Source organism: Kutzneria sp. 744 (assembly GCF_000568255.1).
Taxonomy (GTDB): Bacteria; Actinomycetota; Actinomycetes; order Mycobacteriales; family Pseudonocardiaceae; genus Kutzneria.
In genome coordinates this window covers 1,328,921-1,384,601 of the sequence record NZ_KK037166.1, presented here as the reverse complement: position 1 = coordinate 1,384,601, position 55,681 = coordinate 1,328,921, and the positions used below count along the sequence as shown (strand labels likewise).

52 protein-coding genes and 5 pseudogenes (1 of these 57 only partly in view) are annotated in these 55,681 nt (G+C 70.0%); 34 read left to right on the top strand and 23 right to left on the bottom strand.

Annotated features, from left to right (window positions below; translation table 11 throughout):
- The 3 genes in view from KUTG_RS60815 to KUTG_RS06010 are tightly spaced (at most 54 nt apart) and all read left to right on the top strand, a layout consistent with a single transcriptional unit that may run on beyond the window.
- Window positions 1-230, top strand: the 3' portion of a protein-coding gene (locus KUTG_RS60815; protein WP_063753687.1) for a PaaI family thioesterase. It extends 181 nt beyond the left edge of the window; the window shows 230 of its 411 coding nt (coding positions 182-411); the start codon falls outside the window, past its left edge; it ends in the stop codon at window positions 228-230.
- A complete protein-coding gene (locus tag KUTG_RS06015; protein WP_043715516.1) occupies window positions 227-1,312 on the top strand; it encodes a cytochrome P450 in 1,086 nt (361 codons plus the stop codon). The genes KUTG_RS60815 and KUTG_RS06015 overlap by 4 nt, the downstream gene beginning before the upstream one ends.
- A 54-nt stretch (window positions 1,313-1,366) precedes the next feature.
- Window positions 1,367-3,691 carry an AfsR/SARP family transcriptional regulator gene (locus KUTG_RS06010; protein WP_052394082.1) on the top strand — a complete coding sequence of 775 codons (2,325 nt, stop codon included), beginning with the start codon at window positions 1,367-1,369 and terminating at the stop codon, window positions 3,689-3,691.
- A 13-nt stretch (window positions 3,692-3,704) separates the two neighbouring features.
- Here the strand turns inward: KUTG_RS06010 and KUTG_RS06005 are convergent, their stop codons facing one another.
- Window positions 3,705-4,358 carry a response regulator transcription factor gene (locus tag KUTG_RS06005; protein ID WP_052394081.1) on the bottom strand — a complete coding sequence of 218 codons (654 nt, stop codon included), beginning with the start codon at window positions 4,356-4,358 and terminating at the stop codon, window positions 3,705-3,707.
- A gap of 135 nt (window positions 4,359-4,493) precedes the next feature.
- On the opposite strand from KUTG_RS06005, the gene KUTG_RS06000 reads away from it, so the two are divergent.
- Window positions 4,494-5,012 (top strand): M15 family metallopeptidase, encoded by a 519-nt coding sequence (locus KUTG_RS06000; protein WP_043715514.1) that lies wholly within the window; start codon window positions 4,494-4,496, stop codon window positions 5,010-5,012.
- Window positions 5,013-5,038: 26 nt separating this feature from the next.
- Here KUTG_RS06000 and KUTG_RS05995 read toward each other — a convergent pair whose 3' ends face one another.
- The gene (locus KUTG_RS05995; RefSeq protein ID WP_043715512.1) at window positions 5,039-5,320 is read right to left on the bottom strand and encodes a DUF3040 domain-containing protein; all 282 of its coding nucleotides are present in this window, start codon (window positions 5,318-5,320) and stop codon (window positions 5,039-5,041) included.
- Window positions 5,321-5,548: 228 nt separating this feature from the next.
- Here KUTG_RS05995 and KUTG_RS05990 point away from each other — a divergent pair, with 228 nt between their 5' ends.
- A complete protein-coding gene (locus KUTG_RS05990; protein ID WP_043715511.1) occupies window positions 5,549-6,067 on the top strand; it encodes a lytic polysaccharide monooxygenase auxiliary activity family 9 protein in 519 nt (172 codons plus the stop codon).
- Window positions 6,068-6,128: 61 nt separating this feature from the next.
- On the opposite strand, the gene KUTG_RS05985 is transcribed toward KUTG_RS05990, so the two are convergent.
- Complete coding sequence (locus KUTG_RS05985; protein WP_043728424.1) at window positions 6,129-6,809, bottom strand: TetR/AcrR family transcriptional regulator; 681 nt, start codon at window positions 6,807-6,809, stop codon at window positions 6,129-6,131.
- Window positions 6,810-6,948: 139 nt separating this feature from the next.
- On the opposite strand from KUTG_RS05985, the gene KUTG_RS05980 reads away from it, so the two are divergent.
- Window positions 6,949-8,115 (top strand): FAD-dependent monooxygenase, encoded by a 1,167-nt coding sequence (locus KUTG_RS05980; protein WP_043715509.1) that lies wholly within the window; start codon window positions 6,949-6,951, stop codon window positions 8,113-8,115.
- 460 nt (window positions 8,116-8,575) lie between these two features.
- Window positions 8,576-9,280 (top strand): glycoside hydrolase family 75 protein, encoded by a 705-nt coding sequence (locus tag KUTG_RS05975; protein ID WP_043715507.1) that lies wholly within the window; start codon window positions 8,576-8,578, stop codon window positions 9,278-9,280.
- 74 nt (window positions 9,281-9,354) lie between these two features.
- Here the strand turns inward: KUTG_RS05975 and KUTG_RS05970 are convergent, their stop codons facing one another.
- The gene (locus KUTG_RS05970; protein WP_043715505.1) at window positions 9,355-9,942 is read right to left on the bottom strand and encodes a TetR/AcrR family transcriptional regulator; all 588 of its coding nucleotides are present in this window, start codon (window positions 9,940-9,942) and stop codon (window positions 9,355-9,357) included.
- A 57-nt stretch (window positions 9,943-9,999) separates the two neighbouring features.
- Here KUTG_RS05970 and KUTG_RS05965 point away from each other — a divergent pair, with 57 nt between their 5' ends.
- The 3 genes from KUTG_RS05965 (at window position 10,000) to ppdK (ending at window position 14,801) form a co-directional block, all read left to right on the top strand.
- A complete protein-coding gene (locus KUTG_RS05965) occupies window positions 10,000-10,632 on the top strand; it encodes an O-methyltransferase (protein ID WP_043728423.1) in 633 nt (210 codons plus the stop codon).
- 27 nt (window positions 10,633-10,659) lie between these two features.
- The gene (locus KUTG_RS05960) at window positions 10,660-11,913 is read left to right on the top strand and encodes an MFS transporter (RefSeq protein ID WP_043715502.1); all 1,254 of its coding nucleotides are present in this window, start codon (window positions 10,660-10,662) and stop codon (window positions 11,911-11,913) included.
- Window positions 11,914-12,119: 206 nt separating this feature from the next.
- Window positions 12,120-14,801: a pyruvate, phosphate dikinase gene (gene ppdK / locus KUTG_RS05955; RefSeq protein ID WP_043715500.1), complete on the top strand. Its 2,682-nt coding sequence runs from the start codon at window positions 12,120-12,122 to the stop codon at window positions 14,799-14,801.
- Window positions 14,802-15,280: 479 nt separating this feature from the next.
- On the opposite strand, the gene KUTG_RS05950 is transcribed toward ppdK, so the two are convergent.
- Both KUTG_RS05950 and KUTG_RS05945 read right to left on the bottom strand, forming a co-directional pair.
- On the bottom strand, window positions 15,281-16,267 hold the full coding sequence (locus tag KUTG_RS05950; RefSeq protein WP_232240683.1) for a YbfB/YjiJ family MFS transporter: 987 nt from the start codon (window positions 16,265-16,267) through the stop codon (window positions 15,281-15,283).
- The gene (locus tag KUTG_RS05945) at window positions 16,264-16,560 is read right to left on the bottom strand and encodes a muconolactone Delta-isomerase family protein (protein ID WP_043715498.1); all 297 of its coding nucleotides are present in this window, start codon (window positions 16,558-16,560) and stop codon (window positions 16,264-16,266) included. The genes KUTG_RS05950 and KUTG_RS05945 overlap by 4 nt, the downstream gene beginning before the upstream one ends.
- A gap of 84 nt (window positions 16,561-16,644) precedes the next feature.
- On the opposite strand from KUTG_RS05945, the gene KUTG_RS05940 reads away from it, so the two are divergent.
- Entirely contained in the window at window positions 16,645-17,559 is a 915-nt protein-coding gene (locus tag KUTG_RS05940) for a LysR family transcriptional regulator (protein WP_043715496.1), read from the top strand.
- Between the two features lie 71 nt (window positions 17,560-17,630).
- Here KUTG_RS05940 and KUTG_RS05935 read toward each other — a convergent pair whose 3' ends face one another.
- Window positions 17,631-18,299 carry a GntR family transcriptional regulator gene (locus KUTG_RS05935; protein WP_043715494.1) on the bottom strand — a complete coding sequence of 223 codons (669 nt, stop codon included), beginning with the start codon at window positions 18,297-18,299 and terminating at the stop codon, window positions 17,631-17,633.
- A gap of 44 nt (window positions 18,300-18,343) precedes the next feature.
- On the opposite strand from KUTG_RS05935, the gene KUTG_RS05930 reads away from it, so the two are divergent.
- Complete coding sequence (locus KUTG_RS05930; protein ID WP_043715492.1) at window positions 18,344-18,766, top strand: VOC family protein; 423 nt, start codon at window positions 18,344-18,346, stop codon at window positions 18,764-18,766.
- Between the two features lie 26 nt (window positions 18,767-18,792).
- On the opposite strand, the gene KUTG_RS05925 is transcribed toward KUTG_RS05930, so the two are convergent.
- Window positions 18,793-19,341, bottom strand: coding sequence for an Lrp/AsnC family transcriptional regulator (locus tag KUTG_RS05925; RefSeq protein ID WP_052394076.1), 549 nt, complete (start codon window positions 19,339-19,341; stop codon window positions 18,793-18,795).
- A 111-nt stretch (window positions 19,342-19,452) separates the two neighbouring features.
- Between KUTG_RS05925 and KUTG_RS05920 the strand changes: the two genes are divergently transcribed.
- The 6 genes from KUTG_RS05920 (at window position 19,453) to KUTG_RS05895 (ending at window position 23,446) form a co-directional block, all read left to right on the top strand.
- Window positions 19,453-20,649, top strand: a complete 1,197-nt coding sequence (locus tag KUTG_RS05920; RefSeq protein WP_052394074.1) for an aminotransferase-like domain-containing protein — start codon at window positions 19,453-19,455, stop codon at window positions 20,647-20,649.
- Window positions 20,646-21,068 carry a cupin domain-containing protein gene (locus KUTG_RS05915; RefSeq protein WP_052394072.1) on the top strand — a complete coding sequence of 141 codons (423 nt, stop codon included), beginning with the start codon at window positions 20,646-20,648 and terminating at the stop codon, window positions 21,066-21,068. The genes KUTG_RS05920 and KUTG_RS05915 overlap by 4 nt, the downstream gene beginning before the upstream one ends.
- Window positions 21,069-21,070: 2 nt before the next feature.
- On the top strand, window positions 21,071-21,844 hold the full coding sequence (locus KUTG_RS05910; protein WP_043715488.1) for an SDR family oxidoreductase: 774 nt from the start codon (window positions 21,071-21,073) through the stop codon (window positions 21,842-21,844).
- Window positions 21,845-22,321, top strand: a complete 477-nt coding sequence (locus tag KUTG_RS05905; RefSeq protein WP_043715486.1) for an HAD domain-containing protein — start codon at window positions 21,845-21,847, stop codon at window positions 22,319-22,321.
- 82 nt (window positions 22,322-22,403) lie between these two features.
- Window positions 22,404-22,589, top strand: coding sequence for a hypothetical protein (locus tag KUTG_RS05900; protein ID WP_043715484.1), 186 nt, complete (start codon window positions 22,404-22,406; stop codon window positions 22,587-22,589).
- A gap of 56 nt (window positions 22,590-22,645) precedes the next feature.
- Window positions 22,646-23,446, top strand: coding sequence for an SAM-dependent methyltransferase (locus KUTG_RS05895; protein WP_043728419.1), 801 nt, complete (start codon window positions 22,646-22,648; stop codon window positions 23,444-23,446).
- 7 nt (window positions 23,447-23,453) lie between these two features.
- Here the strand turns inward: KUTG_RS05895 and KUTG_RS05890 are convergent, their stop codons facing one another.
- Window positions 23,454-24,344, bottom strand: coding sequence for an alpha/beta fold hydrolase (locus KUTG_RS05890; protein ID WP_043715482.1), 891 nt, complete (start codon window positions 24,342-24,344; stop codon window positions 23,454-23,456).
- Between the two features lie 137 nt (window positions 24,345-24,481).
- Here KUTG_RS05890 and KUTG_RS05885 point away from each other — a divergent pair, with 137 nt between their 5' ends.
- Window positions 24,482-26,044 carry a beta-N-acetylhexosaminidase gene (locus KUTG_RS05885; RefSeq protein WP_043715480.1) on the top strand — a complete coding sequence of 521 codons (1,563 nt, stop codon included), beginning with the start codon at window positions 24,482-24,484 and terminating at the stop codon, window positions 26,042-26,044.
- A 111-nt stretch (window positions 26,045-26,155) separates the two neighbouring features.
- On the opposite strand, the gene KUTG_RS05880 is transcribed toward KUTG_RS05885, so the two are convergent.
- Window positions 26,156-26,698, bottom strand: a complete 543-nt coding sequence (locus tag KUTG_RS05880; RefSeq protein WP_369794618.1) for an IS630 family transposase — start codon at window positions 26,696-26,698, stop codon at window positions 26,156-26,158.
- Window positions 26,699-27,613: 915 nt separating this feature from the next.
- Between KUTG_RS05880 and KUTG_RS65995 the strand changes: the two are divergent.
- Window positions 27,614-27,910, top strand: a pseudogene (locus tag KUTG_RS65995) (reverse transcriptase domain-containing protein); the annotation flags it as partial.
- A gap of 128 nt (window positions 27,911-28,038) precedes the next feature.
- Window positions 28,039-28,761 (top strand): group II intron maturase-specific domain-containing protein, encoded by a 723-nt coding sequence (locus KUTG_RS65120; protein ID WP_198047033.1) that lies wholly within the window; start codon window positions 28,039-28,041, stop codon window positions 28,759-28,761.
- Between the two features lie 118 nt (window positions 28,762-28,879).
- On the opposite strand, the pseudogene KUTG_RS05865 reads toward KUTG_RS65120, so the two are convergent.
- The 3 genes and pseudogenes from KUTG_RS05865 to KUTG_RS65990 form a co-directional block, all read right to left on the bottom strand.
- A pseudogene (locus KUTG_RS05865) lies at window positions 28,880-29,419 on the bottom strand (IS630 family transposase); the annotation flags it as partial.
- Window positions 29,420-29,448: 29 nt separating this feature from the next.
- Window positions 29,449-30,000, bottom strand: coding sequence for an AfsR/SARP family transcriptional regulator (locus KUTG_RS05860; protein WP_043715477.1), 552 nt, complete (start codon window positions 29,998-30,000; stop codon window positions 29,449-29,451).
- Between the two features lie 34 nt (window positions 30,001-30,034).
- Window positions 30,035-30,169 (bottom strand): annotated as a pseudogene (locus tag KUTG_RS65990) (helix-turn-helix domain-containing protein); the annotation flags it as partial.
- Window positions 30,170-30,332: 163 nt separating this feature from the next.
- Between KUTG_RS65990 and KUTG_RS05855 the strand changes: the two are divergent.
- The 5 genes from KUTG_RS05855 to KUTG_RS05835 are packed head-to-tail and all read left to right on the top strand — an operon-like array spanning window position 30,333 to window position 34,914.
- Window positions 30,333-31,247 carry an NADP-dependent oxidoreductase gene (locus KUTG_RS05855; protein ID WP_043715474.1) on the top strand — a complete coding sequence of 305 codons (915 nt, stop codon included), beginning with the start codon at window positions 30,333-30,335 and terminating at the stop codon, window positions 31,245-31,247.
- 37 nt (window positions 31,248-31,284) lie between these two features.
- Window positions 31,285-32,196 (top strand): LysR family transcriptional regulator, encoded by a 912-nt coding sequence (locus KUTG_RS52985; protein WP_052394069.1) that lies wholly within the window; start codon window positions 31,285-31,287, stop codon window positions 32,194-32,196.
- Window positions 32,197-32,252: 56 nt separating this feature from the next.
- Complete coding sequence (locus tag KUTG_RS05845) at window positions 32,253-33,146, top strand: alpha/beta fold hydrolase (protein ID WP_052394066.1); 894 nt, start codon at window positions 32,253-32,255, stop codon at window positions 33,144-33,146.
- On the top strand, window positions 33,143-34,126 hold the full coding sequence (locus KUTG_RS05840; RefSeq protein WP_043715472.1) for an NADPH:quinone reductase: 984 nt from the start codon (window positions 33,143-33,145) through the stop codon (window positions 34,124-34,126). Before KUTG_RS05845 ends, KUTG_RS05840 begins: the two co-directional genes overlap by 4 nt.
- Before the next feature lie 47 nt (window positions 34,127-34,173).
- A complete protein-coding gene (locus tag KUTG_RS05835; RefSeq protein WP_043715470.1) occupies window positions 34,174-34,914 on the top strand; it encodes a dienelactone hydrolase family protein in 741 nt (246 codons plus the stop codon).
- 5 nt (window positions 34,915-34,919) lie between these two features.
- Here the strand turns inward: KUTG_RS05835 and KUTG_RS05830 are convergent, their stop codons facing one another.
- Window positions 34,920-41,096, bottom strand: coding sequence for a type I polyketide synthase (locus KUTG_RS05830; protein WP_043715468.1), 6,177 nt, complete (start codon window positions 41,094-41,096; stop codon window positions 34,920-34,922).
- A gap of 248 nt (window positions 41,097-41,344) precedes the next feature.
- Between KUTG_RS05830 and KUTG_RS05825 the strand changes: the two genes are divergently transcribed.
- Window positions 41,345-41,749, top strand: a complete 405-nt coding sequence (locus KUTG_RS05825; RefSeq protein WP_052394065.1) for a hypothetical protein — start codon at window positions 41,345-41,347, stop codon at window positions 41,747-41,749.
- Here KUTG_RS05825 and KUTG_RS05820 read toward each other — a convergent pair.
- Window positions 41,729-42,592: a LysR family transcriptional regulator gene (locus KUTG_RS05820; RefSeq protein ID WP_043715465.1), complete on the bottom strand. Its 864-nt coding sequence runs from the start codon at window positions 42,590-42,592 to the stop codon at window positions 41,729-41,731. The two genes, KUTG_RS05825 and KUTG_RS05820, sit on opposite strands and share 21 nt — an antisense overlap.
- A 68-nt stretch (window positions 42,593-42,660) precedes the next feature.
- On the opposite strand from KUTG_RS05820, the gene KUTG_RS05815 reads away from it, so the two are divergent.
- The gene (locus KUTG_RS05815; RefSeq protein ID WP_052394062.1) at window positions 42,661-43,533 is read left to right on the top strand and encodes an EamA family transporter; all 873 of its coding nucleotides are present in this window, start codon (window positions 42,661-42,663) and stop codon (window positions 43,531-43,533) included.
- Window positions 43,488-43,985 carry a methylated-DNA--[protein]-cysteine S-methyltransferase gene (locus KUTG_RS05810; protein WP_043715463.1) on the top strand — a complete coding sequence of 166 codons (498 nt, stop codon included), beginning with the start codon at window positions 43,488-43,490 and terminating at the stop codon, window positions 43,983-43,985. The genes KUTG_RS05815 and KUTG_RS05810 overlap by 46 nt, the downstream gene beginning before the upstream one ends.
- Here KUTG_RS05810 and KUTG_RS05805 read toward each other — a convergent pair.
- Together KUTG_RS05805 and def are read right to left on the bottom strand one after the other, a co-directional pair.
- Window positions 43,982-45,997, bottom strand: a complete 2,016-nt coding sequence (locus KUTG_RS05805) for an ATP-binding protein (RefSeq protein ID WP_232240682.1) — start codon at window positions 45,995-45,997, stop codon at window positions 43,982-43,984. The two genes, KUTG_RS05810 and KUTG_RS05805, sit on opposite strands and share 4 nt — an antisense overlap.
- A gap of 107 nt (window positions 45,998-46,104) precedes the next feature.
- A complete protein-coding gene (gene def / locus KUTG_RS05800; RefSeq protein WP_043715461.1) occupies window positions 46,105-46,647 on the bottom strand; it encodes a peptide deformylase in 543 nt (180 codons plus the stop codon).
- 56 nt (window positions 46,648-46,703) lie between these two features.
- On the opposite strand from def, the gene KUTG_RS05795 reads away from it, so the two are divergent.
- The gene (locus tag KUTG_RS05795; RefSeq protein WP_084578939.1) at window positions 46,704-47,189 is read left to right on the top strand and encodes a helix-turn-helix domain-containing protein; all 486 of its coding nucleotides are present in this window, start codon (window positions 46,704-46,706) and stop codon (window positions 47,187-47,189) included.
- A gap of 7 nt (window positions 47,190-47,196) precedes the next feature.
- Here KUTG_RS05795 and KUTG_RS65115 read toward each other — a convergent pair whose 3' ends face one another.
- Window positions 47,197-47,328 (bottom strand): hypothetical protein, encoded by a 132-nt coding sequence (locus tag KUTG_RS65115; RefSeq protein ID WP_255360850.1) that lies wholly within the window; start codon window positions 47,326-47,328, stop codon window positions 47,197-47,199.
- Between the two features lie 91 nt (window positions 47,329-47,419).
- Between KUTG_RS65115 and KUTG_RS05790 the strand changes: the two genes are divergently transcribed.
- Complete coding sequence (locus KUTG_RS05790) at window positions 47,420-48,991, top strand: chloride channel protein (protein ID WP_232240681.1); 1,572 nt, start codon at window positions 47,420-47,422, stop codon at window positions 48,989-48,991.
- Here KUTG_RS05790 and KUTG_RS05785 read toward each other — a convergent pair.
- Window positions 48,988-49,602: a DUF4142 domain-containing protein gene (locus KUTG_RS05785; RefSeq protein ID WP_043715455.1), complete on the bottom strand. Its 615-nt coding sequence runs from the start codon at window positions 49,600-49,602 to the stop codon at window positions 48,988-48,990. The two genes, KUTG_RS05790 and KUTG_RS05785, sit on opposite strands and share 4 nt — an antisense overlap.
- A gap of 83 nt (window positions 49,603-49,685) precedes the next feature.
- Window positions 49,686-50,798, bottom strand: coding sequence for a chromate transporter (locus KUTG_RS05780; protein ID WP_043715453.1), 1,113 nt, complete (start codon window positions 50,796-50,798; stop codon window positions 49,686-49,688).
- Between the two features lie 163 nt (window positions 50,799-50,961).
- On the opposite strand from KUTG_RS05780, the gene KUTG_RS05775 reads away from it, so the two are divergent.
- From KUTG_RS05775 to KUTG_RS05765, 3 genes are all read left to right on the top strand, one after another.
- Window positions 50,962-51,177, top strand: a complete 216-nt coding sequence (locus KUTG_RS05775; protein ID WP_043715451.1) for a hypothetical protein — start codon at window positions 50,962-50,964, stop codon at window positions 51,175-51,177.
- A gap of 660 nt (window positions 51,178-51,837) precedes the next feature.
- Entirely contained in the window at window positions 51,838-52,179 is a 342-nt protein-coding gene (locus KUTG_RS05770; RefSeq protein WP_052394059.1) for a DUF3048 C-terminal domain-containing protein, read from the top strand.
- A 2-nt stretch (window positions 52,180-52,181) separates the two neighbouring features.
- Complete coding sequence (locus KUTG_RS05765) at window positions 52,182-54,110, top strand: HEAT repeat domain-containing protein (protein ID WP_043715449.1); 1,929 nt, start codon at window positions 52,182-52,184, stop codon at window positions 54,108-54,110.
- A gap of 36 nt (window positions 54,111-54,146) precedes the next feature.
- Here the strand turns inward: KUTG_RS05765 and KUTG_RS05760 are convergent, their stop codons facing one another.
- From KUTG_RS05760 to KUTG_RS05755, 3 genes and pseudogenes are all read right to left on the bottom strand, one after another.
- Complete coding sequence (locus KUTG_RS05760) at window positions 54,147-55,163, bottom strand: glycosyltransferase (RefSeq protein WP_232240680.1); 1,017 nt, start codon at window positions 55,161-55,163, stop codon at window positions 54,147-54,149.
- A 103-nt stretch (window positions 55,164-55,266) separates the two neighbouring features.
- A pseudogene (locus KUTG_RS65985) lies at window positions 55,267-55,422 on the bottom strand (glycosyltransferase); the annotation flags it as partial.
- A gap of 3 nt (window positions 55,423-55,425) precedes the next feature.
- Window positions 55,426-55,681, bottom strand: a pseudogene (locus KUTG_RS05755) (TetR/AcrR family transcriptional regulator); the annotation flags it as partial.

Here is a 55,681-nt window from a genome sequence, read left to right as displayed (position 1 = left end):
TCCGCAGCACGCTCCGTCCCGGCGGCGACTACGTGATGCTCGACCTCCGGGTCAGCTACGTGCGCCCGGTCGACCGGGCCGTCGGCGAGGTCTATGCCCGCGGCTGGGTCCGGGAGTCCCGTCGCCAGGTCCAGTTCGCCGAGGCCGACGTCTGCGACGCGGCCGGCGACGTGCTGGCCACCGCGTCCACCACCTGCCTCGTGGTGTCCCCTGAGGAGAGGACCCGATGAACACAATGCCGTTGCGCCGGCCCGCGCACTGCCCGTTCGACCCACCGACCGAGTTCGCCCGGCTGCGCCGGGACGAGCCCGTCTCGCTGGTGGTGACGCCGGCCGGCGCGCCGGCCTGGCTGGTCACCCGGCACGAGGACGCCCGCCTTGTGCTCTCCGACAAGCGGTTCACCGCGCGGGGCCCGGTCGAGTCACGCGGCGTGATCGACATCGACGGCCCCGAGCACAAGCGGTTGCGCCAGCTGCTGATCCCGGAACTGACCATCCGCCGCGCCGAGGGCTGGCGGCTGCGCGTCCGCAAGGCCGCCGAGGAACGCGTGGCGATCCTGGAGTCGCCGGCCGACCTCGTCACCGACTTCGCCCGGCCGGTGACCGGCCGCGTGCTCGGCGAGCTGGTCGGTCTGCCGGAGGGCTTCCCGGTCGGGCTGGAGGCCGCGCTGCTGCGGCCGATGCTCACCGACGTCGTCGACCAGCGCCGCCGCGAGCCCACCACCGACCTGATCTCGGGTCTGCTGCGGCAGGCGGCCGTGATGGCCGAGCCGCCGTCGACCGCGGAGATGGTCGGCCTCGCGATGACCGTGCTGCACGCCGGCTACGAGACCTCGATCGGCATGCTCACGCTGAGCGCGCTGGTGCTGATGGAGGACCCGCGCCGGGTGGAGTCGCTGACCGAGGGCGAGGTCGCCGTGTCGGTGGCCGTCGAGGAGCTGCTGCGCTACCTGACGGTGGTCCAGCAGGGCCTGCCCCGGTACGCCACCGAGGACGTGCGGATCGGCGAGCGGGTGGTGCGCAAGGGCGAGTGCGTGGTCGTGTCGATCAGCTCGGCCAACCGCGACCCGGCCGTCTTCCACCATCCGGACGAGTTGCGCCTGGTGCGGCCGACTTCGCGAGCACACCTCGCGTTCGGCTACGGGGCGCACCAGTGCCTCGGCAGCCAGCTGGCCCGCGTGCTGGTGCAGGAGGGCCTGACCGCCCTGTTCAGCCTGCATCCGCAGCTGCGGCTGGCCAAGCCGCGCACCGAGCTGGTGTTCACGGACCGGTCGCCGGTGCACGGCCTGCGGTCGCTGCCGGTGATGTGGTGAGGACCGTCAGCGCGGCTGATGGTTCGTTCGACTGACTGCCGTAGAATCCCGGAGGTGTTGACGTTCACGGTGCTCGGCCCGGTGACGGCCGCCCGGGACGGCCACGCGGTCGAGCTGGGCCCGCCACAGCAGCGCGCGGTGCTGGCGCTGCTGCTGGCCAAGGCGGGCAAGCCGGCCGGCCAGTCCGAGCTGATCGACCTGGTGTGGGGGGAGCGCGCCCCGACCAGCGCGGCCAACCTCGTGCACCGGTACGTCGGCGCGCTGCGGCGGGCGCTCGAACCCGGGCTGACGGCACGCAGTCAGGGTGAGCTGCTGACCCGGCAGGCCGGCGGCTACGAGCTGCACATCGAACCAGAGGCGTGCGACCTGTCCCGGTTCCGCGCACTCGTCGCGCGTGCCCACATGTCCTGCGGGCTGGGGGAGTACGTCGAGGCGCTGGGTCTGGTCCAGGGCCGTTGCGCCGCCGAGGTCAACCGGTCGCACCCGGTGTTCGCGGAGATCGACCACGAGGTCGCCGACGCCGCGCGGGCCGCCGCCGACCGCGCGCTCGCCCTGGGCACCCCCGATGCCGTGCACGACGTCGTGCGGCGGATCGCGCGCTGGCTGCCGCTGGACGAAGCGCTGCACGTGCGGCTGATGAAGCTGCTGGTGGCGATGGGGCGCCCGAGCGTGGCCGAGGACGTCTACCGGGACATCACACTGCGCCTGGTCGAGCAGCTCGGCATCGATCCCGGCAAGGAGCTGCGGGCCGCGCTGCGGATGGCCGACGTGCGCGCCGCCGTCCTGCGGCCCGCGCAGCTGCCGGCCGACGTGCGGTCCTTCGCCGGCCGCGACCGTGAGCTGGCCGAACTCGACCGGCTGGCCGCGGAGCCGGTGCAGATCCTGTCGCTGGACGGAATGCCCGGCGCCGGCAAGTCCACACTGGCCGTGCACTGGGCCCATCGGCGCAAGCTCCGGTTCCGCGACGGGCAGCTGTACGTGAACCTGCACCACGCGGGGCACGACACCGGCGTGCCGATGCTGCGGTCGTTCCTGCGCGCCCTCGGCCTGCCGGCGGAGGAGGTGCCGGAGACCCTCGACGAACTGGCCGCGGAGTACGGTCGGATGACCGCCGGCAAGGAGTTGCTGGTGGTCGTCGACGGGGCCTGCACCGTCGAGCAGGTCCGTGGACTCGTGCCCGCGCAGGCGGGTTCGCTGCTGTTGTTGACACTCAAGCGCCGGCTGCCCCAGCTGTCCGACGTCGGCAAAGTAGGGGTGGTATCCGTCGGAATGCTGGACCCCGGCCAATCCCGGGACCTGCTCGTGCACCGCCTCGGCGCGGACCGGGTCGACGCGGAACCCGCCGCCGCCGATCGGATCGTGCAGGCCTGCGGCGGTCTGCCGCTGGCGCTGTCGCTGGTCGCCGCGCGGCTGCTGATGAATCCCGGCTTCACCCTGGCCGCGGTGGTCGACGACCTGACCAGCGTGCTCGGCGCCGGCCCCGGCCTGAGCACGGTGTTCTCGTGGTCCTACGACCGGCTCGGGCCCACGGCGGCCCGGCTCTTCCGGCTGCTCAGCCTGCATCCCGTGGACGGCTTCTCCGCGCCCGTCACCGCTCGGCTGCTCGACGTCGACGCGCCGACGGCCGAGGCCGCACTGGCCGAACTCCTCGACTCGTGGCTGGTCGACCAGCCACGGCCGGGCCGGTACCAGGCGCATGAGCTCGTGATGGCCTATGCCCACGACCTCAGCCAGGAGATCGACTCCGACGCGGATCGAGCCGGCGCGCGGGCCCGGATGGTCGAGCACTACGTGCAAGGCGCGCAGTGGGCGCACGACAGCCTGGCCGCGGAACGGAACGAGCGCGAGGCCATCGGCTGGTACACCCGCGAGTACGAGGTCGTCGAGACGCTCATCCGGCAGATCGACGAGCCGTGGCGGCTCACCATTCCCATGCAGCGCTTCTACCTGCGCCGGGGGCTGTTGCAGGACTGGGAGGACAGCGTCCGCTACAGCCTGGCCAAGGCCGTCGAGCCGGCGCCGCGGGCGCGACTGCTGATGGGGCTGGCCGGCGTCGCCCAGTGCACGGGCCGGTTCGACGAAGCCGTGACGCTGTACCGGGAATCGCTGATCGTCGGCAAGGAGGTCGACGACCCGCGGCGGGTGGTGATCACCCTGATCGGGCTGGCCGGCGTCGAGGAGACGCGCGGCGACCGCAAGACCGCCGGCATCGTCATCGCGGAAGCGTTGCAGGTCATGGACACCCGGCTCGGCGTCGGCGGTGGGCCGGTGTCCGACGACACCAAGACGCTGCTGCGCCACCTGCTCAACGCCGGCGCGGAGCTCGGCCTGTTCGAGAACGAGGTCGTCCGCGCGCGGCTGGCCGCCGTTCTCGACTAGATCCCGGGCTTGGTCAGATCGCGCCGATCCGCAGCGCATAAGCGACGGCATGCGCGCGGTTCTGCAGATTGTGGCGGCTCAGCAGATCCTTCAGGATCCGCTTGATCGTGTGCTCGGAATACTTGAGCTCACGGGCGATATCCGCGTTTTCGGCGCCCTGCGCCACCAGTCTGAGCACTTCCACCTCGCGCGCGTCCAGGCCCGCGACGCCGTAACCGGTCGTCGTGATCAGCACGTGATCGATGCGCCGCAAGTGATCCACCAGCAGCCGGGCCACCGACGGCGGCAGCACCGACCGGCCCTCCGCCGTCGTCACCAGCGCCTTGGTGATCGTCGTCAGGTCGGTCGAGCGGCGGGGCAGGAAGCTCACCACGCCGGCGTGCAGGCTGCGCAGCAAGTGCCGGCCGCCAAGGCGATCCGCCACCAGCAGCACCGGGGGAGCGGTGTCGCCGGTGATGCGGGCCAGCAGCTCGTCGGTGACCTCGGTGGTGATCGCCAGCAGCACCTCGCCCGACGCGGCGGCGTCGGTCAGGCGCAGCCGGGGGTGGCCCGTGATCGCCTGCGCCACCGCGTCCCTCGTCAGCGCGTCGTCGACGGCCAGGCGGACCGGGAAGATCTGCTCGGTGCGCGGGCCGATCGTGGAGACGGTGGCGAGTGCGGTGCTCATGGTGAAAACGGTAGGCGGCACAACTGATGATTGAGTGACCGTCGCGGTGTTGTCGGTCCGTGCGCGCAGAACTGTCACAAAAGGTGGGGAGTGTGTCTGTTACGGATTGCTGCCGTTGGTGAGTAGGGGTGCTCGTTGTCCATTCGTCCGGTGTTCGCTGCCTTGGCGGCTGTGCTGCTCATGTCCGCGTGCGGAACCAGCGCCGCCGCCCCGCTCGGGGATGCCGACGGCGTCATTCCGGACAACAACAGCATCAGCCCCTTCGACACCGCCAAGGCGGCGATCCGCAACCTGGACCCGGCCCTGCTGGCCGCCGTGCAGCAGGCCGCTCGGGATGCCCAGGGGCACGACATCACCGTGCGGATCACCTCCGGCTGGCGCAGCAAGGCCTACCAGCAGCAGTTGCTCGACGACGCCGTCCGCAAGTACGGGACGCTGGCCGCGGCGCGGCAGTACGTCAACACGCCGGACAAGTCCACCCACGTCACGGGCAAGGCCGTCGACATCGGGCCGACCGACGCCGACGACTGGGTGAACCGGCACGGCGCCGACTACGGGTTGTGTCAGGCCTACTCCAACGAGATGTGGCACTTCGAGCTGTTGACGACGCCGGGCGGCCAGTGCCCGCCGCAGCGGCCGGACGCCGCCGGCTGATCTTTCCGTCCTTTGTGGACTGCGGCTCAGCGGCGGCGCCACCACAGGTGCCACACCGCCAGCGCCGGAAAGCCCACGACCAGGATCAGGCCGATCGCGACCGTGGCCGGCGAGTCGATGCCGTTGCCGGCCACGGCGATCACGATGCCGCTGGCGTGCATGGCCAGGCAGCCGGCGATCAGCGCCGCCGCCGAGCCCGGCGTGAGCGGCCGCAGCTCCGCCATCTTGCGGGCCAGGTTGGGATCGGTCGTCGTCAACGATCGTTCGATCTCCGCGAGCGATCGCAGCTCGTCGTCACGCAGCGTCATGGCTCCCCCTGCCGGTTGACCGACTGACGCCTTATATTGTTCCAGCCCGAGGCCGCTCTGTCGAACATATTTTCGAGTCTGCTCCGTCGTATCTGTGAACGAGCGTGTCTTGACGGTGATCGGCAGCCGTCGCTATGGTCTGAACCACATTTCGTCTCTTTCGTCCCGCTCCCGCCCCCTCGTGGCGCTCGCGACGCCCGTTGTGGGGCAACCCTGCAAGGAGTCGGCATGAATCTGAACAAAAGGCTGGTCGCTGCCCTCGTGGGCGCGGTCGCGGCGCCCCTGATCGTCGTGGCCGGTCCCGCTGCCCTCGCCAGCGCGCACGGATATGTCAACTCACCCGCCAGCCGTCAGGCCCAGTGCGCCTCGCACACGGTGTCCTGCGGCGCGATCCAGTACGAGCCCCAGAGTGTGGAGGGGCCCAAGGGTTTGCGCAGCTGCAACGGAGGCGTCGACCGGTTCGCCGAGCTCAACGACAACTCCAAGCCGTGGCAGGCCGCGTCCGTGGGCAAGACCGTGTCCTTCAACTGGACCTTCACCGCGAGGCACCGCACCGCCAGCTACCAGTACTACGTCGGCAACACCAAGCTCGCCGAGTTCAGCGGGAACAACCAGCCCCCGCCCGCCACCGTCTCCCACTCCGTCAACCTGGGCAACCGCACCGGCCGCATCACCGTCCTGGCCATCTGGAACATCAGCGACACCGCCAACGCCTTCTACAGCTGCATCGACCTCAACGTGAAGTAGCTTTAGGCCTTTCGGTGGCCCGTCCGTCCGTTGTGGATGGACGGGCCCACCCGGGCCGCGGTCACTGCCGGCTGAGGTAGAGCTCCACGCCGTCGAGGATGCGTTCCAGGCCGAACTCCAGGCCCTGGTCACGGGATTTGTGCTGCTCCGACTCCGCCAGCGCCTTCACCACGTGCGGAAACCGTTCGGCCCGGGTCGCCAGCACCTTGGCCCAGCCCTCGGCGATGTCCTCCTCCGAGGTGTCCGCCGCCTGCTCGATGATCGCGCGGATCTGTCCCGTCAGCGCGACGACGACGTCCATCTTCTGGCCGCCGTCCATCCGGGCCTCGGCCAGCGCCCCCAGCGCTTTCTCCACCCACCCCAGCTCGTTCGGGCCCGTCACCCGCCGTCCCACCGTCGCCCGCAGGGCCCAGGGGTGAGCCCGCATGAGGTCGAACATCGCCATCGTCCAGGCCTTCAGCTGCGGCCGCCAGCCGCCGTCGATGTGGCTCAGCTCCGGCGGTTCCCCCATGGCGGTGTCCACCATCAGCGCGATCAGCTCGTCCTTGCCCGGGACGTAGCGGTAGGTCGCCATCTTGGTCACCCCCAGCGCCTCCGCCACCCGCTGCATCGTCACCGCCCCCAGGCCTTCCCGGTCGGCCAGGTCGATCCCCGCCTTCGCCAGCTCGCCCACCGTCAGTGTCGGCCTCGGCCCCCTCCTCGGCGCGCCCCGCTCGCCCCACAGCACCTCGAACGCGTCCATCGCCACTCCCGGATCCGCCGACTCTCCGCCGCTCACTGTGCAGTGTGCCCAGCGGCCCGCCGCCGGCCGCCCTTGCCAACCGCTGAAACTGTGTCTACCGTACACTGTGTCTTAGGGACACGGTTTATGGGAGGCGATCATGCGGGTGTTGGTTTCGGGTGCGGGCGTGGCGGGGCCGGCGCTGGCGACGGCGCTGGGGCGGCACGGCATCGAGGCGACGGTGGTCGAGGCGGCGTCGAAGCTGCGGACCAGCGGGTTCGCGGTGGACTTCCGCGGCGAGACGCACAGGCGGGTGCTGAAGACGCTGGGTGTGCTGGACGAGCTGAAGGCGGTCCAGACGCATGGCGGGGCGATGGAGGCGGTGAACGAGCGGGGCGAGCGCATCTTCCGCTTACCGGAGGAGTTCGCGGGCGGCGAGGTGGAGGTTCGGCGCAACGACCTGTCGAGAATCCTGTACGAGCGAAGCCTGGACCACGCGAAGTACCTGTTCGGGGACACCGTCACCGGCCTGACGGAGACGGCGGACGGGGTGCAGGTCGACTTCGCCAGGGCGGAGTCGCGGACGTTCGATCTGGTGATCGGCACGGACGGGATGCACTCGGCGGTGCGGCGGCTGGCCTTCGGGCCGGAACGGGATTACGTCAAGCATCTCGGCTACTACATCGCGGGCTGGGACCTGCCGAACGACCGCGGGTACGGCACGACGTCGACCCAGTACAACGTGCCGGGTCGGATGGCGGCGGTGAGCGCGGACTTCCGTGAGCCGAGCAAGGCCGGCGCGCTGTTCGTGTTCGCCAGCCCACAGGTCGACGTCGACTGGCGTGACGTGGACCGCCAGAAGGCGATGATCCGGGACGCCTTCGGCGGAATGCGTTGGCACGTCCCGCATCTGCTCGACACCTTGGGCGATGTCGACGAGATGTACTTCGACTCGATCAGCCGGGTGCAGGCGCCGCGGTGGACGAAGGGGCGCTTCGCGCTGCTCGGCGACGCCGCGTGGGGAGTCACGCTCGGCGGCATGGGCGTCGGCACCGGCGTCGTCGGCGCCTACGTGCTGGCGGGGGAGTTGTCCCAGGCGCGGGGTGATCACCGGAAGGCCTTCGCCGCGTACGAACAGCGCATGCGTGGCTACGCCGGCCGTTGGCAGAAGGGCACCAGCCCCGGCCAGTTCCTCGCCCCCTCCAACGCCGCCCTGCTGTGGCTGCGCAACGCCATGTTCAGCACCAGGGCCGTGCAGAAGCTGATGGTCGCCGGCACCACCAAGCTGGCCAGCGACGTTGTCCTGCCGGACTACCCGGTGTCCTGAGCCGTTGTGGCTGCGTGGGCGTCGGGCCGGCCGGCGTTGTTGTCCGGTTCGGACAAGCCCGATTGCCCTGAGCCCGTCTCGGATTCGTGTCCTTGACGGTCCCGGCGGGTGCGGCTACTCTCCCCGCATTAGGAAGGTAAGTTTCCTAACTGCCGATGTGAGGCGGCCTCGGCCGTCGAACCGGAAATCACTGCCGCCACAGGGATTTCTACTCAAGCGAAGCGACTTCGCGGAGGGAATCCTGATGGGTGCTCGGTGCACGGCGCGGTTCGCGCCACACGGGAATCCCTTGTCGCGGAACACAGTCCCCAGACCCGGCTGAACGGCCGTGACCGCCGCCGATCCCTGTCCGGCGGCGCTCCCCTTGCCGCGCCGTGAACTTTTGCCACGACACCGCGCTGTCCGTTGCGCCCCTTGACTCCGCCGCGATATCCCCTGCCATTCCCTGTGGAGGAAGTTCATGATCAGAAAAGTGCTGGTCGCCGTGTTCGCGGTGGTCCTCGGCACGTCGCTCGCGGCCGCCGGCCAGGCGGCCGCGGCGCCGCAGGCGAGTCACCAGGCCGCCGCCGCGCCCCGGTCCGACGACGGCAACCCCACCGCCGCCCAGCTGCTGGCCAAGACCACCCACTGCAACCAGGTCTCCCACGGCACCTACTCGGACAAGAACGGCGGCCAGACCCCGATCTGCGGCGCCACCGGCGCGTACTTCTGGACCTCGGGCATGGCCGTCGACTGCGACGGCCAGCGCACGGCCCAGTGCAACGAGAACACCGACTGCTGCTTCTACGACGACACGTCGTTCCACCAGTCCGACGGCAAGCCGTTCAACGCCGCCCAGGTGCCCTACGTCGTCATCCCGCTGCCCAGTTCCCGTTGGAACTACGGCAGTGCCGGCATCAAGGGCGGTGACGTGCTCGCGGTGATCTACCACGGTCACGTCGAGTACGCGGTCTTCGGCGACGAGGGTCCGGACGACTCCATCGGCGAGGCCTCGTACGCCACGGCCAAGGCCCTCGGCATCGACCCCGACCCGTCCAACGGCGGCACCTCGGACAAGGTCACCTACATCGTGTTCAAGAACTCCAAGGTCTCGCCCATCGAGAACCACGGCAGCGCGGTGACCCAGGGCCGCAAGTTCGCCCAGCAGTTCCTCAGCAGCAACTGACTCCACCCCATGCAGGGAAGGACGCCTTACCCGCGGTGAACGAGGGTAAGGCGTCCTTCCCTGCGTAAAGGGGGCTACAGCGGCAGCGTCGGTAGGAAGGAATCGACCAGGGGGTCGGTGAACTCGCGGGAAACCGGTTCGCCGGTGACCAGGACGCGGTAGTGGACGACGGCCATGAGGCGCTGGACGGCGAGGTCGAGGTCGAGGGTCGGGGAGAGTTCGCCACGGGCGAGGGCGCGGTCGAAGGGCAGGCGGTCGCGCAGGTGCTGGGCGGCGAGGTGGGTGTCGCGGAGGCGGGCGGCGAGGGCGGGGTCGTGCTGGGCCTGGCCGACCAGGGCGCGGTAGACGGCGCCGGCGTCGTTGGTGGTGAGGAAGTCGGCGACGGCGGCGAGGTGCTCGCGGAGGTCGGCGGCCAGTGAGCCGTGGTCGGCGGGGGTGAGGGCCTTGGCCATGTCGTCGCCGAAGGCGTCCAGCAGGATGTCCACTTTGGACGGCCACCAGCGGTAGATGGTCTGCTTGGCCACGCCGGCCCGGGCGGCGATCTTCTCGATGGTGAGGCCGGCGAAACCGTGCTCGACGAGCAGGTCGTCGGCGGCCTCGAGAACGGCCTGCCGGGCCGCCTCGCTGCGGCCGTAGCGGTTGCCGTGATGATCAGCGCCCATGGGGCACAGCCTAGTCGGCTGTAGACAAGACGCAACGTTGCGTCTATGGTACGGATCATGACATCGACACTGCTCGAACCGAAGACACGCGGGGTGCTGGCGACGCTGTTCGCCGAGGCGGAGAAGGACGACCGACGGGTCTACGGCGAGATTCCCACGGATGTGCAAGGCAAGGCGGACGCGCTGGCGGATGTGTACATGCCGATCTCGCCCGAGGGCGGTCGGCTGCTGTATTCACTCGTGCGGGCGATCCGGCCGGACGTGGTCGTGGAGTTCGGCACCTCGTACGGCATCTCCACGCTGCACCTGGCCGCCGCGGTGCACGACAACGGCATCGGTCACGTGTACGGCAGCGAGCTGAGTGCGACCAAGGTCACCGCGGCCAGGGCCAATCTGGACGCGGCCGACCTGTCCCATCATGTGACGATCCTTGCGGGCGACGCCCTCGACACGCTCGCGGACGTCCCCGGCCCGATCGGCCTGGTCCTGGTGGACGGCTGGAAGGAGCTGAGCGTGCCCGTGCTGCGACTGCTGGAGCCCCGCCTCGCGCCCGGTGCCCTGGTGGTGGCCGACGACATCACCATGCCCTCCATGCGCCCCTACCTCGACCACGTCCGCGACCCGCGCAACGGCTACCTGGGCGTGGAGTTCCCGGTGGCCGACGGCATGGAGATCAGCTGCCGCGTCTGAACGACCGAACAGAGGGGGAGTAACGACATGTGCGCCACCTGCGGCGTGCCGACGCACGTTCCGGCGCCGCCCCGCAAGTTCGCGGCCCTGCGTAACGCGGACTGCCGCACCTACCTGGTCGGCGCGGCGCTGGCCATGATGGCCGACAACATCGAGCACGTCATCACGTACTGGGTGCTGTGGGAGAAGTTCCACTCGCCGGCGCTGACCGGCTTCGAGGTGATCAGCCACTGGGTGCCGTTCCTGCTGGGCTCGGTGTACTTCGGCGGCCTGGCCGACCGGCACGACTGCCGCCGGGTGATCCAGGCGGCGCAGGTGCTGTTCATGGCGGTGTCGGTGGCCTGGGGCGTCCTGTTCCTCACCGGCTCGCTGGAGGTGTGGGAGGCGTGCCTCCTGCTCGTGCTGCACGGCTGCGCCGGCGCCATCTGGGGACCGGGCGAACAGCTGATGCTGCACGACTTCGTGGGCGACGCGGACCTGCCCAGCGCGGTCCGGCTCAACGCCACGTTCCGCAGCCTCGGCATCCTGTTCGGGCCGGTGGTCGGCTCGGCGCTGCTGCTGGGGCTGGGCCCGGAGGCCGGCATCTTCGTCAACGTGCTGTTCTACCTGCCGCTGACGCTGTTCCTGTTCCGCACCAAGGTGACCGGCCACAGCCGGGACGGCGGCGTGCCGCGCACCCGGCTGGGCCTGATGGACTCGATCCGGGTGTTCAGGGAGGTGCGCTCGGACCGGACCATCGTCAGCATGATCATCCTGGGCGGCCTGGGGGCGTTTTTCGTCGGGGCGTCTCTACAGACGTCCATGCCGATCTACGCCCAGGACCTCGGCGCCGGCGCGGCCGGCACGGCCTACGGCGTGCTGCTGTTCGCCAACGGCGCCGGCGGCGTGATCGGCGGCATCCTGCTCGAAGCCACCGGCCGCATCAAACCGAGCGTGCCAGCAGCTGTCGCCAGCACCGGAATCTACGGCCTGACCAGCCTGTTCTTCGCCGTCACGGGCAGCTACGCGCTGGCCGTCGTCGCCCTGGTCATCGGCGGCGTGGCCAACCTGGCCTCCATGGCCATCGGGCAGACGGTGGTGCAGCTGCGGGCCAATCCGGCCGACCGGGGCAAGGTGATCGGCGTGTACGGCGTCGCTGCCAACGGCTTGCGGGCCGGCAGCGGCTTCACGGTGGGCCTGCTCGGCTCCGCGGTCGGCGTGCACCTGTCGCTGGGCATGTCGGCGGCGGCGCTCACCCTCGGCACGGGCGTGGCCGGCTGGCACGCGCTACGCAAGCGCTGACGCGGCAATTCCGGATTTCGGTGGGCGCATTTCCGAATGCGGGGGATATCCCGTGATGACCTTCGCTACACCCGTTCGCCCAGCTGTATCGAGAACTGAACCGATGCGGTTCGCGAACGGGTGTTAGCGCGGCCACGACCGATTGCGGGGCGTCGGATCCGGCCCAACACTGGACGATCTGTCGCCCATGCCGAGGAGGCCCTGTTATGCCCAAGTTCGTCTACGCCTTCGCCGAGGCCAACAAGGACATGAAGGACCTGCTGGGCGGCAAGGGGGCGAACCTGGGCGAGATGACCCGGCTGGGCCTGCCGGTGCCGCCCGGCTTCACCATCACCACCGAGGCCTGCCTGGCCTACCTGGCCGACCGGGACTTCCCGGACGGGCTGGCCGACGAGATCTCCACGCAGCTGGACGCGCTGGAACAATCGATGGGCAAGAAGCTCGGCGACGCGGCCGATCCGCTGCTCGTATCCGTACGCAGCGGCGCCAAGTTCTCGATGCCCGGCATGATGGAAACCGTCCTCAACGTCGGTCTGAACGACGACTCGGTGCACGGACTGGCGCAGCAGGCCGGCGATGAGCGGTTCGCATTCGACTCCTACCGCCGCCTCATCCAGATGTTCGGCAAGACGGTGCTCGGCATCGACGGCGAGCACTTCGAGGACGCGATCGAGGAGGCCAAGCACGCCAAGGGCGTCACGGGCGACCTCGATCTCGACGCCGACGACCTGCGCCAGCTGGTCGAGGTGTTCAAGAAGGTCGTGCAGGAGCACGCCGGCCGGGCGTTCCCGCAGCACCCGCGCGAGCAGATGGACCTGGCCGTGCGGGCGGTGTTCGACTCCTGGAACACGCCGCGCGCGGTGATCTACCGCCGCCAGGAGCGCATCCCGTCCGACCTGGGCACGGCGGTCAACATCGTGGCCATGGTGTTCGGCAACCTGGGCATGGACTCCGGCACGGGCGTCGCCTTCACCCGCGACCCGGCCAGCGGCGCGCAGGGCATCTACGGCGACTACCTGCAGAACGCCCAGGGCGAGGACGTCGTCGCCGGCATCCGCAACACGGTGCCGCTGCGCGACCTGGAGAAGATCGACAAGCGGGTCTACGACGAGCTGCTGCGGATCATGCAGACCCTGGAGGAGCACTACCGGGACCTGTGCGACATCGAGTTCACGGTCGAGCGCGGCAAGCTCTGGATGCTCCAGACCCGCGTCGGCAAGCGCACCGCGGCCGCGGCCTTCCGCATCGCCACCCAGCTGGTCGACCAGGGCCTGATCGACATGAACGAGGCGCTCACCCGGGTCACCGGCGCGCAGCTGGCGCAGCTGATGTTCCCGCGCTTCGACGAGAAGGCCGAGCGCCGCAAGATCGCGCAGGGCATGAACGCCTCGCCGGGCGCGGCGACCGGCAAGGTCGTGTTCGACTCCTACACGGCGGTGAAGTGGTCGCGTTCCGGCGAGAAGGTCATCCTCGTCCGACGCGAGACCAACCCGGACGACCTGAACGGCATGATCGCCGCCGCCGGCATCCTGACCAGCCGTGGCGGCAAGACCTCGCACGCGGCGGTGGTGGCCCGCGGCATGGGCAAGACCTGTGTCTGCGGCGTCGAGGAGATCGACGTCAACACCAAGGAGCGCATCCTGCGCGCCCCGCACGGCGTCGTCGTGCACGAGGGCGACGTGATCTCCATCGACGGCGCGACCGGCGAGGTGTTCCTGGGCGACGTGCCGGTGGTGGATTCCCCGGTGGTGCGGTACTTCGAGGGCGAGATCGACGTGGACACCGCGGACGACCTGGTGAAGGCGGTGCACCGGGTGATCAGCCACGCCGACGGGGTGCGGCGGATGGCCGTGCGCACCAACGCGGACACGCCCGAGGACGCGGCGCGGGCCCGCCGGTTCGGCGCGCAGGGCATCGGCCTGTGCCGCACCGAGCACATGTTCCTTGGCGAGCGGCGGTCCCTGGTGGAGCGGCTGATCCTGGCCGACACCGACGCGGAGCAGGAGCGCCAGCTCAAGGAGCTGCTTCCGTTGCAGCGCCAGGACTTCGTCGAGCTCCTGGAGTCGATGGACGGCCTGCCGGTGACCATCCGGCTGCTCGACCCGCCGCTGCACGAGTTCCTGCCCGACATCACCGAGCTCTCGGTGCGGGTCGCCGTGGCCGAATCCCGGGGCGAGCAAAGGGAGAACGACCTGCGGCTGCTCCAGGCCGTGCACCGGCTGCACGAGCAGAACCCGATGCTGGGCCTGCGTGGCGTGCGGCTCGGCGTGGTCATTCCCGGCCTGTTCCAGATGCAGGCCCGCGCCATCCTGGAGGCCGCCGCCCAGCGGATCAAGGCCGGCGCCGTGCCGCGGGTGGAGATCATGGTGCCGCTGGTGGCCAACGTGCAGGAGTTCGAGACCGTCAAGCAGGACATCATCCAGGTGGCCCGCGAGGTGCGGGAGTCGGAGTCGACGCACCTGGAGTTCCTCATCGGCACCATGATCGAGCTGCCCCGGGCCGCGCTGACCGCGGACCAGATCGCCGAGGCCGCCGAGTTCTTCTCCTTCGGCACCAACGACCTCACCCAGACCACCTGGGGCTTCTCCCGTGACGACGTCGAGGCGGCGTTCTTCTCGGCCTACCTCGAACGCGGCATCTTCGGCATCAGCCCGTTCGAGTCGGTCGACCGGGACGGCGTCGGCGAGCTGGTCCGCATCGCCTGCGAGAAGGGCCGCGCCCAGCGGCCGGGGCTCAAGCTCGGCGTCTGCGGCGAGCACGGCGGCGACCCCGACAGCGTGCACTTCTTCAACGAGGTGGGCCTGGACTACGTCTCCTGCTCGCCGTTCCGCGTCCCGGTCGCCCGCTTGGAGGCGGGCCGCGCCACGCTGGCCGGACGCGCACGCTGATCTGCCCAACCTGGCGAGGCTCGGCACATGGGTCGCCCGGTCACCCGCCGCGAGGCCCCGCCGATGCTTCGCCCGGCAAGGGGGGAGTGCACCGGCTATCGGGGCGCTGGACTGCGGCTAGGTTCTTTTCAGTTCACTCAGGTATTGCGACTCTTCTCGCCAATGCGACGACGTGGACTTTCTTACGCACACGTACTTATTAGAGAGCCGTTACCGCACGTAAATCATTTATCCCCGTCGCGCGTAAGAACGCTTTCAGTGGCTGCTAGGAGGACATACGGCGCCGACGTGGTTTGTATTATCCAATCCTTAATCTAATTTGGCTGGTAACGGACTTTCAGATAGATAAACGGTGTGCCCCCAGACCGAAACCGAGATGCCCTGAACATAAGAGACAACGTGAGCCTGCAGGAGATACAATCCGCTTCCTCAATTTTGTTTTCACTTTCGGCTCGTGATAGGAATATTGTCGGCCCCAATTAGTTCTCCCCGGTGAGCAGCGCGACCGAACGCGGGAACCGCAGCTCGGCGCCGGTGGCCAGGGCCAGCGTGGCGATGCCGATGAAGGTGCCGCCGAACAGCGCGGCGGCGGTCAGCGCACCGGCCGTGTCGTCGAGAAGTGCCGGCAGGGCAACGCCTGTCGCCTGCACCAGCAGCGCCACGACCAGCAGCCACGGCCGTGACCAGCGGCGGCCCAGCCACGCCCACAGGGCGGCCGACGGCGTGGCGGCAAGGCCGACGATCACCCACGCGCCGCTGCCCAACCAGCCGGGGGAGTTCTGGTCGATGGCCGCGACCAGGAACGTGCCGGCGATGATGTATCCCACGCCTTCCAGGCTGTAGCTGGTGAACAGCGCCGCAAATGCGCGGGTGCCTTTTCGTGTTGTGTCCATTGTGGACTTCTGATCGGGCTCCGGGTGCATGTTCCATGCCCCGGCGGCGATCACCGCGGCCAGAGCGGCCGAGCACCACCAGGCCGTCCGCCAGTCGCCGATCGTGCTGAGGATCAGCACCAGCACGCCGGAGATCGCGATGCCGCCGCCGATGCCGCCGAAGGCCCAGCCCGGCAGGTGGGCGGGATGTTCGCGGAGGTGGTGCAGCACGGAGCCGACGGCGGCGACAAACGTGACGGCGCTGGCGATCCCGGCGATCAGGCGCAGCACAAGCCAGAGGATCACGTTGTGGGTCAACGGCATCGCGGCCAGCGTGAGCACGATGACCACCAGCGAGGCCCGGGCCACGGCCGGCCGGCGGAATGCCGGCAACGCCCCGGCCAGCGCACCAGCCAGGTATCCGACGTAGTTGGCCGTCGCCAGCGCCGCCCCGCCCTGGGCCGTCAGGCCGGCCTGAGCGGTCATCAGCGGCAGGATCGGCGTGTAGACGAACCGCCCGATGCCCATGCTGGCCGCCAACGCCGCGGCCGACCGGCCGACATGCCGCCATGGAGGTCCCGAGGGGGCGGTCACCACTGGTTCAGGACCGGGTCGTTCGGGTGCGCCTCCAGCTCGACGATCTCGGCGTGCATCCACGGCCACAGCGGCAGCGTGCCGAGCACGTTCTCGCGCAGGTCCCGCTCGTCCTCGCCGCGCCAGATGCCGATGCTGCGCTTCTCCCCGGCCGGCCGCCAGATCCGGTACAGGTGCCCGCTGGCCGCCAGCTCCTTGGCCCGCTCATGCTCGGCTGCCCGGCGGCGGTCCACCTCCGCCGGGTCTGTGCCGTCCGGAATGGTGGTCGTGATCGTGACGACGAAGTCCTTCATGCCTCCATCCTGGGCCCCTGGCCTGCGTCGACGCCACGACTGGCCGGCTCGCCTGTGATAGGCGCAGCCTCCTAGGATCGGGCTGTGGAGCTACGCCAGCTGAAGTACTTCGTCGCCGTCGCCGAGGAGCTGCACTTCGGGCGGGCGGCCGAGCGGCTGCTGATCGCCGGGCCTTCGCTGTCGCAGCAGATCAAGGCCCTGGAGCGGGACCTCGGCGTCGTGCTGTTCGAGCGCAACCGCCGTGGCGTCGCCCTCACCCAGGCCGGCGCCACCCTGCTGCCCCACACCAAGGCGCTGCTGGACCAGGCCGCGGACCTCCAACGCCGGGCCGGCCGCCTGGCCGGCACCGAGCAGGTGCGCCTCGGCTACGTCAATTGGCGGCCCGCCGATCTCCGTGCGCGGGCCGCCCCCGCCGCCGAGCTGATCATCGACACCTGGGTCGTGCCCTCCCACGCCCAGGCCGCCCGCGTCGCCGAAGGCAGCCTCGACCTGGCCATCTGCTGGATCCGCAAGCCCGACCTCGAACGCCTGGCACTGGCCTCCCGACTGCTCGGCGTCGACCGCCTCCACGCCGTGACCGTCGGCGAGGACGAGCGCCCCGTCCGTGCCTCGGACGTGCTCGTGCCCGTCGACGACGACCAGACCTCCTGGTCCTCGTGGAACGCCTACGCCGAGGAGTTCGCCCAGCACACCGGTGCCCAGATCGTGCGCATCTCCGACGGCGGCATCACCGGCGAAGCCTTCGTCGACCACGTCCGGCGTCTGCGTCGGCCGGTTTTGAACTCCCCCAAGGGGCAGGAAGTGCTGCTGCCACCGGATCTCGTGCGGCGGCCCATTGTGCAGCCGGCGCCGCTGTGGACGTGGTCGCTGGTGTGGCGGCGGGAAGAGGTGCGCCGGGCCGTGTTCGACACGGTCGAGGCCGTGATGCGTGGGGCTGAGGCCTGGGGCGACGGTGAGCTGGACGGGTGGTTGCCGGTGGATGATCCGTATTTGGTGTGAGTGGGGTAGGGCTGAGCCGCACTGCGCGTCGGTGATGCCCGCGTCGCGGTCTTGCGGCCGTCCACTGTGGACTAATGGTTCTCCCCGGCCAGATGGGCCAGCAGGGCCCGACGGGCGGAATGCACGTGTTCCTCGGCTGTCCGCGCGAGAAGTTCAGGCTCCTCGCCCCGGATCAGCGTGGCCAACTCCCTGTGCTCGGCTACCACTCGTGCGAGGTAGTCCTCCGGGGCGGCGGCGATTCGCCGCAGCTGGAACAGGCACACCTGGGACCGGACGGCCTGCCAGGCCTGGACCAGCCGACTGTTGCCGCTGGCGGCGTACACGGCGTCGTGGAAGGCGATGTCGAGCGCCAGCAAGTGCGGGCCGCGGCGGTCGATGTCGGCGGCCATCGCCGTGACGATGTCGTCCAGCGCGGCCAAGTCGTCGGGTGAGGCCGTGGTCAGGGCGGTCAGCGCGGCGAGACGGTCGAGCGCGGCCCGGACTGTGTAGACCTCCTCGACGTCGCGCGGGGTCACGTCGATCACGGTCGTGCCGCGGTGCCAGGCGCTGTGCACCAGGCCCTCGCGCTCCAGCAGCGCCAGCCCTTCACGCACCGATCCGCGGCTCACGTCCAGGTCACGGGCCAGGTCCACCTCGCGCAGCGGAGCGCCGGGCGGGAAGGTGCCGTCGAAGATCGCGTCGCGGATCCGGTCGGCCGACTCCTCGGCGAGACCGCGGCGGGCGGCCCTGGGCAGGCTCATGTCCTAATGTTGACATTCGAACATGGAGCCCGCAAGGTGGGGGCATGACCTCGCGCCCCGCCTTCCACCTCGCCATTCCCGTCGACGACCTGGCCCGCGCCCGCGCCTTCTACGGCGGCGTGCTCGGCCTGTCCGAGGGCCGCTCGGCCGAACACTGGGTGGACTGGGACTTCCACGGCCACCAGGTCGTCACCCACGTCGTCGCCGGCGCCCGCGCCGAGGCCGGCCGCAACCCGGTCGACGGCCACGACGTTCCCGTGCCGCACTTCGGTCTCGTGCTCACGGTCGAGGACTTCCAGGTGCTGGCCGACAAGCTGCGTGCCGTCGACACGAAGTTCGTGATCGAGCCCTACCAGCGCTTCGCCGGCGAGCCGGGGGAGCAGTGGACCATGTTCCTGCACGACCCCGCCGGGAACGCCCTGGAGTTCAAGGCGTTCCGCGACGAGGCCCAGCTGTTCGCCAAGTGAGCCAACTCGCCCGAAAGGCGGGGCCGTCAGCCTTCTTCGGTGCGGCGGATCATGTCGGCCAGCAGCTCGCTGGCGGTGTTCTTCGGCTTGTTCTCGGCCACTGACAGGGAGGTCTCGGTGCGCTGGACGCCCTCGATCTGCCACACGCCGTCGATCAGCAGCTCGCGCAGGTGGGTGTGGTCGCGCACGCGCACCCGGACCAGCATGTCCACGCCACCGGTGACGATCATGACCTCTTCCACCTCGGGCAGCTCGGCCAGCTTGGTCATGATCGTGCCCTGCTCGAAGCCCTGGCCGGCGGTGACGGTCAGATAGGCGATGGTCGGGTAGCCGAGCGCGCTCCAGTTGAGCCGCACGCCGTAGCCCTCGATGACGCCCTGCCGGTGCAGGCGGGCGATCCGGTCGGCTACGGCCGGCGCGGACATGCCGAGCTCACGGGCGAGGCTGCGCTGCGAGATCCGCGCGTCCTGGCTGAGCAGCAGCAACAGCCGCAGGTCGATGGCGTCCAGCTGGGCCGGCTCGACGGCCGCCGCCGCGTGTTCGCCGATGCCGCCGAGCGGCTTGACCCACTCCATGGTAACTCTCCGTCACATGATTGGTGTCTGGACGTCTCTGGTGTCGATATGTAAGGTCAGTCGTGCAACTCTCCTGGCAGATGTAAGGACATGTCAAGGCGGGGTGGTTACGTGATCGACTGGACCACACGGCTGGCGCGGCGCACCAGCACCACGCCGGACCTCATCGGCGGCATTCTCGCGCTGGCCGGCGCGCGGGACCTGATCAACTTCACCGGCGGCTTCCCGGACCCGTCGCTGTTCCCCACGGACGTGGTCGGCGACATCGCCCACAAGCTGATCGACAACGACGCCGCGGTGGCGCTGCAATACGCGGCCAGCGAGGGCATCGCCAGCGTCCGCGCGGCGGTCGCCGACCGGGTGGCCGTGACCGACGGGCGGCGGCCGGGCGACGCCGAGCTGATGATCACCAGCGGTGGCATCGACGCGATCACCTTGATAGCCAAGAGCTTGCTCGACCCCGGGGACGTGGTGGTCGTCGAGGAACCCAGCTATCTCGGGGCCCTATCCGGCTTCATGGCCTTCGATCCGACGCTTCGCGGCGTGCCGCTGGATGTGGACGGCCTCGACGTGGACGCGCTGGCCGTGCTGCTGCGCGAGCTGCCGACGCCGCCGAAGGTCGTCTACACCATTCCCGACTTCCAGAACCCCAGCGGCCGCACCATGTCCGTCGAGCGGCGGACGGCGCTGGTCGAGCTGTGCCGGCGGCACGGGGTTCTGATCATCGAGGACGTGGCCTACAGCCAGCTCGGCTTCGACGACGAGCCACGGCCCAGCCTGTGGTCGCTCGGGCCGGACGTGGTCGTGCAGATCGGCACCTTCTCCAAGGTGTTCTTCCCCGGCGTGCGGCTGGGATGGGCGGCCGGACCGGCGGCGATCATCGCGCAACTGTGCGTTGCCAAGCAGAACTCGGACCAGTGCGCCGGGGCGTTGGGGCAGCGGATGGTGGAGGAGTACCTGCGCGGCGGGCACCTCGACGAGCACCTGCCGCTCGCCCGCGCGCTCTATCAGCGGCGGGCCGATGTGCTGATCGGTGCGCTGGCACAGCATTTCGACGGCCTGGGCACGTGGACGGTGCCGCAGGGCGGCTTCTTCAGCTGGCTGCGCGTGCCCGGCGTCGACACCATGGCTCTGGCCGACACGGCCCGGGAGAGCAAGGTCGCCTTCGTGCCGGGCGCGGGCTTCTTCCCCTCGGGGCGCGACAACGAGCACCTTCGGTTGTCCTACAGCAGGGTCAGCGAATCCGACATCGAGGAGGGCGTCGTCCGGCTGGCCGCCGCCGTCCGATCCATCCGGGAGAGGCCATGACCACCAGCTCAGAGCATTTCAGCACCGAGGGCGGCGGCGCCCCGATCGCGCCCGGGCGGTTCGTGGACGTGAACGCCATCAAGGCGATGACCCTGGTGCCGGGCCTGGACTTCCAGCCCGTGCTCGGCGAGAGCATGCTGCTCAACTTCGCCTCGTACGAGCCGAACACCGAGGCGCCGATGCACAGCCACGCCGAGGAGCAGATCGTCATCGTCACCGAGGGCGAGTTCGAGTTCACCATCGACGGCGACACCCGGACCATGCGGGCCGGCGATGTCGCGGTCGTGCCGCCATGGGTGCCGCACGGCGCGAGGACGCTGGACACCACCTGCAAGGAGATCGACGTGTTCACGCCGCCGCGGTCGACCCTGGTCGACTACGCCGCCACGCAGGTCGAGGGCTCGAAGGTCGAGGACTGAGCGTGGATCTGGGTCTTTCCGGCCGCCGGGCGATCGTCACCGGCGGCTCCAAGGGCATCGGGCTGGCCGTCGCCGCCGAGCTGATCGCCGAGGGCGCCGCCGTGGCCATCTGCTCCCGCAACGCCGAGGAGCTGGCCTCGGCCGTCGCCTCCTTGGGCGGCAACGTCTTCCATCAGGTCTGCGACGTCACCGACGCCGACGCCGTACAGTCCTTTGTGGACGCCGCTGCCGATTCTCTTGGCGGTGTGGACATCCTGGTCAACAACGCCGGCCGGGCCCATCCCGGCAACTTCGAGACGCTGCGTGACGAGGACTGGCGGGCCGATCTCGACGTCAAGCTCTTCTCCCAGATCCGCTGCTTCCGGGCCGCCCTGCCGCACCTGCGGGCCAGCTCGTCGCCGCGCGTGATCAACATCAACTCCGTCTACGCCAAGCAGCCCGATCCCGCGTTCTTCTCCACCACCGTCGTCCGCGCCGCCTGCGTCAACCTGAACAAGGTGCTCGCTCAGGAGTTCGGCGCCGACGGCATCCTGGTCAACAGCGTCAACATCGGCTTCGTCGACACCCCGCAGTGGGGCAACATCCATGCCCGCCGCGCCCCCACCCAGGACCGCGCCGAGTTCCTCGACGGCCTCGCCGCCGCCGAAGTCCCCCTCGCTCGCTTCGGCCGCGTGGACGAGGTCTCCGGCCTGGTCGCCTTCCTCGCCGGCTCTCGCGCCAGTTACATCACCGGCGCCGTCATCGACGTGGCCGGCGGCATGGGCAAGTATGTGTAGGTGCCCCGCCCGCTGCTCTTTCTCGACGTCGACGGAACGCTGATTCCCTTTGGCGGCGTCGCTTATCTGAGCTACCACACCGATTCACCGAATCCGCTCCTCGACCGCCTCGATCCCGCCCATGGCGCCCGATTGTCCGCGCTGTCGTGCGAACTCGTCTGGGCTACCACATGGCTGTCCGACGCCAATGATCTGATCGCGCCCCTGCTCGGCCTGCCGCCGCTGCCGGTTGTCGAGTGGCCCGATGACGATCCTGCCGAATTCCCCGGCGTGCACTGGAAGACGCCGTTTCTCGTGACGTACGCGGCCGGCCGCCCCTTCGCCTGGGTGGACGACGAGCTCGGATCGGCCGACCGTGCCTGGGTTTCCGCACGTCATGGCGGAGACGCGTTCCTGCACAGGGTTGATCCGCGCGTCGGCCTCACTCTCGACGATTACGCGACCCTCGCCGAGTGGCGGACCCGGTTGGCGGATTGACCGGCGGCAACGTCGTTCGCACGGCACGGGAATTCGCCGAATCGCCCGTGGTGCTGTCTCTGACGGCGAGTTCACCGACCGGGTGAACAAGAGCAAGGCGCTGGAGAACCTGGCGGCGGTCATCCAGGCGCTGCCGGACCAGTTGGTCGAGGCGATGCCGATGAGCACCGGCGGCATCAACGCCGACGCCGTGGCCAACGGCGTGCGCGCGGCCCTGGACGGCCTGAGCCGGACGACCGTCCCGCACGACAAGTCCGCCACCAACTGAAACGGTCACCGGGGCGCGTCTGGTCGGGCGCGCCCCGGTGATCCAGAATGGCGTTCATGCCCGATTACGACGAGTCCGTGGACGTCAGCCGCCCCAATCCGGCCCGCATGTACGACTACTACCTGGGCGGCGCCCACAACTTCGCCGTGGACCGGGAGGCCGCCGACCGCGTGCTGGCGATCCTGCCCGAGACCCGCGAGTTCGCCATCCGCAACCGCGAGTTCCTCCAGCGGGTCGTCCGCTTCCTGGCCGCCGACGCCGGCATCACCCAGTTCCTCGACCTGGGTTCGGGCATACCCACCGTCGGCAACGTCCACGAGGTGGCCCAGGCCGTCGATCCCGGCAACCGCGTCGTCTACGTCGACCACGAGCCCGTCGCCGTCGCCCAGTCGCAGCGCCTGCTGGCCGGGAACCCTTACGCCGCCGTGATCCAGGCCGACGTCCGTGACCATGACTCCGTCTTGAGTCACCCGGAAACCCTGCGGCTGTTGGACTTCTCCCAGCCCCTCGCCGTGCTGATGCTCCAGGTGCTGCCCTTTATCCCCGACTCCGACGATCCCGGCCGGGTGGTCGCCTCGTACCGCGACGCCTGCGTGTCCGGCAGTTACCTTGCCCTCGCGCACAGTTTGTCGTTCGACTACTGGCCCGGAGCCGTCGCCGAGGCCGTCGACATGTACACCAAGAGCACCCATCCCCTGAACCTGCGCAGCCCCGACCAGGTCGCCGCGTTCTTCGCCGGTTACGACGTGGTCGATCCCGGCGTGGTCTTCACCGCTGTGTGGCGCCCCGAGAAGCCCGTCTCCGACGACGAGGCCGTCGGCAGCCGCGCCGTCGCGGGCCTGGGCCTACTGCCCTGACGCCAGATCACCCGACCCAGTTGTGAATCCGTGACGCCACACGATCCGGCGCCTCGATCTGCGGCAGGTGTCCCAACCCGGGCAGCACGTCGACCGTCCACTGTGGAAGCCTCCGTGCTGCTTCCCGCGCGGACGCTACCGACACGAGGCGGTCCTGCTCGCCGTGGATCAACAGCACGGGGGCGACGATGTCGCCGAGGGCGGCCCACGCGGCCCGGCGGGCGTTGTTGATGTCCAGGAGGGTACGGGCCGAGGCGAGGAAGGCGTCGTCGATGCCGGGGAGGCTTTCGCGGTGCTCGATGAGCTCGACCAAGGCGACGATGAGGCTCTCCGGCACGCGTGAAGGGTCGACGCAGCAGCGGTCGTAGGCTTCGCGGACCTGCTGCCGAGCGGTGCGGTTGCGGCGGCGGAAAGCGAGGATGGGGCGGCCCAAGGGCAGCGCGAGGCGGCCGAAGATCATGGCGGCGGCGACGTCCAGGCGGGAGCGCGGGACGAGGGGCAGCGCGGGGTCGATGAGGACGAGCCGGGCCACGGTCTCGGGATGCCGGGCGGCCTGGCGGGCGGCGATCAGACCGCCCATGGAATTGCCGACGAGCACCACGGGACGGTCGGCGACGGTGCGGATGAAGCGGTCGATCAGGTCGGTGTTGGCGGCGATGGTGGAAGTCCGGTGGTCGGGGGCCGTCAGGCCGTGACCGAGCAGATCCGGCGCCAGGACGCGAAAGCGGCCGGTCATTCTGGGCGCGAGCAGGCTGAAATCCAGGTGCGAGCCGCCCAGCCCGTGCACCATCACCATTGGCACACCGTCGGCCGGCCCGCCGAAGTCCACATAGTGGACGGGGCCGTCGATGTCCGCGTACCGGCCCGTCCCGCCCCATCTGGCCAGCGACGACGTCATGAGCCCAGGATACGGCCGGTCGCGGGGTGGACGAGGGAGAGCGCTCCCACTTTCCGTCGGTCGGCGGGTTCCGGTGAATCGATCACGCCGATAGCCTGCGACCGTTCGGCGAATCCTTGTGAGATCGGTGGTCGGAGATGACCCGAAAACTCCTGGGCCTGACGGTGTCCTGCCTGGCGGCGCTGCTGTTCGCGCCGGTGGCCACGGCAACACCACAGGCGGCGGCGCCGGTGCGGCTGGTGCCTGAGCCCTCCTCGGTGGTGACGCTGCCGGGCCAGGTGTTCACGCTGAAGTCGACGGCCCACATCGTGGCCCCGGCGGGCGCGGCGGCGACGGGGCAGTACCTGGCCGGCCTGCTGCGGCCGGCGACGGGATTCCGGCTGCCGGTGACGACCATCAGTTTGCCGGAAGACATCGGCCTGCCGGGCGACATCCGGCTGACCCTGGGCGGCCCGTCGAGCCTCGGCAGCGAGGGCTACCGGCTCACGGCGACGCCGGTGGGCGTCGAGGTGTCGGCCAACGCGAGCGCGGGCCTGTTCTACGGCGTGCAGACGCTGAGGCAGCTGCTGCCGGCCAAGGTGGAGGCCAAGACCGTCCAGAGTGGACCGTGGACGGTCGCCGGGGTGACGGTCAGGGACACGCCCCGGTACGCCTGGCGCGGCGCGATGCTCGACGTGGCAAGGCACTTCTTCCCTGTGCCGCAGGTCGAGCAGTACATCGACCTGATGTCCCTGTACAAGATGAACACGCTGCACCTGCACCTGAGCGACAACGACGGCTGGCGCATCGACATCAAGTCCTGGCCGCGGCTGGCCCGCTACGGCGGCAGCACGGACGCCTCGCGCGGGCCGGGCGGCTTCTACACGCAGGACGACTACAGCGAGATCGTCCGCTACGCGGCCAGCCGGCACGTCACCATCGTGCCGGAGATCGACACGCCGGGGCACGTGACGGCGGCGCTGGCCTCGTACGCGCCGCTGAACTGCGACGGCGTCGCGCCGCCGCTGCTCAACCCCGGCTGGAGCTCGCTGTGCGTGCCGCTGGAGATCACCTACAAGTGGCTCGACGACGTGATCGGCGAACTGGCGGCGATCACGCCCGGCGACTACATCGACATCGGCGGCGACGAGGCCGTGAACACCAGCGCGGCCGACTACAAGTACTTCGTGAACCGGCTGCAGGCGATCGTCACCGCGCACGGCAAGAAGCTGATGGGCTGGCACCAGGTCGAGGCGGGCGACCTCGCCGGATCCGCGCTCGCCGACTACTGGGGGACGGCCGGTTCGACCGACGACGAGGCGCTGGCCAAGGTCGCGCAGGCGCGGGGCAACAAGCTGGTGCTCTCGCCGGCCGACAAGGTCTACCTGGACATGAAGTACGACGCGAACACGCCCATCGGCCAGGACTGGGCCGGCTACAACAGCGTGCAGGACTCCTACGACTGGGATCCGGCGACCTTCGTGCCCGGGGTCGCCGACGACGTCGCCGGCGTGGAGGCGCCGCTGTGGACCGACGTGTTCCCGACCTGGGACGACGTGCAGTTCATGGCCTTCCCGCGGCTGCCCGGCGTGGCGGAGATCGGGTGGTCGGCCCAGCGGACGCACTCCTGGGACGCCTACCGCACCAGGCTGGCGGCGCAAGGGCCGCGGTGGGACGTCATGGGCGTCAAGTACTTCCGGTCACCCGACGTCCCCTGGTGACGGCCGGCGGTGGGGCGGTTCGGCCGCCCCACCGCCCCGGTGGTCAGGCGCTGAACGGCGCCCAGCGCTGCAGCCGGGCGTCGACCTCGGTGTGCCGCCCGATCCGGCGGCCTAGTGTCCTGCGCCAGGAATTCGGTCAAGATATGAGGCGAGGCGGTCGAGGATCTCGTCAGCGTCCTTGGTCCACACGAACGGCCTGGGATCGGCGTTCCACGTCGTGATCCAGTCGCGGATGTCGTTTTCCAGTGCACGTAAGGACTTGTGCGCAGCTCGACGCAGGCGTTTGTCGGTCAGCAAGCCGAACCATCGCTCCACCTGGTTGAGCCAGGAGGAGTAGGTCGGGGTGAAGTGCATGTGGAAGCGGGGGTGCGCGGCCAGCCACTTGTTGATCGTGGGGTGTTTGTGGGTGGTGTAGTTGTCGCAGATTAGGTGCACGTCAAGGTCGGCGGGCACCTGCTTGTCCAGTGTGGTGAGGAACTTCTTGAACTCCACCGCGCGGTGACGGCGGTGGATGGAGCCGATCACCTCGCCGCTGGCCACGTCGAGCGCGGCGAACAGGGTGGTGATGCCGTGCCGGATGTAGTCATGGGTACGGCGCTGCGGCAGGCCGGGCATCATCGGCAGCATCGGCGCGGACCGGTCCAGCGCCTGGATCTGCGACTTCGTGCGCCACGAGGCGCTGCACTATCGGGTGGAGGTGAGAGACCTCCGCCGTCGTCCTGTCGCAGCAGGTCGATGAAGCTGAGGGCAGCCTGATCCGGGAGGCGCCGGGGAGGGTGGGAGCAGCCCTGACAACGAGGAGACGGGCCGGCACTGCCAGACGGCTCGGGCTCACCTAGCGAGACGGAAAGGTGTACGTGAGGAACCAGCGGTTAAAGCCTCTCAAGAGATACACCGGCTCCAACCTGGCGGATGCGGGCCGGAGCGCGACGCACACCTGTCTTGACCGGATGTCCGGGACAGGGCGGGTGACTTTCGGGCCGGGTGAAGACGCCGGCAGGGAGGCCGCGAGGAAAGGCTGCGGCGTACTCGTGGCGATGTCGCAGGGGCAAAGCTGGGCACCGACCCCGTCGACCGGTGTGTGGTGAACGTGGGAAGCGTCCCGGGCTGGTCCCGCGTGCTGGCCGTCCAGGTCGGGTGCGGGCAGGCTCGTCGTCGGCTGAGCGGGCCGGGGCGTGGCGGAGCCGTCGTAGTAGTCCGAGGTCGGGAAAGCCGGCCACATGGCGAAGGGCGGCAGCGAGTCCGCGGCGATGGGAACGGAAGGGCAGGAGATCACCGGTGAATACGGGTGTGCTGTGGCCGACGGTCGAGGAGGCCGAGGCGCGGGTACTGCGGATCCAGACCAAGCTGCATCAGTGGGCGATCGATGGTCCTGGTCGCCGGTTCGACGACGTGTTCAATTTGGTGTGTGACCCGGCTGTTCTCGTTGTGGCGTGGACGCGGGTCAGGGGCAACAAGGGTAAGCGGTCGGCGGGGGTGGATGGTGTCCGTCCGGACGCCGTGTTCGCCGCCGAGGAGTGGTTCCTGCCCACCTTGAGGCGAGATCTCAGGGAGCGGCGGTTCGACCCGATGCCCGTGCGGGAGCGGATGATCCCCAAGCCGGGCAGCGCGAATCTGCGTCGCTTGGGTATCCCGACCGCGCGGGACCGCACCGTGCAGGCGGCTCTGAAGCTGGTACTGGAGCCGATCTTCGAGGCGGACTTCCAACCGTGTTCCTACGGTTTCCGTCCTCGGCGCCGGGCCCAGGATGCGATCGCGGAGATCCACCAGTTCACGTCCCGCTCGTATGAGTGGGTCCTGGAAGGGGACATCGAGGCGTGCTTCGACATGATCGACCACCCGGCCCTGATGGACCGGGTGCGTGGTCGGGTCGGGGACAAAACGTGGTTCTGGCTCTGGGTGAAGGCGTCTTGCATGCCGGACCGTCCTCAGCGAGGACGGCGTGGTCAGGAACACCAGTACCCGGCACACCCCAAGGCGGGATCCTGTCTCCGTTGCTGGCCAACATCGCCCTGTCAGTCCTGGACGAGCATTTCGCCCGGGCATGGGCGGCCAGCGGCACCTCGTATCGGCGGTTCGTGGCGCGCCGCAAGGGGTCGGCCACCTATCGGATCGTTCGCTACGCGGACGATTTCGTGGTTCTGGTGTCCGGGTCGAAGCGGCATGCCGAAGACCTCCGGGAGGTGGTGGCCGGACTGTTGGCCCCGATGGGCCTGCGGTTGTCGGCAGCCAAGACGAGGGTCTGTCACATCGATGAGGGCTTCGACTTCCTCGGGTTCCGCATCCAGCGGAAACGGAAGCGGGGCACGGACAAGCGCGTGGTCTACACCTACCCGTCGAAGAAGGCGCTGGCCTCGATCGTCGGGCGGGTCCGCGCGCTGACCCGCAGGTCGTCGCATCCAACACTTGCCGCCCTGCTGCGCCAACTCAACTTGGTGCTGCGGGGTTGGTGCGTCTACTTCCGTCATGGTGTGTCGAAGGCGACCTTCCACTACCTCGATGATTACGCCTGGCATCGGGTAGTGCGGTGGATTCGTAAGCGGCACAACAAAACGAAGTGGGCCGTCCTCATGCGCCGTTACCTTCCGGGGTGGCGACCGACGGAGGACGAGGTGACGTTGTTCCAGCCCCAGACGGTGACGGTCAGCCGTTACCGATACCGGGCGGCCAACATCCCTACACCCTGGGCAGTCATAACGCCAGAACCAGCAAAGTGATCCGCTGACACGGGCTCGTGGAGAGCCGGATGCTCAGGAATGGGCACGTCCGGTTCGGCGGGCGGGCCGGGGAAACGTAACGTTCGTAAGGACGTCAACGCGCCCCGGTCCGACCCAACTCGTCGACGCAGAGGACCAGCGCCTTGTCGGGCGGATTCAGGTAGAGCCCGACGACGTCGCGGACCTTGTCGACGAACTGCGGATCGTTGCTGAGTTTGAAGGTGTCGACCTGGTGGGGCTTGAGGTTGAACGCCTTCCAGATCCGTCCGACCGTCGACTTGGACAATCCGCTCTCGGCCGCCATCGAGGTCCGCGACCAGTGCGTGGCATCGGCCGGGGTCCGTTCCAGCGTGGCCACCACCAGTTCCTCGACCTGCTCGTCGGTGATCTTGCGCGGGGCGCCCGGACGTGGCTCGTCCACCAAGCCCTCCAGGCGCCTGTCCAGGAACCGTCGTCGCCACTTGCCCACCGTCTGCGGCCAGATCCCCAACTCGGCGGCGACGTCCTGATTGGATCCGCCGGCCGCGCACCCGAGCACGATTCGGCATCGCTGTGCCAATGCCTGCGACGACTTCGCCCGCCGCGCCCACCGTTGAAGCGTCTCGCGTTCCTCGTCGGTTAACACCACAGCGGCCACCGGCCGGCCTCTACCTGCCATCCGTCAATCCTACAATTAATCAACGAACTTTAGGCGCAGGACACTAGGTCGGCGTACTCCATGGCGACGCTCACGCGCTGGTTCGCGAGCGCCACGGCCGCCGGGTGGTGGCGCAGCCGCGTGTGGAAGCCGAGCAGCGGCGTGCCGCGCCAGCAGTCGAGGCTCGCCTGGTACAGCTCGTACGCCCGCGCCAGGTCGCCCATGCCGCGGGTGGCCCGGGCATGGGCGACGAGGGCCTTGAACTCCAGCACGTCGAGTTGGCCGCGCGCGACCGTGAGCAGGTAGCCGTCGCCCTTGCCGACCGACGACAGCCACGGCGTCTGGCCGAGCATGCGCCGCACGGCATCGGCATGCCCGCGCAGCAGCCGGGAGTACGAGGCCGGCGGCACGTCGCCCCACAGCGCGCGGACTACCTCGTCCCGGCCGACTTCCTGGTTGGGCTGGAGCGCCACGACCGCCAGCAGCGCCGCGGCCTTGGGCCGGAGCAGGCCCAGCTCGCGGTGGCGGCCCCGCACGGTCAGCGCGCCGAGCACGCCGATCCGCACGGTCTCGGCGGCCGGCGCCGGGGCGCCGTCCAGCACCTGTTGGATCTGCTTGCCGCGACGCCATGCGCGGGTGTCGATCTTGCCCGTTCTCCCAGTAACGCAGCGCCCGCACGCTGACCCCCGCCCGCACCGCGAGCTCCCGCTGCGTCAATCCGGCCGTCTGTCGACGCTGCCGCAGCGATCTGCCGAACTGCCCATCGTCCACGATCCGCTCCCCACCTCGGTCCGACGAGGCAAGGAGTAGTCGCCGGCGGCAAGTTCGGTGTCGGCGACGACACGCTGAACGACAAACGCCGAACACTCGCGGAACAAGCCCGACACCGGCAGGGTTGCCCTGAGCAGTCGGTTGTCGGAAGGGACGAACGTCGATGTCGAACACTTATCGGGCCGTCGAGTACCGCGAGCACGGCGATTCCTCGGTTCTCACGCTGGGGGAGCGCCCGGTTCCGGAGCCGGGCCGAGGGCAGGTTCGGCTGGCGGTGCGGGCCGCCGGGGTTAACCCGTTCGACTGGAAAGTGCGGCGGGGCCTGTTCGGGCCGTCGATGCCGGGCTCGTTCCCGGCCGTCCCGGGATCGGACGTCGCGGGCGTGGTCGAGGCGGTCGGGCCCGGGGTGACGGCATTCGCCGTGGGCGACGAGGTGCTGGGCGCCGCGTCCGGCTCGTACGCGGAGGTGGCGCTGGCCTCGGCCGACAACCTGGTGGCCAAGCCGGCCGGGCTGTCCTGGGCCGAGGCGGCCGCGCTGAACACCGGCGTGACCACCGCGTACCGGGCGTTGGCGCTGCTCAAGCTGGAGCCGGGGGAGACACTGTTGATCGACGGCGCGGCCGGCACCGTCGGCACCGTCGCCGCCCAGATCGCCGTGGCCCGTGGCGTGACGGTGATCGGGACCGCGAGCGAGCGCAACCACCAGTACCTGCGGTCGCTGGGCGTCAAGCCGGTGCTCTACGGGGACGGGCTGATGGACCGGGTGGACGCCCTCGGCCAGGTCGACGCCGCACTCGACGCGTCGGGGCGGGGCGGGCTGCCGGCGCTGATCGAGCTGACCGGCGGCCCCGAGCGGGTGATCACCATCGCCGACAACAACGCCGGCGACTTCGGCGTGCACTTCACCACGGGCAGCCCGGACGAGCAGGTGCCGGGCGCGCTGGCCGAGGGCGTGGCCCTGGCCGCGGCGGGCAAGCTGAAGCTGTCGGTGGCGACGTATCCGCTGGAGGAGGCGGCCGAGGCGCAGGACGAGAGCGAAGAGGGACACGTCCGCGGCAAGCTCGTGCTGCTGGTCTGAACTGTCTGACCGAGCCGACTGGTGAGACACTCGGCTTATGATCAGTTCGCGTCAGCTGGAGTACTTCCAGGCGGTGGCCCGGGAACTGCACTTCACCCGGGCCGCCGAGGCACTGCGGATCGCCCAGCCGGCGCTGTCGCAGCAGATCCGCAAGCTGGAGCGGCAGCTGGGCCTGGAGCTGTTCGAGCGCAACAACCACAAGGTCGCGCTGACGCCGGCCGGCGAGGCGCTGCTGGCGCACACCGAGCGCGTGCTGTCCGACCTGGTCGCGGTCGAGCAGGAGATGCTGGGCTGGGCCGGCGGCGTGCGCGGACGGATCCGGCTGGGCATGGCCCGCGGGCTGACGGCTCGGCTGGCCCGGGTGTTCGCGGCGTTCTCGGCCACGTACCCGGCGGTGGAGATCGAGCTCCAGGAGCAGAACACCAACGAGATGCTGGCCGGGCTGCACGCCGGCCGGCTGGACGTGGTGACGCTGGCGGCCCCGCCGCCGCCCGGCGACCGGACCCTGATGTCGCATCCGCTCGGCGCGGAGCCGTTGGTGTTGATCACCGGCGTGATGACGCCGCTGGCCCGGCGGCAGCGGATGAAGGTCGGCGAGCTCGACGGCGTCGACCTGATCAAGTATCCGCCGGGCTCGGCGGTCGGGGAGATCATCGCCGGCACGCTGGCCGCGGCCGGGGCGGAGCCGCGCGTGCGGTTCGAGACCCGCGACTACACCACGGCCCGCGCCCTGGTGAACGTCGGGCTGGCGGCGGCGATCATGCCGGATTCGGTGGCCCGGACCATCGGGCCGCCGGTGCAGGTGGTGGAGCTGACCCCGGAGCCGGTGTGGACGCCGTCGCTGGCCTGGTCGGGCGCGCGCCGTCCGGCGCCGGCGCTGGCCACGTTGATCGACTTCATGGTCGGGCACCCCGACCTGACCCTCGATGGTGATATCTACGACGACTGACCATCAGCTTTTTTAGGTCTTGGACATATGACGATCAACGGACGATCGTTGCCGTCATGACCGTCACCTCGCTGGCCGACGCACGTGTGCTCGGCCTGGCCAAACGGATGTCGCTCGACACCGGCTTCCCCCGCCAGCTCGAGACCGTGACGATGGTCGACGCCCATCCGCCGGCCCAGCTGCACCGCGTTCGACTGGCCGACCACGAGACCGTGGTGGCGCAGCGCGGCGACACCGGGCCGGCCGTCCTGCTCGTGCACGCGCTCGGCCTCGACCGGCAGATGTGGGAGCCGGTCATGGACGCCCTCGCCGTCGGCCGCCGCGTGTTCGCCTACGACGTGCGGGGACACGGCTCGGCCACGGGGTCGCCGAGCCCGTACACGATGGCCGACACCGCCCGGGACCTGATCGGTGTGCTGGACGCGATCGGCGTCGAGCGGGCCCACGTCGTCGGCCTCTCCTTCGGCGGCGGCATCGCCCAGACGGCGGCGGTGCTCGCGCCGGAGCGGTTCGCGTCGCTGGCGCTGCTGGCGACCACGGACTTCCCGTTCGACGCCTTCGAGGGGCGGGCGTCGTCCGGGGAGAACGACGGCATGGCGGCACAGGTCGCGCCGTCGCTCACGCGGTGGTTCACCGCGGACGCCCTCGCCGTCAACGGCGAGAGCGTGCAGTACGCCCGGGAACGTGTGCTCGGCGGCAACACCGCCGATTGGGCGGCCGCCTGGCGCGCGTTCAAAAGCCTTGACGTGCAAGGGAAGTTGGCGTCCCTGGGGGTGCCGACGCTCGTGCTCGCCGGCGAGGCCGACGTCTCGACGACCCCGGAGATCATGCGGGGCATCGCCGGGCGCATCCCCGGCTCGCACTTCCGGGTTCTGCCCGGCACGCCGCACATGCAGCCGCTGGAACAGCCCGGCCTGGTCGCCGCGGCCCTGACGGAGTTCTGGATATGAGGGCGGCCTGGTACGACCGCGTCGGGGCCGCCGATGACGTGCTCGTGGTGGGAGAACTGCCCGACCCTGAACCGGGGATCGGCGAGGTGCGGGTCCGGTTGCACGCCACCGGCGTCAACCCGGTCGACGTGAAGCGGAGAGCCGGGTCAGGCGGCCGGGCTATGACCAGCGCCCGGGTGATACCCGGGGACGATGGCGCCGGCGTGATCGACCGGATCGGGCCGCGGGTCCCGTATTCACGGCTCGGGGCCCGGGTCTGGCTGCACTGCGCCGGCCAGGGCCGTCCGTTCGGGACGTCGGCCGAGTACGTGGTCGTGCCGTCGGATCGGGCGGTCGCCCTGCCCGACTCGACCTCGTTCGAGGACGGGGCCTGCCTGGGCGTGCCGGCTTTGACGGCGCATCGCGCAGTCTTCGTCGACGGGCCGGTGGCCGGCAAGACCATGCTCATCACTGGCGGGGCCGGCGCGGTCGCCCACTACGCGATCGAGCTGGCAAAGCACGGCGGCGCAACGGTGTTGGCCACCGCCAGCACCCCGGAGAAGCAGAAGGCGGCGCTGGCCGCCGGCGCCGACCACGTCGTCGACTACCGGTCCGAGGACGCCGCGGCCGAGATCCTGGCCCTGTCCGGCGGGGGCGTGCAGCGGGTGGTGGATGTCGCGTTCGGGGCCAATCTCCCGTTGACGTCGGCGGTGATCGCGACGAACGGGACGATCGTCGCCTACGGCTCCGACGCGGTGACCGAGCCGGCGCTGCCGTTCTACCCGTTGATGCGCCGAAACGTCACAATTCGCGCCGTGCAGGTCTTCACCATGCCCGCGCCGGCCTTGTCGGCCGCCGCCGAGCACGTGAACCGGCTGCTCGCCGACGCCGTGCTCACGCATCCGATCGCCGCCCGGTTCCCGCTCACCGGGATCGCCGCCGCGCACCGGTTGGTGGAAAGCGGGGAAGCGGTCGGCAAGGTCCTCCTCTGCCAGCGGTAGGTTGAACGCACAACGTTTTCGCCGATCCGCGAGTGGAGTGACAGCACATGCGCAAGGGCATGGTGGACGTGCCGACCGAGGACGGCGTCGCCGATTCCTACCTGGTGGTGCCGGACGGCGGCGGCCCCGGGGTCCTGCTGTTCATGGACGCCTTCGGGCTGCGGCCTCGGATCGAGGAGATGGCCGACGCCATCGCCGCCCGTGGATACGCCGTGCTCGCCCCGAACCTGCTCCACCGAGGGGGCCGGGCGCCCCTGTTCGACCTGTCGGACCTGGCCGACCCCGACAAGCGCGGCGCCCTGTTCGGCCAGATCATGCCGCTGATCGCCGCCCTCACACCGGACGTGATCACCAGCGACGCCACCAGGTATCTCGACTTCCTGGCCGCGCAGGACGGCGTCGAGGCCGGTCCCGTCGTGATCACCGGCTACTGCATGGGCGGCACCAACGCCCTGCGGGTGATCGAGGCCCTGCCCGACCGGGTCAAGGCCATCGCCTCCTTCCACGGCGGCCGCCTGGCCACCGACCAGCCCGACAGCCCGCACCTGGCCGTCGGCAACATCACCGGCGAGGTCTACTTCGGACACGCCGACCACGACCACTCCATGGACGCCGACCAGATCAAGCTACTGGAGGCCGCCCTGGACGAGGCCGGCGTCACCTACACGTCCGAGGTCTACGAGGGCGCCGAGCACGGCTTCACCATGACCGACACCGCCGCCTACAACGCGGCCGGCGAGCAGCGCCACTGGGAGAACCTGTTCGCCCTGATGGAGCGCACCCGTTGAGCTGATCAGCGGTGGATCTCGCCGTGCAGGTGCGCGGCGAGATCCACCACGGTCGGCCGGTCGAACAGCAGGGTGGCGGGCAGGTCGAGGCCGGTCAGCGCGGCCAGGCGGCCGCGGATCTCGACCACGGTGAGGGAGTCGAAGCCGAGGTCGGGAAAGGGCTTGTCGTCGGGGATCCGGTCGGGGTCGGGGTGGCCGAGGACGGCGGCGAGTTCCTGGCGTAGCAAGGCTTTGAGCTCGTCCTCGGACGGGCGTCGCGGCCAGCGAGCGGCGGTCGCGGCGCGGCGTCCGGCGAGGGCGGGAAGATCCGCGGCGCCGTCGAAGCGGACGGGGATGAGCACGGGCTCGTCGGAGCCGAGGGCGGCGTCGAAGAGAGCGAGCCCCTGTTCGGCGGTGAGCCCGGCGATGCCGGCGGCGGCGATCCGGCGGCGGGCGAGGTCGGAGATCTGGTTGCCGAGCCCGGCATCCCAGAGGCCCCAGGCCAGGGAGAGCGCGGGTAGCCCGAGGGCGTGGCGGTGGTGGGCGAGCGCGTCGAGGTAGCGATTGGCGGCGGCGTAGTTGGCCTGCCCGGCCTTGCCGAAGACGCCGGCGACGGAGGAGAACAGCACGAAGGCGGAGAGCGGCAGGTGCTTGGTGGCCTCGTGCAGGACCCATGCGCCGTCCGCTTTCGGGCGTAGGACAGTGTCCATTCGGGACGGTGTCTGGGCGGCGAGGACGCCGTCGTCGAGCACGGCGGCGGAGTGGACCACGGCGGTCAGCGGGGGATCGCACTGCCGGATCAGGTCGTCGACGAAGGCACGGTCGGCGATGTCGCCGGCGACGATCCTGGCGTTGAGGTCGACGGGGCCGGGGTTTCGGCTGGTCAGCACCAGATGCCTGACGCCGTGCTCGGCCATGAGATGCCGGGCGATGAGGGTGCCGATCGCGCCGGCGCCGCCGGTGATCAGGACCGTGCCGGCGGGGTCGATGGGGCGTTTCGTCGAAGGAATCGCTCGGGTGACGCGAAGGGCGTGGGGGACGCCGTCGCGCACGGCCAGTTGTGGTTCGAGGCTGCCGCCGACGAGGCCGGGGACGCGGTCGAGCGGGAAGCCCGGGTCCAGGTCGACGACGGTGATCCGCTCGGGGTGCTCGGCCGCAGCGGAGACTCCGACTCCATAGGCCGCCGCGGCGGCGAGATCGGGGTCGGCACCAGTGGCGTTTCTCGTGACGAGCACGAGCTTCTCGCCGGTGCGCTGCCAGTCGTGCAGCTCTGCCAACGCCTTCGTGGTAGTCGATCTCAGGTCGCCGGCGGGAACCTCGACCACCTTGGCTTCGCCGGGCGTCCGCGGCACCTCGGTCCAATGTGGACTGTAGAGCATGGACTGAGGTGCGGGGAGCGGGCGCGTGAGCATGGACGCCACGACCGCGATCGGCTCACCGGCTTCGTCGTGGAGCTCCGCACGGATGCTGTCGGCGCCGGCGCTCAGCAGGCTGACCCGGGCCCGATTGCCGGTCGCATAACGGTCTATGCCGGTCCAGAGGAACGGAACCCTGGGCGCGGCCGGGCCTTCGGCGAGGGCCATCGCGTGTACGGCGGCGTCGAGCAGGACGGGGAAGGCGTCGGCCTCGACCTCGGCGAAGATCTCGTCGCCGCGTCGCCAGAGTCTTGTCACCGCTTGAAAGGCCGGGCCGTAGCCGAGCAGGTCGTAGGCGATGTCGATCTCGGCTGCGCCGGCGGGCGGCCATTCGTGCTGCCGGGAGGCTGGTTCCGGGAGCTTGAGGCGGCCCGATGCGTGGCGGATCCACTCGGTGTCGGCCAGGGCGTAGATGTCGATGCGCCGCTCGTCGATAACCACCTGGAGCTGGATCTCGTCCCGCACGGGCAGCGGCCGCTCGATGGCGAGCTCCCCGACGGCTTGGCCGGCCTGGAGCGCGATCTCGACGAACATCGTGGCCGGGACGATGTTTTCCCCGCCGACGACGTGATCGGCGAGCCAGGGGTGAGTGCGCAGGCCGATTGCGCCGCCGTGCACGATTCGCGGCGAGTCCGGGGCCTTCATGGCGGGGCCGAGCAGGGCGGTGGTTGTGGCGGGCGGTCGTGGGTCGAGCCAGTAGCGGGTGCGCTGGAACGGATAGGTGGGCAGGTCCGTGAGGCGCGCACCGCTGCCGCGGAAGACTGCGCGCCAGTCGACGGCGATGCCGGCGGTGTGCAGTGCGCCGAGGGCGTCGAGCAGGCCGGCACCGGAGTGGGTGGTCGAGATCGCCGGGGTGGTGGCGTGGCTGAGCACGGCGTCCGGACCGACTTCGAGGAAGATGGAGGTATCAGTGCCCAGGGTGGCCAGGGCATCGGCGAAACGGACGGTGTGGCGTGCGTGGCGGACCCAGTGATCGGCGTCGATGATCTCGATCGCACGGCCGGTGAGGGTGGAGATCAGCCGGATCTCCGGCCGGTGGTAGGTCAGTTTCTCCGCTACAGCACGGAATTCCTCCAGCATCGGCTCGATGAGCCGGGAGTGGAAGGCATGGCTGACCGTGAGCCGGGTGCTGCGCCGGCAGGTGTCGGCGACGGCCCGCACCGCCGCTTCGCCACCGGACAGGACCAGCGACCTCGGGCCGTTGATCGCGGCGATGGACACCTGGCCGTTCAGCAGCGGAGCGATGTCCGCCTCAGCCGCGTCGACGGCGATCATCACGCCGCCCGGCGGCAGCGCCGCCATCAACCGGCCGCGGGCCGTCACCAATGTCATCGCGTCGTCGAGCGAGAGGACGCCCGCTATGTGCGCCGCGGCGATCTCGCCGATGGAATGACCGACGAGGAAGTCCGGGCGCACGCCCCAGGACTCCAGCAGCCGGACCATCGCCACCTCGAACGCGAACAGCGCGGCCTGGGAGTTGTCGGTGCGGTCCAGCAGATCCCCGCTGAACGCCGCCTCGCGCACCTCGGGGGCACACGCCTCGTCGAAGGACTTCTTGAAAACCGGGAACAGTCGCGACAGTTCTCGGCCCATGCCCACCCGCTGGGCGCCCTGGCCGCTGAACATGAAGGCAACCTTCGCCCCGGCGCGTACGCTCTGCCCGCCGGTCCGACCGGCGGCTATGGCCCTCAGCGCAGCGATGTCGACGGCCATCGCCCGATGTGGCAACGCGGTGCGGGTGGCGAGCGTGTAGGCGGTGTCGATGTCATCGGGGGCGTCGAGAAGGCCGGCCGCGACGGCTGGCAGCGCGTTCTCGTCGGCCGCGCTGAGCAGCCAGGGAACCGGCGGGAACGCGGCGCGGTGCGGGATCTCGGCCGCCGGCGCCTCTTCGATGATCACGTGGGCGTTGGTGCCACCGATGCCGAACGAGGACACCCCGGCCCTACGGATCCGACGGCCGGCGGGCCACGGCTGCGGCTCGGCCAACAGGGACACCTGGCCGGCGGACCAGTCGACGCGTGGGCTCGGGTCGTCGGCGAACAGGGACAGCGGAAGCTGTTGGTGGCGCAGGGCCTCCACCATCTTGATCACGCCGGCGACACCGGCCGCGGCCTGGGTGTGGCCCAGGTTGGACTTCACGGAGCCGAGCCACAGCGGGCGGTCCCGGCGATGTCCGTAGGTGGCGATCAGCGCCTCGGCCTCGATCGGATCACCCAGCGGCGTGGCGGTGCCGTGGCCGTCCACGGCATCGATGTCCACGGTGGATAGTCCGCCGTCGGCGAGGGCCGAGTGGATCACGGCACGCTGGGCCCGGCCGCTCGGCGCCGTCAGGCCGTTCGATGCCCCGTCGGAGTTCACGGCCGAACCGCGCAGCAGCGCCAGCACCGGGTGACCGTTGCGCCGGGCGTCCGAAAGGCGTTCAAGCAGAACGATTCCGACGCCCTCGGACCATGCGGTGCCGTCGGCGCCCGCCGCATAGGAGCGGCAGCGACCGTCGGGGGACAGGCCACGCTGGCGGCTGAACGCCAGGAACGTGCGGGGCGTCGCCATCACCGTCGACCCGCCGGCAACCGCGAGCGAGCACTCGCCGGAACGCAGCGCCCGGGCCGCCCAGTGCAGTGCCACCAGCGAAGACGAGCACGCGGTGTCGACCGTGACAACCGGCCCGTGGAAGTCGAAAGTGTAGGAGATCCGGCCCGAGGCGACCGCGTGCGACGAGCCGATGCCCAGCCGCGCCTCGAGTTCGTGCGACTCGAACCGGCTCGCGTAGTCCTCGTTCATCACGCCGACGAACACACCCGTGTCGCTGCCGCGCAGCTCCGTGGTGTCGATGCCGGCGCGCTCGAACAGCTCCCACGACGTCTCCAACAGCAGCCGCTGCTGGGGATCGGTGGCGAGCGCCTCGCGTGGCGAGATCCGGAACATGTCGGCGTCGAAATCGGCGGCGTCGTGGAGGAAACCGCCGCGCTGGGTGGTGGAACCGCCGATGTGGTCCGGATCGGGGTGGTAGAGGCTGGTGAGATCCCAGCCGCGGTCGGTGGGGAAGTCGCCGGTGGCGTCGACACCGTCGGCCACCAGCCGCCACAGATCCTCCGGCGACCGGACACCGCCCGGATAGCGGCACGCCATCGCCACGATGGCGATCGGCTCGTCGTTGACCGGTCGTGCTCGGACGGGTTCCGGCGTCGCCCTGCCCGCCCGAAGCCGTTCGACCTCGGCGATCACTTCGCCCGGCGTCGGAAAGTCGTACACGAGCGAATGAGACAGCGTGACCCCGGTGATCGCGGCGATCCGGTGTCGCAATTGGACACTGGCGATCGACGTCAGCCCGAGATCGGTGAACGTCCGGTCGCGCCACCGGTCTCCGCCGTCGTGACCGCACAGCGCCACGATCTCGGCCCGCACCGCCGCGACCAGGTCCGATGTCGTTGCAGTGGGCGAGGATCTGGCGGTGAACTTGCGGCGCAAAGGTTTGCCCGAGGCCGTTCGGGGAATCTCGTCGGCGAGCTCGAAAGCTACCGGCACCTTGTGCAGCGACAGCCGACGCAGGCAGAGCTGCCGCAGCTCCTCGGCGTCGAAGGCGCCGTGGGCCGGCACGATGTGCGCGACCGGCACCTGGCCGACCATGTCGTCGGCCCGGCCGACCACCAGCGCGTCCAGGACCGACGGCGACTCCAGCAGCACCGCCTCGATCTCCAGCGGGTGCACGTTCTGCCCACCGCAGATGAGCACGTCGTCGATCCGGCCCTCGACCGTCAGCTTCCCGTCCTCCAACCGGCCGGCGTCGCCGGTGCGATACCAACCGTCTACAATGGAGTCCGTCGGGCGGCCGTGGTAGCCGAGCATCAGGCCGGGGCTGCGCACCTGGATCTCGCCGTCGACGATCCGGACGTCCACACCGGGCAACGGAGCCAGCGCGTCCTCGCCCGGCCGCTGCACGGCGATCTTGCCGCCGGTCTCCGTGCTGCCATAGCCGTCCAGCAGCGGCGCGCCGAACAACCCTTGTGCGGCAGCGCGTGCAGCCGGCGTGCAGGATGCCCCGGTGGTCAGACACAGCCGCGGCGACCCGGCGCCCCGGAACTGGAGATATGTCGTGGGCACACCGGCCAGCACGCAACCGGGATGGTGAGCGAGAACCTGTTCCAGATCGCCGTCGACGATCCTGGTGTGGGCGCCGACCGTGATCGAACCGACGATGGCGAGTGAGAGCCCGTAGGCGTGATGCAGCGGCAGCGGCCAGACGAGGGTGTCCTGTTCGGACAGACCGAACGTCGGGGCGTAGCAGGCGGCGGTCGACCACAACATCGCTCGCTGCGTGGTCAGCACGCCTTTGGGGCGACCGGTCGTGCCGGATGTGTAGAGCAGCCACGACGGGTCGTCCAGGGCCGGCTCCTCGCGTGGCTCGCGCCAGGCCGGGCCGTCCTCGACGATCACCGTGCGCAAGTCCAGGCCCCGCACCAGATGCGCGTTCCGGGCCTCGGTGACGATCAGCGTCGCCCCGGAATCCCGTGCTATGTGGGCGAGTTCGTCTTCCGTCGCGCGCACGCTCACCGGGACCGCGATCGCCGCCGCCCGCAGCGTCGCCAGCAGGTGTTCGACGAATTCGACGCGGTTCCCGATGTGGATCAGGACCCGGTCGCCCCGGTCGACATCGAGGCACCCGGTGCCACGCAGTTGGCCGTAGGTGATGGTGCGGCGGCCGTCGCTGTACGCCGGCCGATCGGCGTCATGGCTGCTCAGAGACGTCAACAGCGGCCTGAGCAGGTCTTCCCGAATCTCGCTCCCCACCACACAGGTCTACCCGATGACCGCCGCCAAGTCGCGGTGTTTCAAGGGATTCCCCGCGCACTGGTGTGCTGGGGACGAACGGATTGCCCGCGTGCGCCTATCTTTTGCCGGTCCGACCAAACCCAGCACCCGTGGAGTGCTCAAGTGGAGTCCCGGTCGCGCTCCCGCGCGGCGTTCGACGATCACGCCCCTCGCGCGCATCCTCGACCAACGCGGTAGCCCAACCCTGCTCGTAGGGAGAGGCAGTCATGACCGCTCTGGCCAACACCGGTTCCGAGGCACAACTGTTCGGCGGCGACCACATCGTCGTCGGCGAGAGCGCCGACGCGTTGATCATGCGCGCCGGCTTCGCGGCCGAGGTGAACGGCATTCTGACCCGCTGCCTGCTGCGGGCCCCGATCATCCTGTCGATCGGGCGGCAGCGTGAGTGGATCTTCATCACGCAGGCGAGGACCCAGCTGCGCACGGCGACCTGGGCCGACCTGGTGCGGATCCAGGTCGGCTACCTGCCCGTCGGCACGGTGGTGCCGCTGCCCGGCGACTCGTCGGAGCGCCGGTGGTTGCAGCGGCCCGTGTTCGGCGAGTGCGCGCCGCCGTGGAGCGCCGTCGTCTCCGCCGCCCGGTCGGCGTCGTCAGTGTGCGGTTCCTGGTGAGTACAGCTCCGTGAGCAGGGCGATCGCCGCGTGCGTTGCGGGATGCGGGTCGTGGCGGCGCCAGATCAGGTGCACCGGGACCGGCGGCGCGTCACGCACGCGGCGGTAGACGATCCCGTCCCGGCGGTACTGGGTGACCGTGGCCTGCGGCGTGATGCCGACGCAGCGCCCGGCCGCGATGGCCGCCAACCAGTCGTCCACGTCGTTGGTCGGCATTAGCTTCGGCTGTTTGTCCGGCGGCCACAGGTCGGCGGTCGTGGTGCCGGTGCGGCGGTCGATCATCAGCACGCGCTCGGCGATCTCGGTGAGGGTGATCGACCGCCGCTTGGCCCACGGGTCGTCGGCGGCCATCACGCAGTAGCGGGGTTCGCTGCCCACCTGCACGTGCGAATAGCGCTGGGTGTCGATTGGCGTGCGGACGACGGCCAGGTCGCAGAGACCCTCGGCCAGGCCGCCGGTCGTCGTGTTCGTGCGGACGAACAGCAGCTCCACGCCGGGATGGCGGACCGCCCAGCGGCGTTGGAACTCGGCGGTGTGCCGGCCGATCGCCGACCAGGCGTGGCCGATGCGCAGCCGGGTGTGGCCGGTCGTGGCCTCGCGGACCAGGTTGTCGGCCTCGGCCAGCACCTGCCGGGCGCGGGCCAGCACCTGCACGCCCGCGGTCGTCGGCGTGATGGAACGGCTCGTGCGGTGCAGCAGGCGCACGCCGAGCACGTGTTCCAGCGCGGACAGCGTGCGGGACACCGCCGCCTGGGACACGCTCAGCTCGATCGCGGCGTCGGTGAACGTGCCGGTGTCCACGATCGCGACCAGGCAGCGGAGCTGACGCAGTTCGAGATCCATGCGTTTATCGTATAGATGGCGTGTCAGATGCATTTTGCGTATGTGTCGGCGCGGCGCAGGCTCCCGCCATGGCGACTGCACGGGTCGGGGGCATGGCGATGATGCTGGGCGGCGCGCTGTCCAGCCAGGTCGGGGCGCGACGGGCGGCGCTGGCGTTTCCCGTGATCGGGCCGGCCGGCGTGGTCGCGGTCCGGCAGTGGGTCGCCGGTGCCGTGCTGCTGGCCGCCGGCCGTCCGCGATTACGGTCCTTCACCGCCTACGAGTGGCGGCCCGTGCTGGCGCTGGCGCTGGTGTTCGCCACGATGAACCTCTCCCTGTACACCGCGATCGACCGCGTCGGCCTCGGTCTCGCGGTGACGCTGGAGTTCCTTGGTCCGGTGGCCATCGCGCTGGCCGGTTCGCGTCGTCTGGTCGACATGGGGTGCGCCTTGGTGGCGGCCCCCGCCGCCGTGGTGCTGGCTCGCCCGCAGGCCAGCACCGACTACCTCGGCATCGGGCTGGCGTTGCTCGCCGCCGCCTGCTGGGCGTGCTACATCCTGTTGAACCGCACCGTCGGCCAGCGCCTGCCCGGTGCCCAGGGATCCGCCGCCGCGGCCCTCGTGTCGGCCGTCGTGTACGTGCCCATCGGTGTGGTGGTTCTCTTTCTGCACCCGCCGACCGCCTACTCGGTGGGCGAGGCCCTGACCGCCGGCGTGCTGTCGTCGGCCATTCCGTTCCTGGTCGACCTGTTCGCCCTGCGCCGTGTGCCCACCCAGTTCTTCGGCCTGTTCATGAGCGTCAATCCCGTGCTGGCCGCACTCGTCGGCTTCGTCGTGCTCGGGCAGCGGCTCGCGTGGCTCGACTGGACGGCCATCGCCGTCATCGCCGGGGCCATGGTCGTCGCTAGTCTGGGGCCATGGGCGTTCGGCACACGATCACGGACTCGCCCGTCGGACCTCTGACCCTCGTCGCCGACGGCGCCGCCCTCATCGGCCTCTACTTCGACGGCCACAGCCGCACTCCCCGAATCCCTTTGGGACCTCGCGACGACTCAGGCTTCTCCGAGGCCATCACCCAGCTCCGCGAGTACTTCGCCGGCACCCGCACCACCTTCGACCTCGAGCTCGCCCCTCGCGGTTCCGCCTTCGAACTCGCCGTCTGGGACCAGCTCGTCAAGATCCCCTACGGCGAGACCCGCACCTACGGCCAACTCGCCCTCGCCCTCGGCGACCCCGCCGGCGCCCAGGCCGTCGGCAATGCCAACGGCTGGAACCCCATCAGCATCATCGTCCCCTGCCACCGCGTCGTCGGCTCCGGCGGCCGCCTCACCGGCTACGCCGGCGGCCTGTCCCGCAAGCGATTCCTGCTCTCCCTGGAGGAACCGCCCGCTGAGGACCTCGGCCGCCTGTTCTAGTGCTGGGTAAGCGCCTCGAGCTTCTCGCGGACCGCGGCCGCTTCCTCGGTGAGCCGCTGCGCCTTGTACAGGCCGGCCGCGCTTTCCCAGGCGTCGATCGCCTTGGCTGGATCGATCGTCGCCGCCGCGTCCCCGAGGTGGTCGAGCACCTTGGCCTCGGACTTGGCGTCGCCGAGTTCCTGCGAAATCGCCCGCGACTCCTCGTAGAGGCGAATCGCCCCGACGGGGTCGCCGGTGCCGTTGGCAATGAAGCCCAGGGTCATCAACGCGCCCGCCTCGCCGCTGCGATCGATTCGATCCCGGCACTGTGCGAGCGCTGCTGTCGAGTGCTCACGGGCTTCGTCAAACCGTCCGAGCCTGGCCGTGTACCAGCCGATTTCGTCGAGCGCATGGGAGCTGCTGAACGGCCGGTCCAACCGTTCGTACAGCTCCAGCGCACGTTTCGAATGCGTCAGTGCCTCTTCGTTGTCGCCGCGACGCTCGCAGGCCCGGGCAACGGCACGGCGCGTGTGCGCCTCGCCGAGCTCGTCCTGGCATTCCTGGGCCCAGGCGAGACCCTCGAGCCCGTAGCGATAAGCCTCTTCGTGTCGGTTGAGATCGGAGCAGGCACGGCTGAGATGCCGGTAGGCGCGGGTCCGCATATCCTTGTCGAGGTACTTGGCCGCTTCAAGACCCGACACCCAGGCCGTGAAGTTGTCGTGCAGATGTCCCATGCGAAGGTTGAACGTCGTCATGGTCCAGGCGAGCGCCCAGGCTGTCTCGTACCAGCGACGTTCGAACGCAACCTGCTGTAACGCCATGACATTGGCCCGCTCGGTCCTCAGCCACTCCCGTGCCTGGCGTTCGACCGTCAGGTTCGGAAGCGTGCAGTCAGGCGGCAGTTCGCCGACGTTGATTTCCTGGTGATGCGCGGCGATGAGCCGGTCGGCGGTGTGTGAGGTGTGGCAGGCCGCAGCCGCAAGCCGCTTCAGCGCGGCATCCGTTTCCTCCGGTGTCGCTAACTCGGCGGCGTATAAGCGAACCAGGTCGTGCAGTCGGTAGCTCGTCGAGAAATGTCCTTGGACAAGCGAGACCCGCGTCAGCGTTTTCAATGACATGAGCAGCGCTCGCTTGGGCAGACCGGTGAGGTTGGCCGCCTCGAACAAGCTGATATCGGCGCCAGGTGCAGTGCCGAGCAGCCGGAACACCCGGGCATCCTGCGGCGCCAGGGCCTGGTATGACCACGAGAGCACCGCGTGCAGCTGGCTCTTACCGCCGGCATCGAGCGCGCTCAACCGTGACGAGGCGTCACGCAGCTCCGCGGCGAAGGCGGCCAGGGGCACGTCATCGGCAATCAGGGCCTGCCCGGCGACGATGCTCAATGCCAACGGCAGGCCAGCACACCAGCGGATCAGCTCGTCGACAGCTGCTGGTTCGGCGGCAAGTCGACCGGCGCTGAGCCGCTGGGACAGTAGGTCCCTGGCCGCCGCAGCGTCCAGCGCCGTCACCGCGACTGGCCGTGCGCTGTAGCCGGTGACCAACGAGTCCATACGGTCCCGGCTCGTCACCAGGACGGTGCCGGACGCACCCGGTAACAGCGGCTCCACCTGCGCGCTGTCGCGGGCGTTGTCCAGGACGATCAGCATTCGCTTGTCGGTGACCAGGCTGCGGTAGAGCCCGACCTGCGCGGACTGCTCCTGCGGCATGTCGTCCGGCGGGATCCCCAGTGCGTCAAGGAATCCGCGCACCGCCTCGTGCGGAGACATCGGCTTCTCGTGCTGGTCGAAACCGCGCAGGTCAACGAACAGCTGGCCGTCCGGGAAGAGATCAAGATTCCGGTACGCCCAGTGCAGTGCCAGCCACGTCTTGCCGATTCCGCCGGCGCCGCCGAGCGCGGAGATCACCACTGTCGGGCTGGTGTCGAGAGCGGCCGTGAGCTGGTCCAGCTCCGCCTCGCGGCCGATGAAGTCCGCCGATGCCGGCGGCAGCTGTCGAGGTACGTCTCGTTCGTGCGACTGGTGGTGGATCGTCACGGAGTCGATGTATCCGGCCTGCACTCCCGAAACGGAGTGTGCGATGTTCCGGATCTCCGACGCCCCAGTCATGGCGATCAGTTTGCCGGACGGGCCAAGCGTGCCGATCAGCGCTGCCAGAAAGCGCCGGTGTGGGGGGAGACCTTGACCGTCGGCGGGGTGTTCCAGTCGGCGGCGAGGATCTCGTGAAGGGCGGCGCGGCGGCGTCGGGGGTCCATGCGGTCGAGGAACAGGACGCCGTCGAGGTGGTCGGTCTCGTGCTGGAGGCAGCGGGCGAGGTCGCCGGCGCCGACTATTTGCAAAGGGTCGCCGTGCATGGTGTAGCCCTTGGCGACGACGTTGAGGCGGCGGACGGTGTCGAAGTAGAGGCCGGGCATGGACAGGCAACCCTCGGGGCCGTCCTGCTCCTGCTCGTCGGGGAAGGCCAGGGTGGGGTTGACGAGGTGGCCGCGGGTGTCGCCCATGTCGAAGACGAAGACCCGGCGGCCGATGCCCAGTTGGGGAGCGGCGAGGCCGGCGCCGTGCTGGGCGTCGAGGGTGTGGTGGAGGTCCCGGACGAGCTTGCGGAGCTCGGCGTCGAAATCGGTGACGGGGGCGGCGGGCTGGGTGAGCACGGGGTCGCCGAACAGGCGTACGGGCAGCACGGTCATAGCGGCGAGAGTAGGGTGGCGGCCCCGGGTTTGCAAAGGGTGTAATGTTTGCAAACATGGAGAACCATCCGGTGCGGGAAGCGCTGCTGGAGCTGCTGCGCGAGCGAGCGGAGCTGACGTCGACGGACGCGGCGAGGGAGCTGGGCGGCAACACCGGGCTGTACTCGTTCCACCTGCGCAAGCTGGCCGAGCAGGGGTTGGTGGAGGACGTGCCGGGGACGACGGGGCGGGCCCGGCCGTGGCGGCTGGCCACCGGTCCGAAGCCGTCGTCGGAGCTGGGGGAGCTGAATCGGCGGCTGGAGGACGAGAGCTACCGGCGCTGGCGCGATAGCCGGGCCCAGGCCCCGGCGGAGTGGCGCGACGACGAGGCCTTCAGCGAGGTCGTGTACCTGACGCCGGAGGAGATGGCGGCCATGGGGGACGCCATCCGCTCGGTGATCACCCTGTTCCGCCACCGCGAGACCCAACCGGCGGCCCGGCCCTCCGACGCGGCGCCGGTGGCCGTCGTCGCCCGCCTCTTCCCGATGCTCGACCTGGACTGACCGGACCTCACCCGTCAACCGTGTGGCCGTCGCGGCGAAGCACCGTGATGAGCACGCCGTCGTTGAGCTCGGTCACGGCCCGGACCGCCAGCTCGCGGGCGATGGCCGGGTCCAGCTCCACCCAGGCGAATTCGGGCATGCGTGGACGGTAGGGGGCGGCCCGTGAGCTCCGCCACCAGGAATTGACGCGATCTGTTGCACTAAGCAATGGTTACTGTATGCAACATTCGGTGGCCAGGCTCGGGGACTTCCACGTCCGACCGAGGGTGCTGGTGATCACGGGGATCGCGCTGGTGGTGGGGGCCGCGGCGGCGGGGGCGGCGTACGTGCTGCTGAAGCTGATCGGCCTGATCACCAACGCGGTGTTCTACCAACGCCTGGCCACGGACCTGGTGGCGCCGGGGGCGGTGCACCACCCCTGGTGGCTGGTGCTGACGGCGCCGGTGGCGGGCGGGCTGGTGATCGGGCTGATGGCCCGGTACGGCTCGGAGAAGATCCGCGGCCACGGCATGCCGGAGGCGATCGAGGCGATCCTGACCGGCGGCAGCCGGGTGGCGCCGCGGGTGGCGGTGCTCAAGCCGGTGTCGGCGGCGATCAGCATCGGCACGGGTGGGCCGTTCGGCGCGGAGGGCCCGATCATCATGACCGGCGGGGCGGTGGGCTCGATCCTGGCCCAGACGCTGAAACTGTCGGCGGACGAACGCAAGACGCTGCTGGTGGCGGGCGCGGCGGGCGGCATGGCGGCGACGTTCAACGCGCCGCTGGCCTCGATCCTGCTGGCGGTGGAGCTGCTGCTGTTCGAGTGGCGGCCCCGCAGCCTGATCCCGGTCGGCGCGGCGGTGGTGGTGAGCACGATCTGCCGAGGTGTCATGCTGGGCGCGGACCCGGTGTTCGCAGTGCCTGCGCCGTCGTCCGCACCGGGACCGGCGTTCGACGCGTTGGCGCTGGTCCCGGGCCTGACCGGCGGCCTGCTGGCGATCGGCGCGACGGCGCTGGTGTACTTCGCGGAGGACCTGTTCGCCCGCCTGCCGGCGCACTGGATGTGGTGGCCGGCCCTGGGCGGCCTGGTCATCGGCGTCGGCGGCCTGATCGAGCCGAGGGCGCTGGGCGTCGGCTACGACGTGATCGACCAGCTGCTGACCGGCCACGCCACGCAGTCGCTGATCATCGGCATCCTGGTGGTGAAGACGGCGATCTGGTCGCTGTCGCTGGGCTCGGGCACCTCGGGCGGCGTGCTCGCGCCGGTGTTCATGATCGGCGCCTCGCTCGGCGCGGCGGAAAGCGGCCTGCTGCCCCAGTTCTCGCCGGGATTCTGGGCCACGTGCGGCCTGGCGGCGGTGGTCGGCGGCGTGATGCGCTCGCCGCTGACCGGCATCGTGTTCACGCTGGAGCTGACCCACGCCTGGAGCTACCTGCTGCCGCTGGTGGTCGCGTCGGTGTCGGCCTACGCGCTGTCGGTGTTGCTGCTCAAGCGATCCGTGCTGACGGAGAAGATCGCCCGCCGCCGGCTGCACCTCACCCGCGAGTACACCACCGATCCGCTGGAGACGTTCTTCGCGCACGAGGTGATGACGCCCGAGGCGCAGCCGGACCTCACGACGCCGGTCCGCGTGACCGTGCACCCGGACGAGACGCTGCGCGAGGTGGCCAACAAGCTGGCCGAGGGCTACGTGACCAGCGCCCCGGTGGTCGACCGCCACGATCCGACGACCCGCCTGGGCGTGATCACGCTGGCCCAGCTGCTGCACGCCCGGCGCCGTGACCTGCACGAAGAACATCACCGGGAGCGGCTGCTGCCCTAGGAGGCGTCGGGAACGGGCAGCTGCCCCCAGTCCACCTCGCCGGTCGTCTCCAGCACCTGCATGTGCATCTTGATGAAGTTGTTGGCCGAGTCGGCCAGCGGCCGGACCACGGAGTTGCGGGTGTCGGCGCGCACCTGGGCGATGAGGATGAACGCCTCGCCGTGGGCCTGCCGCAGGGTGTTGGTGTAGTCGACGTCGAAGGTCTTGCCGTTCTCCTGCTGCATGCGGTCGATGCCGACCTGCATGTCGGCGGCGGGCCGGTCGGGCAGGGTGAGGCCGAGCTTGGCCGCGGCGGCGAGATCCTCCTTCTGCAGCTCCACGTGCTGCGTGACGATCATCTGCGCGGACGCCCTGACCTGCTGGTTGGTCGAACGCTGCAGGGCCCACTGGGACAGTTCGATCTCACGGATGCTGGTCTCCTGGACCAGGGTCATCAGCTTCATGTCGGCCGCGCTGAGCGGCCCGTACTTGGTGTCGGTGAGCTGTGCCGCCGGCGGCTGTTGCTGCTGGGGCGCGGTCGCGGCCGTCACACCCAGCTGCGTGCTGCCGCAGCCCGCCGTCGTCAGCACGGCCACCGCACCGCACACCCCCAGGAACGTCCGTGCCCTCATCGTCCACGCTCCACTATGGATCGTTGCATGATCACACTGTTGTGCGTTGCCACTGTTCGGTACGCGGGGGAGGGTCGAGCGGTTCACGTCAGGGCGAAACCGGCCAGTGCGGCGCCGACCCCGAGCAGGGCAGCGCCGAGCAGGGCGGTGACCACGCCGCGGCGCAGCAGCAGGAGCCAGATCGCGGCCAGGGCGAGCACGACCGCCTGCCACGGATGGTGCAGCGTCAGCCCGAGCGGCACGGCGGAACCGGCGATCGCGCCGATCGCCGCCGGTCCCGCACCGTCCAGAAAGGACTGAACGGTCGCGCTGGCGCGCAGGCGGTCGAACCTGGGGCCGCCGATCACCACGAACAGAAATGACGGTGCGAACGCCAACAGCGACGCGAGCAGGCCGCCGGCCAGCCCGCCGGCGGCGTAACCGACGACGGCGACGGTCTGCACGACCGGGCCGGGCGTGATCTGGCCGAGGGCGACCGCGTTGAGGAACTGCGAGCCGGTCATCCAGTGGTAGCGGTCGACGGCGTCAGCCTGCATCAGCGGGATGATCACGAACCCGCCGCCGTAGGACAGCGCGCCGACCTTCAGCGCCACCCACGGCAGCCCGCCGGCGATCCCGCCGATCAACGGCAGGGCGTACGACCGCACGGTGCGGCTCCGCCATGTGACCTCGACGAACCCGCAGCCGACCAGCGCGAGCACCACCCACGGCCCGAACAGCACCGTGGCCGCCGCCCCGAGGAGCAGGTAGGCGATCCAGCGGCCATGGTGACGGGCCCGCCGCCAACTGGCCGGGATCAGACCGGACGCCGCGTGTGCGGCCACCGCCGCGACGGCTGCGCCGGCGCCGGCCGCCGCGCCGGTGACCCAGAGTGGTGGGTTGCCGCTCAGGAACAGCGCCGCGAGTGCCAGGATCACGATGAGCCCAGGGCAGATGAAGCCGACCGCCCCGACCAGCGCGCCCGGCACGCCCCGCAGCCGCCACGCGCAGAAGATCGCCAGCTGGGTGGAGGCGGGGCCGGGCAGCAGGGTGGTGGCGGCGATGCCGTCCTCGAACTCCTCGGCGGTCAGCCAGCCCCGCTCGGTTACGCACAGCCGCCGCAGCAGCAGGATGTGCGTGGGCGGGCCGCCGAAGCCGATGCACCCGATCCGCCCCCACTGCGCGAGGATGACGCCCAGGCCGACGCGTGTCTGCACGAGCCAACACTATGGCTTCAGTGCCGATCGAAGACAACCCGTTGGCTCAAACCTTGCTCAAGTGCGTGGAATTCGAGCCGCGACAGGGAGAACACTCCGATGTCACAGGTCGCGGACCCGGGGTCAGGGGGACACCGCCGACGCGGCCGCAGGAGGTGACGTCATGGCGTTCAGCCTGCTCATCCTGGTCGGTATCACCCTGCTCATCGTCGGCATCGTCCAGTCCGCCACGTCCGGACGGCGCCGGCGCAACCTCGGCGGGGGTGACGGCTACACCGGCTCCGACGGCGGCGGCAGCCAGCATCACCACCACCACGGCCCGTTCGGCGGCCACAGCGGCCACCATGACGGCGGCGGCCTCCTCCCTCCCTCCTTTTGACGTCTGGACTTTTTCCTTCCTTTCGTAGCTAAGAGTCGACTTCCTCTCTCCCCTATCAGCATCTTTGTGATCTTCCCCTCACACCTAATGTCTGATAGAAATTCCTCTCCAGTAACTCAGGAAACCGTCAAGCTTCGTGGCTCGAGACGTCGGGCGTCGTTAGTCTGTCGCTGGCTTATAAGAAGTTAGCATTGACCTCGTGCTGCTTTCTATCAGAGTGCGTCAATTTGAAATTGCCTGCCTAACGGAAGACGCAAAGTGAACCCGGTCGACCCCCCTTGTGAGAGAGCGAGGGGCATGAAGTATGCGTACCGGCCACCGAGTACGGAGTAAGAGAGAACGTTACTAGCGGTAACATGTGATCCCGTACCCCCATGCCTCCCGTAGCCCTAGCGCAAGGTTCCGGGGATGGCATGTACAGCCAAGTCAGCCAGTTCGACCCGTATAGCAGCATCGCAAGGGGAAATACGGCATGCCTATTGACCAGTCCTCCCAAGACTCGGGCGCGTCGGCTGCGATTACAAGTGTTGAGCTCGGTTCTTTTAGGTTCGTGCGCCGGACAAGCTGCCCAAGGGCACCGGCACGGTCACGCCACAGGCCACCGGGCCCGCGCCGGCCGGCGGCACGCCGACCACCAAACAGCACGAGCAGGTCGCGACCGTGGGCTTCGACTTCGAGTGGGCGGACCAGAAGTGGCTGGTCTCCATGGACGGCACACCGCTGACCACCACCGACGGCGGCCGGGTCGGCGCGGCCACGGTGATCGTGCAGAAGGTCACCACCCGCGCGGGCACGGTTCCCGGTGACGTGGCGGGCAATCCTTCGCCGGTCGGGGTGACGGTCGGCAGCGGGTCGGCGACCGTGCTGCGGGACGGGAAGCTGTTCGCGGCCACGTGGTCGCGGACGAGCCGCACCGCCGCGACGATCTACGCCGACGCCGCGGGCAACGCGGTTCCGGCCGCCGACGGTCCACTGTGGATCCTGCTTGCCCCGGTGTCCTGACGGTGGCGAGCGAGCAGTACACGCCTCTGGACGGGCTCGACGACATCCCGTGGGCGCAGCTGCGGCACGCCAACGGCAAAGCCTCGGACATCCCGCGCCGGCTGCGCGCGCTGGCCAGCAACTGGAACATGCGGGACCAGTTCGAGGGCATCGAGCTCGCGCTTTTCCCGCCGGACGGCGGAATCTGCTCGGCCAGCGCGCCGACCGTGCGGTATCTGGTGGAGCTCGTCGGCACGCCGAAGGTCCGGATCCGGCCCGACATCGTGGATCTGCTGGCTCGGCTGGTGATGCGGCTGAACGACCCGGGCCAGCAGCCGGATCCCCACGCCGTGGCGTGCCGTGAGACGTTGCTTTCCCTGCACGACAGGGTGATCATGCTGGTGAAGGACCGCAACGCCAACGTGCGCCGCGAAGCCGTCACGCTGCTCTGGCAGTACGCCGCGATGTCGCCTCGCGCCAAGGAGATCGAGAAGGCGTTGGTGGCGCGCGACGTCCGGGAGAAGGAGCTGGCGATCCGGGTCAAGTCCCGGTTGGAGGGCGCGGCCGCCGGCCGCACGGCGGTGCTCCGGCTGGCTGAGGCGGTGGACGAGCGGCTGCGGCTGGCCAATCTGTTGGCCCGCCGTGCGCTCGACCGGGAATCGGTGTCCGCGAGGGAACTGGTGGAGGCCGCCCTCGCGCCGACGCTGCCTCGCGGGGCTTACAGCGCCTGGGTCAACGACGGGCATCACCTGATCGAAGCGCTGTGCCCGGACGAGAATGTCGTGGCACGGATGGAGATCATCCGCCTGCTGATCGCGCGCGGCACCGGCGGCGTGTTGTCGGGCGCGCTCGGGGCGGCCGGCGCCGTGATGGCGAAATCCCGCTCCGCCACCCGTTCGCTGCTGCCGCTGCTCGGACAGGTCCTGTTCGACGACGACGCCCAGATCCGGACCAGGGCCGCCGATCTGCTCGCGTCCGTCGGCGAGGCCGGCACGCCCCATGCCGGCAGGCTGGCCAGCCTGCTGGCCGACGGCGACCCCGTGGTCGAGATGGCCGCGGCCTGGGCTCTGGCGCGGCAGGGCGACGAGCGCGCCGTGACGACGGTTCTCCGTGCCGTCAAGGAGAACAGCGACAAGCTCGCCTACCACCACCTGTCCGGCTTCGAACCGGAACTCGGCGACATGGTGAAGGAGTGCGCGCCGCGCTACCCGGAGAGGGTGGTTCCGGTGCTGCACGCCGTGCTCGAAAAGTGTGGCCCGGAGCCGACTTCCGTGCAGTACCAGCTGTGGCGGGCCCTCGCCGCGTGCGGGCCGGCCGGGTACGGGGCCGAGGACGCGTTGACGCTGATGCTGGCGTCCAAGCGGCCCGAGCCCGCGCTGATGGCGTTCGAGGGCTTCGGTTCCGCCGCCGCGCACCTGGGGCCGTGGATCGAGGCCCTGGTCCGGGTGGTTCAGGATCGATGGCTGGAACTGTGGGCCGCGCGGGTGCACTGCATTGTCACCGGTGACAAGGAGATCCTGCGCGAGGTGCTCGACAGCCTCGGCCCGCCCGAGGACTGGCGGTTCGCGCACGCCTTCGTACGCTCGGCCGTGCTGCTCGATCCGGCCGACCGGGCGGCCGTTCTCGCGCGGGCCGAGAGGTGGGTGCGGGACAACCCGGACCGCTGGGGCATGTTCGGCGTGCCGGAGACCGTGGTGGCCTGCGGCGACACCGAGCTCGCCGTCACCGTGCTGACCCGCGCCCTGGACGCCCCCGAGTACGAGCCGGTGATCCTGGAAGCCCTCCGCGCCGTCGCGAAGGTCGGATCGCCGGCGAAGGTGTTGCGCTCGCGCGTGTTGGCGGTGTTGGAGCGGGATGAACGCCTCACCGAGCCGACCGGGCTGCGCTCGATCGTGCTCGACGACCGGATCCACGCCGCCGCCCTCGACGCGCTGGGCGCCCTCGGGTCATGAAACTGCATTCGGTTGCTGGAGAGCGGGGCTCGCGGTTTAGGTGGTGAGGCGTTCTACGGTCTGGAGGACGGCGGCGGGGCCGTCTTCGGTGGCTAGGTGGGCGGCGACGGCCTTGGCGTTGGCGCGGAGGTCGGGGTCGGTGACCGCGGTGGTGATAGCGGCGGCCAAGGAGTCGGCGGTGAGCTTCTTCAGCGGCACCGTGCCGGCGCTGACACCGAGCTTGTCCAGGCGACGAGCCCAGAACGACTGATCTCCGGCGTTCGGCAGGGCGACGGCGGGAACACCGGCCCGCAGTCCGGCGCCGGTGGTGCCGGCGCCGCAGGCGTGCGCGACGGCGGCGACCCGGTCGAACAACCAGTCGTGCGGGATCTCGCCCACCGTCAGCACGTCGTCGGAGGAGACAGCGAGCTGAGCCCAGCCGGACTGCACGATGCCACGAACGCCCGCCTTGCGCAGGGCCTGGGCGATGAGCTCGGACACCTGGGCGGCCTTGGCCTTGGGCATCGGCAGGCTGCCGAAGCCGATGTACACCGGCGGCGGCCCGGATTCCAGGAACCGCACGACATCGGCCGGCGGCTCCCAGCCGAGGGGACGCGGCGGCCACCAGTAGCCGACCACCTCCAGACCACGCCGCCAGTCCCGCGGGCGCGGCACGACCGTGGGCGAAAACCCATGCAGGATGGGCCATTCCGCCTCGGTGCGACGACGCCGCAGCGCCCGCGCCGACACCTTCGGCAGGCCGAGCTGGGACCGGAGGGCGGCGATGGGCTTCGCGCAGTACCGGTCGACCCAGCCGGCCCCGAACCGTCCAACGACTCGGTTGAGCAACGGCCCGACCGACCATCCGCCCAGGATCGACGGCGGGAAATCGGCGGTGGTGGACATGGCCTGGAGCCGGATCCCGATGCTGGGCACGCCCCGGGCCTCGGCCAGCGGATGGCCGGCCAGTTCGGCGAAAGGTGACAGCAGCAGGATGTCCGCCGGCTCGTCCCGCAGCGTCCGGAGCAGGCCCTCGCCGGTCGCCTGCATGCCCTTGGGCGACATGAAGCGCATGACGGCCTTGGCCGGGTTTCTCGATGTCGCTCATCTCGGGCACCCCGGGTGCGACCATGCCCGGCGCGGCCGTGTCGAGCCCGGGCAGGCTCAGGTCGTGCGGCCGGAACCGCAGCCCGCAGCTGGTGACCAGGTCCTCGAAGATGGTCTGCGCGGACATCGTGACCTCGTGCCCCGCCTGTTGCAGCCGGGTTCCGATCGCGATCAGCGGCGCGGTGTCACCCCGCGAGCCGACGGCCGCGATCACCACCTTGGCCATGGTCTACCCCCTTCTTGTCGCCAGGTCGAACGACGTCACCAGCTCTCCGGCGTAGCCGTTCAGGTCGAAGTTCGGATTCATGGCGTAGTCCAGCAGCGGGCCGTTGCGCACGGCGCCGTTGACGGCCGTTGCCATGTGGTTCACGTCGAAGTCGCGGAACTCGCCGGACTCCTGGCCCTGGCGCAGGATCGTGGCCAGGTCGAGCTTCACGACGTCGGCCATCAGGTCCGGGTCCAGCGCGATGGCGTCCATGCGGGCG

Excerpts from the sequence above, each read along its gene's own strand:
- KUTG_RS05980 (WP_043715509.1), top strand. The coding sequence starts at position 6,949 with ATGCGGGTGTTGGTTTCGGGTGCGGGCGTGGCGGGGCCGGCGCTGGCG.
- KUTG_RS05915 (WP_052394072.1), top strand. The coding sequence starts at position 20,646 with ATGACCACCAGCTCAGAGCATTTCAGCACCGAGGGCGGCGGCGCCCCG.
- KUTG_RS05890 (WP_043715482.1), bottom strand. The coding sequence starts at position 24,344 with ATGACGTCGTCGCTGGCCAGATGGGGCGGGACGGGCCGGTACGCGGAC.
- KUTG_RS05945 (WP_043715498.1), bottom strand. The coding sequence starts at position 16,560 with ATGAAGGACTTCGTCGTCACGATCACGACCACCATTCCGGACGGCACA.
- ppdK (WP_043715500.1), top strand. The coding sequence starts at position 12,120 with ATGCCCAAGTTCGTCTACGCCTTCGCCGAGGCCAACAAGGACATGAAG.
- KUTG_RS05935 (WP_043715494.1), bottom strand. The coding sequence starts at position 18,299 with ATGAGCCTGCCCAGGGCCGCCCGCCGCGGTCTCGCCGAGGAGTCGGCC.
- KUTG_RS52985 (WP_052394069.1), top strand. The coding sequence starts at position 31,285 with ATGATCAGTTCGCGTCAGCTGGAGTACTTCCAGGCGGTGGCCCGGGAA.
- KUTG_RS05995 (WP_043715512.1), bottom strand. The coding sequence starts at position 5,320 with ATGACGCTGCGTGACGACGAGCTGCGATCGCTCGCGGAGATCGAACGA.
- KUTG_RS05760 (WP_232240680.1), bottom strand. The coding sequence starts at position 55,163 with ATGCGCTTCATGTCGCCCAAGGGCATGCAGGCGACCGGCGAGGGCCTG.
- KUTG_RS06015 (WP_043715516.1), top strand. The coding sequence starts at position 227 with ATGAACACAATGCCGTTGCGCCGGCCCGCGCACTGCCCGTTCGACCCA.
- KUTG_RS05840 (WP_043715472.1), top strand. The coding sequence starts at position 33,143 with ATGAGGGCGGCCTGGTACGACCGCGTCGGGGCCGCCGATGACGTGCTC.
- KUTG_RS05965 (WP_043728423.1), top strand. The coding sequence starts at position 10,000 with ATGACATCGACACTGCTCGAACCGAAGACACGCGGGGTGCTGGCGACG.
- KUTG_RS05845 (WP_052394066.1), top strand. The coding sequence starts at position 32,253 with ATGACCGTCACCTCGCTGGCCGACGCACGTGTGCTCGGCCTGGCCAAA.
- KUTG_RS05885 (WP_043715480.1), top strand. The coding sequence starts at position 24,482 with ATGACCCGAAAACTCCTGGGCCTGACGGTGTCCTGCCTGGCGGCGCTG.
- KUTG_RS05990 (WP_043715511.1), top strand. The coding sequence starts at position 5,549 with ATGAATCTGAACAAAAGGCTGGTCGCTGCCCTCGTGGGCGCGGTCGCG.
- KUTG_RS05820 (WP_043715465.1), bottom strand. The coding sequence starts at position 42,592 with ATGGATCTCGAACTGCGTCAGCTCCGCTGCCTGGTCGCGATCGTGGAC.
- KUTG_RS05815 (WP_052394062.1), top strand. The coding sequence starts at position 42,661 with ATGGCGACTGCACGGGTCGGGGGCATGGCGATGATGCTGGGCGGCGCG.
- KUTG_RS05925 (WP_052394076.1), bottom strand. The coding sequence starts at position 19,341 with ATGGAGTGGGTCAAGCCGCTCGGCGGCATCGGCGAACACGCGGCGGCG.
- KUTG_RS05975 (WP_043715507.1), top strand. The coding sequence starts at position 8,576 with ATGATCAGAAAAGTGCTGGTCGCCGTGTTCGCGGTGGTCCTCGGCACG.
- KUTG_RS05960 (WP_043715502.1), top strand. The coding sequence starts at position 10,660 with ATGTGCGCCACCTGCGGCGTGCCGACGCACGTTCCGGCGCCGCCCCGC.
- KUTG_RS65115 (WP_255360850.1), bottom strand. The coding sequence starts at position 47,328 with ATGCCCGAATTCGCCTGGGTGGAGCTGGACCCGGCCATCGCCCGCGAG.
- KUTG_RS05775 (WP_043715451.1), top strand. The coding sequence starts at position 50,962 with ATGGCGTTCAGCCTGCTCATCCTGGTCGGTATCACCCTGCTCATCGTC.
- KUTG_RS05810 (WP_043715463.1), top strand. The coding sequence starts at position 43,488 with ATGGGCGTTCGGCACACGATCACGGACTCGCCCGTCGGACCTCTGACC.
- KUTG_RS05785 (WP_043715455.1), bottom strand. The coding sequence starts at position 49,602 with ATGAGGGCACGGACGTTCCTGGGGGTGTGCGGTGCGGTGGCCGTGCTG.
- KUTG_RS05855 (WP_043715474.1), top strand. The coding sequence starts at position 30,333 with ATGTCGAACACTTATCGGGCCGTCGAGTACCGCGAGCACGGCGATTCC.
- KUTG_RS05895 (WP_043728419.1), top strand. The coding sequence starts at position 22,646 with ATGCCCGATTACGACGAGTCCGTGGACGTCAGCCGCCCCAATCCGGCC.
- KUTG_RS05930 (WP_043715492.1), top strand. The coding sequence starts at position 18,344 with ATGACCTCGCGCCCCGCCTTCCACCTCGCCATTCCCGTCGACGACCTG.
- KUTG_RS05795 (WP_084578939.1), top strand. The coding sequence starts at position 46,704 with ATGGAGAACCATCCGGTGCGGGAAGCGCTGCTGGAGCTGCTGCGCGAG.
- KUTG_RS05835 (WP_043715470.1), top strand. The coding sequence starts at position 34,174 with ATGCGCAAGGGCATGGTGGACGTGCCGACCGAGGACGGCGTCGCCGAT.
- KUTG_RS05985 (WP_043728424.1), bottom strand. The coding sequence starts at position 6,809 with ATGGACGCGTTCGAGGTGCTGTGGGGCGAGCGGGGCGCGCCGAGGAGG.
- KUTG_RS05825 (WP_052394065.1), top strand. The coding sequence starts at position 41,345 with ATGACCGCTCTGGCCAACACCGGTTCCGAGGCACAACTGTTCGGCGGC.
- KUTG_RS05970 (WP_043715505.1), bottom strand. The coding sequence starts at position 9,942 with ATGGGCGCTGATCATCACGGCAACCGCTACGGCCGCAGCGAGGCGGCC.
- def (WP_043715461.1), bottom strand. The coding sequence starts at position 46,647 with ATGACCGTGCTGCCCGTACGCCTGTTCGGCGACCCCGTGCTCACCCAG.
- KUTG_RS06005 (WP_052394081.1), bottom strand. The coding sequence starts at position 4,358 with ATGAGCACCGCACTCGCCACCGTCTCCACGATCGGCCCGCGCACCGAG.